We start from the raw sequence: 55,549 nt of genomic DNA on the forward strand, positions 1-55,549 counted from the left end.
TTAACCTGCTCGCTGATAAAGACAACAAAACCGAAGCGGACTATAAGGAGCTCGACTTTTGCACGCGCCAATTATGCGCCCTCAATAAAAGTAAACTTGCCCCTGCCCCTAAGCAACGTGCCGTTAATGATGATGCGTCAAACCAACAAAATAATGGCAGCAATAAAAAGTCGAAGAAGAAAAAGAAAAACGATTGCTCTGGCATTACCGTTGACATGCTTAATGAGCTTAAAGACAAACTACTTTACCCACACCAAAAGCATTGGTTTGAGAATCAAGATCACCGCAGCCGCTTTATATTAAAGCCACGCCAAATTGGGGCAACCTTCTACTTTGCGTTTGAAGCATTTTATGATGCCGTGCTGAATGGCCGTAACAAGATATTTATATCAGCAAGCCGTGACCAAGCCGAAGTATTTAAAGCCAATATTGTCGCGCTCGTGCGTGAGCATTTTAATATTGAATTAACCGGCTCACCGATGGTGCTAAACCTAAAAGGTGGCAAAACGGTTAAGCTGATTTTTAAGTCAACTAACGCCCGAACAGCACAATCGGAAAGCGGCGACTTATACATCGATGAAGTGTTTTGGATTCCTAAATACAAAACATTACGCGGCCTTGCACAAGCCATGGCCACGCACAAGCATTTACGTATTACCTATTTTAGTACGCCTTCAGTTACCAGCCATGAAGCGTACGACCATTGGAATGGTAAGTGGTACCGCAAAACAAAAGCCTGTAACGATCCTGAATTTGAAATTGATGTAAGTCACAAGGCGCTGAAAGATGGCATGTTGTGTGACGACGGTATTTGGCGCCAAATGCTCACTGTGCATGATGTGGTTAATTCAGGCTTTGACCGCATTGATATTGGCGTACTTGAAAACGAATACAGCACAGACGAGTTTAATAACTTGTTTATGTGTAAGTTTATTGATGATGCACACAGCGCCTTTAACCTGAACCAAATCATGGCGTGTGTGGTTGATTCAACTAAATGGGATGATTTCAACTTAGAATGGGAGCGCCCTTTTGCGTTAAAACCTGTGGTGATTGGTTTTGACCCCGCCCGCTTTGGTGATAAAGCCAGTGTGGCAGTATTAAGCTGCCCAATGAAACCAGGTGAAAAGTTCCGCTTGCTTGAAGCAATCGATTTAAGCGGTAATGACTTTGAAGCCATGGCCGCTGAAATAAAGCTACTCACAGAAAAATACAACGTACAACATATTGGCGTTGATACCACTGGGATTGGTTATGGTGTGTGGGAAATGATCACTAAGTTTTTCCCGAATGCTGAGCCTATTCATTACAACCCAATAATTAAGAACCAGCTGGTTATTAAAGCCATTAACGTAATTAAAAACAGCCGCTTTGAGTTTGACCAAGACGCGGTAAATATTGCCAGCTCATTTATTAATATTCGTCGTAAAGTGTCTGGCGACCAGATCACGTATGCCACCAACCGCACAGCCACCACAGGCCATGCCGATATTGCTTGGGCAATTATGCATGCTATGAAATTTGAACCATTGGACGGCAATGCCCACAGCCGCCAAACCTCTGTAGGAATTGCAGCTTAATGAGTAAACCACGATTACAAGTGAGTAACGGCCAATTGCCGAACTACAACCAACGAACAGCCGTAACCGATACTTTTAGTTTTGGCGACCCTGAGCCGTGCTTAGATAATCGGCTCACTGATTACATTGGTGTGTTTAGTGACAACAACGGTATTTATGCACCGCCTATTAGTTTGCAAGGTTTGGTGAAATTGCTCAGAGTGAATGCTCAGCATGGACCCATACTCTACTTTAAGCGCAACATGATCTTAAAATGGTATAAACCAAACCCATTGTTGAGCCACCAAGCACTAAGCAAATTTGCGTTTGATTTACTTTGGAGTGGTAACGCCTATTTACAGATTATTCGTAATGCGTTTGGGCAAGTGATTAGGCTGCGCCATTTACCCGCGTTGACGATGCGTTATACCAATACGCGTGGTGTGTATGCCCAACTGAGTAACCGCACTCACCAGCCTATTTATTTCAAGGCTGGCGAAGTCATTCACGTAAAAGAGTACGACCCTGCGCAAGGTATTTATGGCATTCCGCAATATTATGGCGGTATTCAGTCAGCACTACTCAATGAAGATGCCACTTTATTTAGGCGCCGTTATTACAAAAACGGGGCACACATGGGGTTTATCTTCTCCATGGCAGATCCGAACTTAAGCGATGACGACGAAACTGCATTAAAGAATGCCATTCGTGACAGCAAAGGTGTGGGTAACTTTAGAAGCCTATTTTTTAATTTCCGCAGTAATAAAGCCGATGCTGAAAAATCGATAAAGATCACGCCTGTCGGTGATATATCCACCAAAGACGAATTTGAGCGCATCAAAAAAATAACCCTTAACGACATGCTCAGCATGCACCGCGCACAAGAAGCACTCAGCGGGCAATCATCTGGTGATAGCCCTGGCTTTGGTGATTTAGACAAAATCACCCGCGCTTATTACAACAATGAAGTGGTACCGCTTCAGCAAGACGTACTGGGTATTAATAACTACTTACCTACCGCACAACATATTGAATTTAAAGAGCCTGAGTACTCAGACTTAAACCCAACGACAAAGGAAAGCGCATGAGCTGGTTAGACATCATTGAATTTATTAAACAATGGGGGCGATTATTTATGTTGAGTTTCTTAGCAGCCACTATCCAAATGTATTTAAGCAAACGACAGTTCACGTTTTTTCATTACTTTATGAGCGTACTGATTGCGATATTTGCAGCCTACTTAGCCGCCATGTTTTGTGAGTGGCGAGGATTTGATGAAAGTTTAAAAACGGGTGTGATTGGTGTTACAGCCTATGCCGCACCGCATTTACTTGAAGGGCTCGACAAAGTGATCAAGTCATTCAGTAAAGACCCAAAAGCCTTTATTAAATTAATTAGGGGGATCAAATAATGGGCTGGCTTAAAACACTCATCGCATTTATTACAGACCCAATAGCCGATTTAACCGGCGGTTATGTTGAGCGTAAACGTATTGCGGCTGAAATGGCCGCAGACGTTGCACGTGCTGAAAACAATTTTAAAATTGCCCAGTTTGAAGCAAAAGCAAAACGTTGTATGCAAGCAGAGCAAAATGACGCTGATTATGACTTACTTGTGCTGAAGAACCGCGACAAAACCTTTATGGATGAAATCATTATTTTATTCTTTTTAGGTTTATTCATCTGTCACTTCATACCAGCAATGCAACCGTATATGCAAAAAGGTTGGCAAGCAATGGGTTATAAAGGTGCGCCCTGGTACTTTGAGTTTGTGATAGTGGGGATTGCCGTTTCGACACTTGGGTTAATGCGATTGTTTAGGGCGTTTTGGAGTGGTAAGGGTAAAGAGAATAAAAGCGTTAGGGGGAGCTAACGCTTAATCGAATATTTATTTAAACTCTTTAAATAGGTCATCATAAACCTTTTGTTCATCTTTTCTAAATTTAGAGTAAAGATTTGCAAATTCTTCAGTAACTGTATCAAAACTTTTTTTCTTATCTGCTAGCTCTTGACGGAGTTCTACGCACTTTCCATAAAAATTTTCCATATCTTCAAAGCTTTTTAGTTTGCTCTTTTCGTTAAATATTAATCTATTACATTTTAAATATGATAATTGATATTCAAGCGAATATTCAATGAATTTTGAATGCTTTAGAGTGTCATCTAAATCTTTGATAATTCGATCATGATCCTTTTCATTTTGTACCCTATCTAAAGCTACAAAACTGTTTTTAGTTATATCTAAATATTCTGATGATAATAGTTGGAAACTTAATTCCATTTCTGTAAGCAATTTTATCCTTTCTAAATATAACTGATGCTTTCGCCAGTTAAATAATGTCCATATAGCTATAACTAAAGCGAGAATTGTAGCTATGGATGCAATAAAAGTTGCAAGTTGAGTTAACCAATTAAAATCAGATAAAGAAATTATATTTTTCATACATTAATACCATAGTTTAAATAATAACTTCTACTATGTTGTAGATACAAAATCAACTTTAACTTTCACCATCTATCAGACTATTTTGTTGTCACTTTATGTCAAATATTGTCACAGTTGTGACATTCAGATCTTTTTTAAACAACTATCAGATCCTTTTAATACAAGGGCTAGCTAAAAGTAGCATGTCACAATGGTTGTCAATTTGACGCATTTTTTGCACGAAAGCGGAAGGCGAGGAGGAGTGAATTTTTCGGCCTTTGAGTTCTCAGCTATCTATTGAATGGTTATTTGTAAGGTAAAGAAACACTGTATATAATCACAGTTAATGTTTTGTGGATTTATAGTGGTGTGGCTATGCGGGTAACGTGTCCGAACTGTGGAAGTAAAGCGACTATTTCATCAAGAGAAAATCAATCAACCCATGTAGCTGATCTATACATTTCATGTACTGACGTTAAAAACTGTGGGGCAACGTTTGTTAGTACACTAGCATTTAAACATTATCTAAACCCACCTCGCCAAACAACAGCACAACTTGCCGCGTCACTCATTAAAAACTTACCTCGTGAACAACAATTAGAATTAATTGGCTTATAGTAGTCGTTATTCAACTGCTAATAGTGCAGCCATAATGGTTTGCCTTTCAGCTCTCGGGAGTGCTTCATAATTCTTAGCCCAACGTTGAGCTTTTCTTTTTATCCGCTGACGATCAGTAAAGTTCTCACCCGCAAAAGTGTGATAATGCACATCACCTGGTTGATAGTTAAGCCAGATTGTTTCAGTACGAACGCCGCCACGGGTCATTGCTTGAAAGTCTTTACGCCACCAATCTTTTAGCATTTCGTTGTATAACGGATTGTCATAGCCAGAAATAATAATTTTAACGTCTTCGTGGTTATGTTTTTTTGCAGCTAGTAGCAAACGTTTGTGATCGGCTTCTGTCATTTCATGCTGATAACGTGCATTGCTTGTTCTTGTTTCTGGCATGTATGGCGGATCAAGATAAAGCTGGGTTTTACAAAATGGTTTAAAATTTTCTAGCCACTCAATAGCACAACCACAAATTTTGTTTTCTGGTACCACATAGCTAAATTTATCTAGCATGGTTTGTGACTTATCAATAACCACATTGTGCTTAGCCGATGCTTTCTTTTTAAATACTACGCCAGTGCCCAAAAACAGCTCACCGTAAAAGTCATGAGGGGCCATTACATTAATAATGGCTTGGTAAACACCACTGCCACCTTTTGCACCTAAATAGCTTTCGTGTTCTGATTGATTCATCATTTTTATTTCCAGCAGCTGGCATAGCTGCATTTATCTAGTGTGGCCAATACAGTTAAATTTAACTATGTTTGCCGTCGACTATAGCCAGGCTTAACTATGGCACCAGGTATAAACTGATTTCTGGTACCACATAGTTAAATTTGTCTGTACTCGAGCGATAGTACTTCATAGTTAAAAATGGCTGTGCTGCAGCTACTTGTTTAATGCTTTACTCATTGAGACTAAAAAGCACTTTTTAGCCACTTGGTTTTCAATATGTGTAGCGGCCGTTTTTAAAATACATGCAGCTAATGGCCCTTCAACTCCACGACCTTCAAGGTATTCAATTACGTCAGATACGACTGATAACTCTTGTGCTGTAGTTAATTTTTCATTTTTCATTTTCGAATTCCATTAGCTTTTTTTGTACTTGCTCATAAGTTAGTGGCTTACTATTTATTTCAGGGCCATATTCAAAAACACCATCATCCGCAACTAGAATTTTTTCGCTTACTCCACTTTCCACTTGGCGACAGATGGCTAAACCAAGCGGGTGTAAAATCTCTCGATTTATTCTCTCGATCAATCCAAGTTCAGACATATGATTCCAGTTAATCTTTTTCATTTTTCTGCTCACTTTGCTTAGGTTTAACAACTGAGTGATACACCCAGTTGCGGCGTTTAACGGTTGGTTTCACGCTTCAAACCTCTCTTTAAGTTCATCAAGTAAAGGTTTTAACTTGCTATCAAGTGCTAATAGCTGCCTTGGGTGTAAGTTTTCGTCTTGAACGAAAGTTATGTGTTTAAACCTAAACGAACTGCCATGCAGCACACCGCATTCAGCTCTCATTGCAAGGTAAAAGTCCGTACCGCAATAAATCTTGTTTTGGTGTATATCGGATTGATTATTCTCAGGCATGACAACTCCCCCCTGCTAATAAAGCAGGACGCTTAAACAACAGTGCTTTATTTTGTAGCTGATCGATACTCACTCTGCGGCCATCTATGGCAATTACTTTTATAGCATCAACTCCTAATCGTGTTTCACTCACAATGGTGTAACGGGTATCACGCTTTATATTTTTTAAGCAACGAGTACCGTGCTTTACCGATTCACCAAAAGCATGGCCTAGTGTTCTAGCTGTATAAAACAGCCCTGTTTCGAGCATTTTCTCTGCTGCTGTATGGGTATTCATAATTACTCCTAAAGTAGCTAGTTAAAGGTACAGATAAACTTATCTGTACCCGCGGATTAACTAATCCGCGGGTACAGTTACGCCATTAAATCTAATGCCCACCAGTCATTGTCACTGACTGCTGTTGCTTCACCAGCTAGAACGAGCCTAGCTAAATCAAGATCACCAATTACATCTGCATGACCATATTTAAATTGGGTGCTTGATGGCTTAGTTCTGCCATCGAATTTTGCGTATGAGGTCGCTAAGTCGTAGAGCTCACGCGCATATTGATAATGTTTTTCGGTTGGGGTTGTGTTGCCAGCTGGGCGCTGCTTATTAAGATCTAGTTTTTCAAAGCTATGCAGCTCATGCCCTTGCATGTAATAAACACGGTTACCAATCACCACATTGCCGCCGTCCTTAAGCTGTTTTACATGCTCTGGTGCAAAGTCATATATGCTGGCTTTTGAAGGTTCTGAGTGTTGATCGCCTGCTAATTTCTGCTGTTTTTGCATTTCTGTATGCGCGAGCGAGTCAATCGCTTGCTTGCGATATTCAATTAACTGCTTTTCTTCATCTAATACGAGTAAATTACCGTCTCGTATTAGGTAAATTTGGCCGTTTCGCCTGATCCTTTTACCCGCCACTAGATCCTTTTTAACCTTAGCGATCTGTTTTTTGGTAAAACCGATCATATCTAGTAATAATTCGTCTCTATCACCCACTGTGCAAGGCGTACAATTATTCCCACTAGACCAAGATAGGTCGGCTGCGCCGACGTTGTTAGCATCCTGCCCGCCATTTACAGCGGTGTTGTCGTTAGCTGCGGCAGTACCAATAATTTGTTTTTGCCAGGTGTGAACACGGGTAATCAAAGTGCAAGGTTCGTGAAGGTCTTCAATGCCTTTAATGCGCTTAACGCATTCAGCATATTGGTTGCCATATTCGGTATATTCATAAACAGGCTTGAAACGCGCATTTCGGCCAATGCCAAAGCCACCCATTAAAGTAACAAAGGTTTTAAAGCTGCCCTCGTCCGCAGCTTTGCGGATTTGCTCAAGCTCTTCATTACCTTGTATTGCTTCACGCACACGGCGCAGCTCACGCCAAATAGTAATGGCGGGTGACTTTTGAAATTGGAATTGACGAATGCCCCATGTGCTTGCCCATGCTTTAACAGGGTTAACAAGGGCTGACTGGGTAAACTTCTCGCCTGTTTCTGCATCGTATTCGTTGGCAAGACCAAAGCCGTCTATATTCTTACTGACGTACTTAGCAATATAGGCTGCTGCACCGCCAATTCGTTTACCATCTTTGCCGATTTTTGCAGGCTCCATTTTCATGGCGGTATAACGTGGGCTACTTGGGAAATAGTTTTTAACCGGCGCTTTGGTGTAAATGCCTTTTGATTTATTTAGGCCCCAAATTTTACGGTTATGCTTGTACTTCCTGCGGTAATGTTTACGGTTTTTAAAGCGCTGAAAAAATACCTCACGATCATCGCGAGTAAAATATCGGCGTAAAAGGTGGTTAACTTTGTCGTAGTACCTAGCGGGCATCCATAAAAGCATGTGCCAGTGGGTGCAACCATCTGCATGAGGTTCGGCTACGCGCACCCCAAAATACGGTATTTCTAGACGATCTAATTTGGCCCTTGCTTGTGAATACAGCTTGTTTAAATAATTGCTTGCATCTTTGGGGGTTGAGCCATCCCATTTTGGTGAATTAGCATGAAAACGACTAGGTGCAGTAATATTGTAAAAACCGCCTACATAGCCCATTTCGTCGGCTAGTTCTTCTGTTTCACGTATGCGTAGCATTAACTCATTACGCATGTTTTCAGGGTTAGCAATACCTGCTTCAACCGCTTTCATTAGCGATATAACATCGCTTTGTTCGTTAACTAATTCAAGGCTTTCAAGGTATCGTTTGCCACGTTCACGATCAGCTTTATATTCATTAAGCGCTTGGTGTGAGCAATAAGCGTTAATGCCTTTTCGTACTGTTTTAGTGCCTTTCTTTTTGTCGTATTTTGCAAACAAGTCTTTGCCAACTTCACCTGTTGCTATTTCTAAATGCTCAAGGTAACGGCGGCGAATATTTTTTAATTTACGTCCCCACCATTTGTAACATTGCGCTTTTAACAAACTTACTTCTGCATCTGGCTCTGTTAAGTAAATGCCTTTTTCAGCAGCAAAAAGAGTCACACCAAAGTTTTCAGCATACTGGCTGATCACATCAAACTTATCTAAAGCGCCCCAGCTTGGGTTCTCTATGCCTAAGTCGTTAAGTATTTCGGTTACTTCACGGGCCAGCACTTCAGCATGTTTTTTGGTTTTGTCTACATTCGCTAAAATATGCCAAGGTAAAGGCATGCTGTCGGTTATTTGTTTAAGAATTGTAAGGCGAGGCTTAAGCGTTTTAATAGTACGTAATAGCCACTGGTTAGCATTACGATGATCACGAATGCTATCGAATATATTCGTATTTGTTGGCTTTTTAGTTGTGCCGTCAAATTGGTATAATTCAGATGATTGCGAAGCAATTCTATCTGTGTATTGCTCTGTGTTTTCATTGCGCTTTTGTTTATAGCGCTTAATGCTTGGTTCGTACTTATCTATAAAGCGTTTAGCCACACGCATTTGTAATGGCTTTGGTACTTTGCTTAAGCATTTATATACAAATTCTTTTTCTGCAGTATCGTCGATTGCATCTATGATCGAGCGCACAGAGCTTGTTACATCACCACCTACCAATTTTTGTAAAAATGCAGTTTCATCACTAGATGGTTGCATCTTTTTTTGTGCTAATACTTCACGCTGCTTTTCTGTAAAGCTAAGTGTTTCGGCTGTTCTACGCACAAAGCTAGCTTGAATACTCGCTTTGCGGTTAGAGCTAATAATGTCACGCACAATGTAATTATGGTGATTGTTGTTATGCACTTTCTTAAGTGCTGACTTGGCAGGTTTGCTTAGTTTGAAAAAGCTTACATCGATGCGATATTCTGCATTTTTAAGCACATCATAAAACCAAGCGTTTGCTTCATCACTTGGGTTTATGGGCTCGTCTTTGTACCAAACATCATTATGCTGCTGCACTTTAGCTAAGTATTGCTTAGCCATTTTGTACTGCATATAAGGGGTAAAACGGCTTAAGCCGCTTAGTAAGGTTTCCTTATGCTCAACGTTATCAACGGCTTCAACCATTGTTGAAACCGCTGTAATAACGTCGAAGTTAAGAGTTGGCCAAATACTCATCTAGTTAGCTAAAGCTTTATAAATAGCTGAAACATATTTGGCTTGATGAATTGCATCATCTAGTGCGTTATGTGCCGTACCTGTGAATGGCATATCACGCTTAGGATCAAAGCCTTTAAGTGTGCGGCCTAATTCAACAACGGTTCTAACATCGCGGTCATTCCAATATCGCCATGGCTTTTCATAGCCTACCGCTTTGAATGCATGACCCAAAATTACGTTATCAAAACTGGCTCCATTCCCCCAAACTACGCGACTGTTAACGCGCTCAATTTGCCCTACCCAAGCACTAAAATCATCAATAGCATATTGCAGATCCATCGTGTCATTGCTAGTGATTTCAGCACGAGCTTCATCGCTTTGTTTTAACCACCAAAGCACTGTATTTGGGTCAATCTCGCCATATTTTGCAGCGCTTTCTAAGCCAACTTTTTGATAAAAGCTCGCGCCTATTTCACCTGTGGTTGGTTCAAAAAATACCGCGCCAATGGCAACAATTGCAGCATTATTGCCCTGTCCCATAGTTTCTAGATCAAGCATTACGTGGTTCATGGTTTTTTTTCTCCGTTTTATAGTTCAAGTTCAATTAGGTCAAAATCGGCACCGCGCTGAACTGCGTCGAGTGTTTCGCTTAGGCGGTCGTAAAAGGGGGCGTATTCAATGTGGTCATTTGCAATTAATTGCACTACTGGCATTAGGTCAGTAAGGCAGTTTTCACACTCCATGAGCATGGCAACCGTTGGACGCTTAGCTAAGTTTTTAATAGTAAAATTGGCTTGGTCTAAAACGTGTTCAACAATGTTTTTAAGTAATTGCTGATTTTTAGATAGATCTTGGTCTTTGATAGAAGTCATTTCATTAGTCCTTTAGGATTTGGATTTGGTTAAATTACAAATATTTCTGCTGCGGCTGGGTAGCCTTTGCAAAATACAAAATGGGCGTATTCGGTAGAGTCTGTGTGACTTGGTTTTTCAGGTTTGAAACCTGGTCGTTTACTATGAACATAAACGGCCGCAAGCGGTAAGCGTTGCCACATTGGTTTACGCTTTTGGCTACCAAGCCAATTTAAGCGTTGCAGCATAATTACTAAGCCGTGATCATCAACCATATCAAGGGCTTTTTCTGTAAATTCTTGCGCTAACTTAAATGGTGGGTTGGTGATGATCATGTTGAATGTTGGCAAAAATGCACTTGGCGTTGTTAAAAAATCACGGCCTCTAACCTCTGCGCGTGAATCTTCACGAATGTCCCAGCTTTCAACACTAAAGCCGTGCTGTTCTAATACCGCTGGGTAACTCATTGGGTATTGTTCACAACCGCCTGCGCTTGGGTCTAATACTCTTGGGTATTCATCTGGTGAACAAAGCAAAATATTATTTTCAGCAAAGGCCGCTAGAAAATCTTCAATTAGCCAATGTGGTGTTACATAGTAATCATCCGCATTGCGCACAGTTCCGCGATTTGTTGAACTCATGATCTCACCTCAGAAAGTGCTTTTCTCAACATACGAATAGACTCTTCACAACCACCTGTAGATTCAATCCAACCAATTGTTTGATGTATTCCATCTATGAGTATTTGCTTGTTTTTTAATTCTTTTGTAAGTCTGTATGCCAAAACATATGCTTGCAATTTGCCTTTGCTCTGTGAGTTTGCGATTGTTTGTTCTTGTGTTTCTGAATGATCAACAACCATTTTCGAGACACCGTTACTTTTTTCAACCATTAACTTAGCCATGATCAATCCCTAGTGTGAATGCACAGTTAAGTGTGAATGCACAGTTAAGTGTGAATAGTCGGTGCTTGCATCTTCGCGTGGGGCGTTTTGCAAAAACTTAGCTGGTGCCATTGCGTTTGCATCGGTAAATGCTTTAACCAGTTCTTGTAACTGCAAAATAGCCTTGTGGATTTTTAAGCGGGTTTCAGCACTAAAATTAGCAAAGCCTTTTTCAAGGTCGTGGCGTTTTAGGCCTGCGGCAAAACAAACTATTGTGCGTTCGTTTTCACTTAACACCTTGCTGTAAATATACTCAGGTGTATGACGTTCACTACCCATTAGCGCTTTTATTTCAGCAAGGCCTTTAGGAACGTGGCGCCCTTCTACAGCTTTAAGTGGTGCGGGTTGAGTTGTATTTGTTGATTTAACAAGTGCATTTGCCATGGTCATTGCTCCTAGTTGTTTACACTTTGCCACTCAGCGCGGCCTTTTTCGTATTGTGTTTGCAGGTACTCACCTAAATCACTCACGTTTACCAGCGTAGGTGAACGCTCCGAATCAATGGCCTTAAATGTAGGAAATGGCAGTTGCGCGGCTTTTGCCTTTTGCTCAGCAGTTTTAGGCTGAATGCCTAAATGCTCGACACAAATGTCTTTAAGCCTTACAACGGGTGTGTTGTAGCGCGCAAGTAACGCAAAGGTCATGTTCATGCTGCATCGTCCTTGTTGCTTTTTTGGTGATCGGCGAGTAACTCATTTACCGATACTTCACCGTTTGTTAGTTCAGAAATACGTGGGATGTATTTCGCGGGGGCTTGGCAGTGGCGATGAACCCAATTCCAAACAGCTGTTTGCTGTGTTCCTAACAAGTTTGCCAACTTAGTTTGGCCGCCAACAATGTGTACTGCTTTTTCAATATTTGACATAAACACACTCACAAAATTAATTACCTTTGGTAGTACAAAACTAACATTAAGATCACTTTAAGTGATTGTCAATTTATTTATTACTTTTTGTGAGCACTTTAGCTTACTTAAAGTAATTTGCATTAATCACAAAAGGTTGTGACAATCTCCCTAACAAATCACTTAAAGTTATCAAATCGACATAGATGAGGAATTATATGGACATTGCAACTCGAGTTAAGGAACGTCGTAAAGCTCTTGGTATGACTCAGTATCAACTGGCTGAAATTACTGGTGCAGCTCAAACAGCTATACAAAAAATAGAAAGAGGCGACACTAAAAACCCGCGTAAGATTGAAGCGTTAGCACGTGCATTACAATGCACACCGGAGTATTTGCGTTTTGGAGTTGGTGAAAGTGAAAACAGCAACGTTGTACCCGGGCCAACACTAAAAGCAGCTGTGCCATTAATTAGCTGGGTGCAAGCAGGAGCATGGTCTGAAATTAGTGAAATAAAAGCCTACGACGCTGAACGTTACTTATGCCCCGTAAAATGCAGCGACCTAACCTTTGCACTAAAAGTGCAAGGCGTGAGCATGGAACCAAAGTTTTTTGACGGCGATTTAATTTTTGTAGACCCAGAAGCCGAGTGTATTCACGGTTCGTACGTTGTCGCCCGTTTAGATGACGACAACCAAGCCACATTCAAACAACTCATTATCGAAAGCGGCCGCAAATTCTTAAAAGCCGCCAACCCTAACTGGCCTGAGCAACTTATACCGATTAATGGCAACTGCACATTGGTTGGTAAAGTGGTATTTGCTGGTAAGTCGTTTTGATTAACTAAACACTAAGCACAAAAAAGCCCGCGCTTGCGGGCTTGGTTTAGGTAATTATTTCCGAACGTGAAAGCTTAGTTAATTGTTCTATGTCTATGCTATCGCCATTAATTAATAGCTCTAAAAATTCCATCTGATTACATTGATATCGCTGCTTATAGATATATTTTTTATTTATAATTTCAAATAAATCAAAGACGACACTTCCTAGATACATTTCATTTTTATCTCTGTCCCAGCCCATCTGATCACCGAACTGTACTTGTAGTGTAATATTACTGTTTTTTGCAGAGAAATTATCACCCATTTTAAACTTTAATATCGGCCCCTGAGTCCAGACCATATAACCTTTTTTATCTTTTTTACGTTCTTCGTATTTTATATCAAGTGCATCTCTGAAAGCGTATGGCACATTAAAATACCAGTGATCATTATTTAATGTTCCTTTGCTTAATGTAGAGTTGTAATAAACCGTAGGATAAAGAGCTAAGTCCCTTTTTATTTTTGTTTTACCACCATTGGGCCACATTGCTTTTAAATACTTTAGCGTTGCGCTTTCTAAAAATTTAAATTCTATATCCTGATTTCCCAGTAACTCTTTGCACCATATAAACAAACGATCAGCAGCCGTGTTTAAGTAGCTATATGATATGACTGATTTCTTTCCTTTATGCCGAACGACCCAATTTTTAGTACGCTTTATTGTGACTTCTTTATAATCACCTGTTATTTCATCAATCTCTGGTTCAGTTCTAAACTCCTCAAAACAGATTTGTAGTTCAGGGAGCTTTTTAGGATTACCATTTTTAAACCGTGCGTAAATTGATAAGTCTTTTGTACTTTCGGTCAATTCTATTAGCCATTTTTCAACAGGAAAATGTGGTGTTATCGCATTTTTTATGTCTAGTAGTGTTTGCTGTGGCTCTACCTTTGGTAGCTGGTTTACCTCGGACGCTCTATTTTTTGTTAGCTCACCATTCTCAGCAATAACTTGTATTCGTTCCATTAGGAATGTCTTTAAGGCGTTAGTTGCATAACACTTAGCTCTTACTTTATTGCCGTTGATACTTATTGGCCCTAAAATACGAGGCTGACCACTCATGCTACCACCGTTATAGATTACGTTTATTTTCTGCTTTGTATCAATTGCTTTCTGAATTAACTGTTCCGCTTCCATGATCATCCCTTTACCACTAAAACCTTAGATTAAGCTAGCGTTCATTTTTCAACAAGCTGAGGATTTATACAGGTATTAAAAAACCCGCGACTCGCGGGCTTCTTTATATTAAAAGGACTTTATGACCCTTTTATCATCCTTACCATAGTAAACCTCACCACCAAGCACTTCACCATAGAAGATACCTTCACCCTCATCTAACCTAACAAATTTAAAGTAAAACATTGCAGGTAACTCTCGGTCGATTCTCCCTCTTGAATTTTTCTTTTTTTGTAAGAATACTTTGGCTTTTTCAGGTGCCATTTTTAAATCGCCAATAACCTCTGGGTTAGTTAAATAAAGCTTAAATTCCCGCGGAAACTTATTCTTTGGCATGCGAATGTGATCTTGTTTAAAACGATAGCTTGTAGTTGATGATAACGACTCTAACGGGAATTCTCCTTTGTCAAAATCGTATTTACCAAAATCCCATTCCGTAAAGAGTTTATGCACTCTCGTTTCATCAAAGTTATTTGTATCTTGCTTTATCCTTTCAACAGCTTCAGCTTTTTTACTTGCAAGCTCAAATTCATCATTTCTATATTTTTTGTATGTCTTTGGATAATAAACCTTCATTAAGTCTGTAGCACTTTGTTCGTAAGAGAAGTACTTAGACATTTTTCGGTATGCCGTAAAAAAGTATTCCCAATTATATCCATCGTCATATGCGTCTTGATATTTATCATTTATTTTTGAAGGAGATACTTCAGCTAGTACATCATCAGATACTTTCTCGCTTTGGATGTCAGATTTACCCCAGATAAATTCTGATATTGGCCCCCTTTCCGCTCCATCTGGAGGTGATGGCAATGTTGTTTTACAAGCAGTGACAAAAAAGATGCTCAATACCAAGGCAACCGATTTACTCACGTTATTACTCCTATGTAAGTTTATTTATAATTTTTAAAAGCCAAAGGCGATAGGAAAAACTTTTTAGTCTTTCAAAGTGACAAGCAAACTTTATGAAACACAAACTATATTCTTAGTGAAAAATAAAACGCCACTCCTTTTCAGCTACCTAATAGATTAAGTTTTTGTTCAGCTTTCGACAAGCTGGTGATTTGTACAGGCATTAAACCTGAGTGCCAACTCAGATATACCCTTGTCTATATTTGCTTCAATTATCATATTCTGAAAGAATATAGGTACACGTTATTTAAAAGGATTTATAATGCGCCAACCATACGAGGAAGTAACGGTTCAAGAACTTGAACAAGATATTCTGACCGTTACTGGTGACCCAGTTCATGCCAAAGCCAAGGCTCAAGCCTTTTCTATTTACTACCGCAATGTTGTTATTGATTCAGTACGATTTCGCCAAGGGCGCATTACTGAAGATGATTTAAAATACTCTCGCTCTATACAATGGGAGCACATGAAGTCCCATTCAAAGAAACTTGCTGAAAACATGAAAAAGGCAGGCAGAGGTAAACGACTAGGTAATACTGCTGCTCACCATATTGTCTCTTGGAACGACCAACGAGCTGGTAGAGCAAGATTGCGCTTAGCAGCATTCGGGATTGATATTGATAACGAAGCAAATGGGGTTTACTTACCGCTTCATAAAGCACATGTGCCAATGAAGTCTCTACCTAATGCCTATGCCCACAGTACAATACACACTGAAAAATATTACTTAAATGTCGAATTTTTAATTGAAGAATCAGTCATGGAAGGTTTGGGGCACAGAGGTATTATAGATACACTAAGAGACATAGCCGATGACCTTGAAGATGGTCAGTTTCCTTTAAAGTCTTTAATTGAATAACCAGTAGCAGAGTATTTAAATGCCAAATATAGATAAAGTTTATCGTTTCGTTATCGACCCAGATAAATACCTTTACTTAAATGAAACAGGCTTTGAACAAACCATGCAGCTTACCGAGGGCCAGCTTCTTACCTTTGATGGCTCTTCAATGCGTGATAACTGGCGCACTTTAGGTATTAACTGGCTAATTCATGAATCAAATAATGATTTAGGCCTAGAGATTCCAGACATTGCAGGTTTGGGTGCAACCTCTTTTGTTCTATCACAAAAAGCTAAAACAATTTTAGAGCCCTATTTAGGCGACAACGTTGAATATTTAGAATGCGATTTAAATGGTGAGCTTTGGTTTGCTATGAATGTAGTAGGGTTTGAGGATGCGGTAGACCACGAACTTACTGAATTTAACTATAATAGACGCGGCCAAATTAGTAGAACAAGACGCTTTAAGCGCTTAGTGATGGACAAAAAGAGAATCAATAACTCAGCTATCTTTAGAACCAAAGAGACAACGCTTAGGTACTTTACTACTGACGCTGAAAATAGCTTCTACCGATTAGTTAAAGAAAATAACTTAACAGGTTTAGAGTTTACAGAGGTTGAGGCAAGATAGTGTTTATTATCTTAAAGTGATTGATTTATAAAATTAAAAAACCCGCTAAGTGCGGGTTTGTTTATATGTGCTTGTCTTAAGTTATAAGAAATAATCATCAGATACAAATTTATCTAATATTAAAGCAGCGGCTATAACTCCGCTAATAGACCAAACAATATCGGCTCCGTAAAAAAGAACAAATGAAGCAGGAACTCCAACGAGCATAGGTAATTCTTTATTTCTAAAAAATAGTGAAGTAGCAAAGACTGCAATCAAGGTAATTAAAAAAACTGACATTTATTTTCCTTATGGTTATTTAAAAAAACCATTAGGCCTATTGCAAAAAAAACTTTCCATATAAAAGTGAATATTTACCAAAATACTTCGTTTTCATAGCTTTCAAGCAGAAAAAAAGCCCGCTTTTAGCGGGCTCTTTATTTTGTAGTTGCTTATCTATTTTTATAATACTCTTTAGTATAAGCGGTTAGCTGTTCATGTATTTTTAGTGCAATAGGGTCAACTTCATCTTTTGTTGACTCTGCACCATTTTGAGTTGCTGCAGCAACCTCTTGAGGTAAAAAGCGGGCCTTACCAATATTACTTGCTTGAGCTTTTAAATATTCTTCTGTAACAGAACTAGGGTTATCACGTTTACTTCTTTCCAAATAGTTAAATACCATTTTTTGAAATTCAGTATGCTTTTCTTCTCCTGATGGCCATGTATCCCAATCTATTAATTTAATACCAACAGAAAGAAAAACTTCAATGACAAATGTGGCACAGGTGAAGCCTATTGATTGATCATAGTTTTCATTCAGCAAACCAGTCTCTGCATCTAAACAATAGATACCATGATCTAATCCATATCGAATTTTCGAGTCTTTATTTTTTTCCGCTATCTGCTGAATAGATGCAAGAATCACTTGTTTTCTAATTGGGTGAAATGAACTCCCAAGATCTAGCCACATAAATTTATCTGTTGGCTTCTCTAACAGAGGGCTTTTATGAGCACCAACATGTAACAACATTACATCTTCATACTGGAATAGAATAGCAATGTGATTTTGCTCACCCTCATACTGTGATAAAGCAACTCCTACACTGTCAACATTAGCAAAATCATTTATATTTGGTGTATGTAACTGCATTTATAATACTAAACTAATCCCTGTAAAATTTCGTCTGCATCTAAACCTTGATTTGATAAATGCTCTTTTACTAAATATACACTTAACTGCCAATGTTCTAATTTATGACTTGCAGGGTAAGTGGCACTAATAAAAGCAACCATTGCGGCACTGCTTAACTTACTAAACTCCATTTCAGAAAGAATAGCATCAACTAAGTCATACTTTTTTTCAGAAAACAGTTGTTTTATACCTGATATTAATGGCAATAATTGCTTAGCGGTTTCAGCTTCTCTTGATGTTTCATAAAATGATTTTAACCAAGGGAGTGAATTTGTAGCTTCACTATAAACAACAACTTTTTTCTTCTCACGTTTGAAAGTCAGCTCAACGCCAGAATGGTATTTATGTTGTACTGAGGTTAAATTTTCAGTTGCTTGAGTGTTACCTACAAAAAAAACTCCAGCAACAGCTAACGCATTGACAATTAATATCTTATCAACTGCAGATGGCTTCTGGGTCAAGGGCTTTGTATAACTTTGGCTTAATACACCATTGGAAAAAGTCTCTTGCCTTAGCGTTGGCGTCATATAAAAATTTTTCTGCTGTATCATAGTCAAACACTCCATCAATATAGAAATCACTATCAATTAAAAAGCATTGCTCTTTAGTCTCTGCGTGACTCACAATTCCATAATTTGCATTCATTCTTGCATTTTTACCAATACTTTCTAATTTAATTGTAAAACCAGACTGTATACCTAGAATGCTAGCAGATAAGTCCTCATCTGCAAAAACAGCCACTAAAGGCTCTTTAATCAGCTCATGCCATCCAACATCCGTCAAATTATCATTTAACACGCTTCGTTGAATTACATCTTTGTAGCGTAAACCTACTTTGCTAATTGGATTAACTGAATACAATTGTTTTAGACTGTTATAAACACAAAAAAAGTAATCAAAAAAATCTTCTTTTGACTGATAGTTAGATGTTGCACACGTAATCGAATCTGATTCAACCATTACTTGAACCGACTCATCCAAAGATGAAAACTCGTACACTATCCCTTCACTTTTACCAATTGCCTGACTGTCGGTATTTAGCTCAACAGTTAGGCTTTTACCCCTTTTAAATAGAGGTAACTTCTTCTTTACTGAGTCATGTAATTTAACAAGCAAATCAGCGCTATCCATATCATCTATTGGCGAGATAAAATTAAACTTACAAATTACTTCAATTAACGGATTTTTATTAAATTTTATTCTAGGTTTTTGTTCAAAAGGCATTCTATTTATTAACTCCCTTTAAGTGGGATCGCATTTTACTTACAATAGCATTTATTATCAATATCGATAAAGAAATATACAAAATAATTAAAGTTGGAAGCTAAATATACATCCCCCCTCAATTTTAATCGTCCCCCAATAGTCCCCCACACATCGATTCAAGCCTTTGTTTTATTGATTGTCAGTCCAATCTAACATGGGTGCCACGGAAAAACGGCGGTTTAATGTCGTTGTGCTCATAACATGGCCCCTTTAAAGATCAATGCATTTACTTGCAACTTAAATTACCTAATACGATTAACGCTTAATATAGCGATGACACATACCCTTTAGGTATGCACCGAAATGAAAAATTGCGACCATTATACCACCGAAGCTGGCTCGCGGCATGGCTTAATCGAAGATCAGATGATGAAAAGAGGCGAAGAAGTGTACTGCAATCTCACTTCTTTGAAGAATAAGGTAAAATGTAAAGGCTACATTTTTACTTTACTAAGAAGGTGTTCAAGGTTTTGTCCCGTAAGCTCCAAAACAGTGATTTCAAGTTCTTTATAATCCTCATTTTTCAGATTAACTAATTTAGCTCCCACTGCAATGCGAGCAATTTTCTGAACAGGGTCTATTTCTACAATTTCAATGGATGCATGTGTATCATGATCTTTTGACTGTACGTAATACTCGCTAAAGAAAGTACCATCAGCACGTACATTTGGGTTGCTATCGGAGACAGACTGCAAAAGCGTGCCCTTTTTAAGATCACTTTTGCGAATAGAAAAGCTGTATTCAGCCACATTAGCGTGGCCAACAATGACTGTAACAGCGCTCTCCCCATTAATTTTGAAATCGTGATCAGTTACTTCAATCACTTTTAGCTTACCACTATCATAGGTTGGCTCCATGCAAGCGCCCAAGCTAAAGATCAGAAAAATGGATAAAACAACATTTTTAATTAGCATTCTTTGTTCCTTAAATTTTATATTGCCTTCCTTTAAGTTAGATAAAAGAAGGCAATAATTCAAAATTTAAATCACTGAAAATGCACTTTAAATTTAAACTATGTTGGCACCGCTAAACCAAAGTAATGAGCAATACCACCTAAAATATTAGTTACCGCCACAGAAGATAAAATTAACCCCATTACTCGGCTAATAATACTTGCCCCACTGTCGCCAATTAACTTATGAACATGTGTGGCAAGCAGTAATAAAACCAGCACGATTACTAATACAAAAAGCATGATTGATGACGTTATAAGCTGCTCATACCAAGTGTATTCTGTATTTCGAGTCATTAGCACCGCACCAAGCATGGCTCCAGGGCTCGCAATAGAAGGAATGGCTAATGGGAAAATAGCCGTTTCGGTGCTATCTCGTACGCTTTTGATTTCAGTTTCTGGTTTACTTTCACCGAATATCATCGACAAAGCAAAAAGTAATAAAACAATACCTCCGGCAATCTGAAACGCCGAAAGCGGAATATTTATCGCATTTAAAAGCAACTCGCCCGCGACAACAAAAAATAATAGAACCAGTGCCGAAACACCAACTGCTTTTAAAGCAACTTTGCGCTTAAATTTGGCGTCATCCCAGCGTGTAACAGCAATAAAAACAGGCACTGTACCGATAGGATCAATAACAGCAAAAAAGAAAATGAATGCGGCAAGCAATTCATTCATTGAGAAAACTCCCTATAAAACGTGTTAGCGAATAAAAACACTGCAACTACAATACAGTATGTTAGTATATCACGGTAGCGTAAGGATAAGAGAAGATGAATATAGAATCACTCGTCAGTAAAGCAAAACAAGTCTGCGACAATCGTGGGGCACGTTTCACACCTATCCGTGAAAAAGTATTCCGCCTGCTAGCAAGTGCTCAGGGTGGCGTTGGTGCTTATGATTTATTAGAACAACTTAAATTAACTGAGTCAGGCGCAAAACCTGCCACTATTTATCGTGCTTTGGATTTCTTGTCAGAACTTGGCTTTATTCACAAAATTGAAAGCACAAACTCATTTATGTTGTGCCACCACTTTGATCACATTCACCCTGTACAGTTACTGATATGTGACAGTTGTGGCTATGTTAAAGAGTTACACTCAACCGTTATTTCACACGAACTAAATAATCTAGCGGCAGAGAGTGGGTTTATTGTCTCAGGACAAACTATCGAAGCACACGGTAAATGTGAAAATTGCAAAGATTAAGTGCGCTGTCACATACAGCCACTACACTTATAGTTAGAAAGGCAGTTTAACTGCGTAATCTGAGGGAAAATAAACAATGAATGTAGAGTTCATCAACCCTTTTTTATCATCATTATTAAATGTATTGAGCACCATGGCTCAAACAGAATTAAAACCGGGTAAACCTAGTTTAAAAAAAGATGAATTAGCCCGTGGCGATGTATCAGGTTTGATTGGTATGGTAGGGCCTCAAACAAAAGGCTCACTATCAATTACCTTTGATGAAAGCTTAGCATTAACTATTATGGAAAGAATGCTGGGGGAGCGACCAGACTCAGTCAATGAAGAAGTAACCGACATGGTAGGTGAAATTACCAACATGGTAACAGGCGGTGCTAAAAACTTACTCGGCGAAAAAGGCTATGAGTTTGATATGGCAACGCCGATTGTTGTGTCTGGTAAAGGACATACAATCGCCCATAAATGTGAAGGCGCCAAGGTATTAATCCCATTCACGTCCGCTGATGGTAACGCCAATATTGAAGTTAGCTTTGATAAACTATGAGCTGGCAGCAAAAAACCATTCAATTGAAGCCTCGCTTGCGAGGCTTTCACATCATTGATGACGAGCTACTTCGTCAACTTCCAGAAATAACGCAATACAAAGTCGGTTTATTACACCTGTTCATTCAGCATACGTCTGCAAGCTTAACAATTAACGAAAATGCCGATCCCACTGTGCGAATGGATATGGAAAGTCACTTCAATCACTTTGTACCAGAACGACAAAGTTATTATCGTCATGATTATGAAGGTGATGACGACATGCCAGCCCACATAAAAAGCAGTACATTAGGTGCTGAACTCACCATACCTATTAACCAAGGCCGCTTAATGCTTGGCACATGGCAAGGCATCTATTTAGGTGAACACCGTGATCATGGTGGCGCTAGACGCATTGTCGCGACGATCCAAGGTCAGATCTAAAACTAACTTTAAGCTGTAAGCAAAACTTGGCTTTAACTAAATTATTTAAGAAAGTGTTTTTGGAATTTTTTAGAGATTGGAGCGGCACACGAGGCTCGAACTCGTGACCTCAACCTTGGCAAGGTTGCGCTCTACCAACTGAGCTAGTGCCGCATCAAAAAAGTTTCTAGTTACAAGCTTCAGGTTAGTTACTTTCCCCTTGAAACTTATATCAATTTCTTTTGGTGAGAAATTGGAGCGGCACACGAGGCTCGAACTCGTGACCTCAACCTTGGCAAGGTTGCGCTCTACCAACTGAGCTAGTGCCGCTTTATAAGTCGTCAGTAATTTGTCCGTTGCTGCACAACCTTGAAGGTTGCGGTAAAACGTTCTGGCAACTGAGCTAGTGCCGCATCAAATAGTTTCTAGTTACAAGATTCAAGTTACAAGTTTGAATAGCTTGGAGCTTTCAACTTTCCCCTTGAAACTTAAGCCAATTTCTTTTGGTGAGAAATTGGAGCGGCACACGAGGCTCGAACTCGTGACCTCAACCTTGGCAAGGTTGCGCTCTACCAACTGAGCTAGTGCCGCACAATAAGTTACTAGTTTTAAGTTACAAGCTTCAAGTTAGTTACTTTCCCCTTGAAACTTAAGCCAATTTCTTTTGGTGAGAAATTGGAGCGGCACACGAGGCTCGAACTCGTGACCTCAACCTTGGCAAGGTTGCGCTCTACCAACTGAGCTAGTGCCGCTTTTAAGTAGTCAGTAATTTGCCCGTTGCTGCACAACCTTGAAGGTTGCGGTAAACGTTCTGGCAACTGAGCTAGTGCCGCATTCAAAAGTAGTCAGTAATTTGTCCGTTGGCGCACAACCTGAAGGTTGCGGTAAAACGTTCTGGCAACTGAGCTAGTGCCGCATTCAATTACTTAAAGACATACCAACCCCGCGGGGGTTAACGTCTTAAGCGGGGCAGGATTCTACAATAATCCGATGTGTTTGCAAATGTTTTTTACAAATTAAAGAATTTTTCTTGGTAAACCTTTAATTCCATGATCGAATCTTTGATATCGTCGAGGGCTAGATGTGAACCTTTTTTGTTCACTTGTGCTAACACGTCAGGTTTCCAGCGACGCGCAAGTTCTTTAACTGTGCTTACATCAAGGTTACGGTAGTGGAAGTAGTTTTCCAATTCAGGCATGTACTTATTCATAAAGCGGCGGTCTTGCCCGATAGAATTACCACACATAGGCGATGTACCCGCTGGCACCCATTGCTTTAAAAATGCCAATGTTTGATCAATAGCATCTTGCTCTGTGAAAGTGCTTGCTTTACAGCGAGCTGTTAAACCAGATTGACCGTGCTGAGTTGTACACCACTCGTCCATGCCATCAAGCAGTTCATCGCTTTGATGAATAGCAATAACAGGGCCTTCAGCCAAGATGTTTAAATCACTGTCGGTGACAACAGTGGCAATTTCGAGTATTTTATCTGTTGCTGGTTCGAGGCCAGTCATTTCCAGGTCGAGCCAGATAAGATTTGATTTATGAAAAGACATAGTTACCTTAGCGGTGCTTTCCTTTAGATCCAACGCATTTAGATATATCATATTAGTATCATCAGTCGACCTAAAGCTTTTTTTTCAAAAAGCCCGACATTTACTCAAGTTATAGGCCAAAAGTGGCAAAACAAAAGAAATTAAGTAAAGGCCAATCGCGTCGAATTAAGGCCAATCATCAAAAACGCCTCTCTAATGCAGACAAAAAGCAACAGAAAGGGGCAACTGTGCAATGGCAAAATGACAATTTAGGCCCTGCCGAAAATGCAGTTGTGATCAGTCGATTTGGTCAACATGCTGACATCGAAACCGAATCAGGCGAAGTGCTGCGCTGTAATATACGCAGAACAGTATCGAGCCTTGTATGTGGTGATAAAGTTATTTTTCGCCGTGCAAAAGTTAGCGAAGGCGACTTAGCTGGCGTTATTGAAGCAACCCATGAACGTCGCTCACAACTAACGCGCCCTGATTTTTATGACGGCGTGAAAGTCGTCGCTGCCAATATCGACCAAATTTTAATGGTCTCGGCGGTGTTGCCTGAGTTTACGCCAAACATTATCGACCGCTACTTAGTTGCCTGTGAAGACATGGGTATTGAGCCTATTTTAGTGCTTAACAAAATAGATTTAATTGACGATGAAGGCCTTGCTTTTATTGATGAAATTCTCGATATCTATCGTGAATTAGGTTATCAAGTACTGTTAGTCAGTAATAAAACGGGTCAAGGCATTGATGAGCTTAAACAAAAACTGGTCGATAAAAACAGCATTTTTGTTGGTCAAAGTGGCGTGGGTAAATCAACCTTAGTGAACACTGTACTGCCTGATGCTGACATCTTAACTCAAGAAGTATCTGAGAACAGCGGCCTTGGTCAACACACAACAACCGTATCGCGATTACACCATTTACCAAGTGGTGGTAACCTAATAGACTCACCGGGGATTCGTGAGTTTGGCTTATGGCATTTAGATGTTGAGCGCGTTACATGGTGCTTTAAAGAGTTCCGTGATTTTATTGGTGGCTGTCGTTTTCGAGATTGTAAACATTTAAACGATCCTGGCTGTATAATTCGCCAAGCTGTTGATGATGGTGAAATTTCAGAACTTCGTTTTGACAGTTACCACCGAATTTTAGAAACTATGGCCGACGGCCGTGCTGGTGCACGCGCTCCTCGCGTATAACTATTTAGGAAATAACAAGTGAGTTTAGATAAATTCAAAATTGCTATGCAATATGCCATGCCAAAACATTTCATTTCGCGCATGGTCGGCAAGTTAGCAGCAGCAAAAGCGGGTGGCTTAACAACGGCCTTAATTAAATTGTTCATCAAACAATACAAAATTGATATGAGTGAGGCTAAATACCCAGATCCAGCTCATTACAAAACTTTTAATGAGTTTTTCACTCGCCCATTAAAAGAAGGTATTCGTCCACTTGCTGAAGAAAGCGACATTATTGCTCACCCAGTTGATGGTGCAATTAGCCAATTAGGCGATGTAGTAGACGGTCAAATCATCCAAGCAAAAGGCCATGACTACAGCTTACAAGCACTCCTAGGTGGCAAAGAAGAAGACACAGCGCCGTTTTTAGGCGGTAAATTTGCCACTATTTATTTAGCGCCTAAAGATTATCACCGTATTCACATGCCTGTTGATGGTACGCTGAGCAAAATGATCTACGTACCGGGTGATTTATTTTCGGTCAACCCGTTAACAGCGCAAAATGTACCTAACCTATTTGCTCGTAACGAACGTGTTGTGGCTATCTTTGAAACCGAAATTGGCCCACTAGCCATGGTACTTGTAGGTGCGACAATTGTTGCTAGCATCGAGACTATTTGGGCAGGCACAGTCACGCCACCAGCAGGTAAAGATGTATTTAGTTGGAATTACCCAACCACAGGTGACAACGCGATTACTCTGAAGAAAGGTGAAGAAATGGGTCGCTTTAAGTTAGGCTCTACCGTTATTTTAGCCTGGGGTGCAAATCAAGCTGAGTTCTTGTCAGATCAACACCCAGAAACAGTGACGCGCATGGGAACACCATTTGCGAAAATTAACGACTAATAAGTTCAATTAAGCAAACCACTTGAGCAAAAGTGGTTTGCTTAAAATTCACTATAAATCGCGCCTACACCCCACGATTACACTCTGAGCACTCACTATCTTTTTGAATATTAAAGCGCTGCTGCATTAGTGTTAGCCCATCAAATTGAATAAACTCGCTACCCGTTTTATGGCCAAGCAATATATTGATAGCCAATAAACTTTGCATGCTTCCCATAACACCCAGTAACGGGCTCAATACCCCAGCATTGTCACAATTAAGTACTGTTTGCTCCTCCGTTTGCGGGAATACACAGCCATAGCAAGGGCTCTGTTCATCACGAAAATCAAAACTCATCACCTGCCCCTGCGTTGCAATGGCAGCGGCTGATACAAGTGGGATAGATTTAGCTAAACAATAGCGATTAACCAAATAACGGGTAGCAAAGTTATCACTGCAATCAAGGATGATGTCAGCGCCATCAAGAAGCTCAGCACTGTTACTTTCATCAAGCTTTTGGCATAGGGGCTTAACCGTAATTTGATTATTTAAACTACTTAACACCTTGGCAGCCGCCTGTGTTTTTGTCTGCCCCATATGGTTTACTTTATAGAGTATTTGTCGCTGTAGATTTGAAAGCTCAACCTTATCATCGTCTATTAAAGTGAGCGTTCCGATACCCGCCGCCGCTAAATAAAAAAGTGCTGGGGAGCCAAGTCCACCCGCTCCGACAACCACAATATGAGCAGCCTTTAACTTTTGCTGACCCGCAAGCCCCACCTCTTTTAATAGCAAGTGGCGGCTATAACGAATTTGCTCTTTGTCGCTTAACGCGCTCATGCTAAGACTGACCTTCGACCAGCTGTTTTAACTTGGCAATGGCTAATTGGTAGTCTTCGGCTTCAGTAATCGCACGTACTACGGCAACACTGCCAACACCTGTGTTCGCAACCTGCTCAGCACGAGATAAGTCAATTCCACCAATTGCCACCGTTGGATAATCAGCCATTAACGGCACAAATTTTTCGAGCTTTTCTAAACCTTGAATTTGTCCTGTCATGTCTTTGGTGGTGGTTGGGTAAATAGCGCCAAACGCCATATAACTTGGTCTGTAATTATGTGCACGTAGCATTTCATAAAAGCCATGGGTCGACACACCTAAGCGTAACCCTGCCTCTTTTATGGCAATTAAATTAGCGGTTTGTAAGTCTTCTTGCCCTAAATGCACACCATAAGCACCGTGCTTAATCGCCAATTGCCAATAATCATTAATATATACCTGCGCATCGTACTTCTGCCCCAGCATAACCGCACTTGCAATGGCATCTTCAAGTGTTGCATCGTCTGCATTTTTCACTCTTAATTGAACGGTTTTAACCCCTTCGGCTAAACACTTCTCTAACCAATCAACCGTATCAACAACGGCATATAACCCTAGCTGTTTAGAGTCGCACTCGGCAAAGCCTGCGGCCATGGTAAAATCAACCGGGCAATCAAAGTCGAGTTCATCACCAAGCCAACTTCCCGCCTCGATGACTTGTGGATAATCCGCCAGCGTTGTAGGAAAGCAAGTATGCGCAACGGGGCCAATCCCTTCACCATAACGAACGGCTGCTTTTAATCCTTGGTTTATATAGGCTTTCGCTAAAATAAAGGCATCTTTGAGTGGATACTGTTTGGCTAAACACGCGGCAATCACAGAAGCCATACTGCATCCAGTACCATGACTATGCGGAGTTTGAATTTTTTCGTTGCCAAGCCAATATGCCTGCTCACCTTGCACGCAGTAATCAATGCAGTAGCCACTTGGGTAATCCCAATGACCCCCTTTGATGATCACCGCTTTTGCACCATAGCCTGTTAACTTCTCGGCGGCTTCTTTCACTGCGCTTGGACCAATCAGGTAAACACCAGTTAATAACTGCGTTTCGTGGGTGTTCGGTGTTACAACATCGACTAATGGCAATAAACACTCTTTGATAGCACTAACAGTATCTTCTTCTGTTAATAAATCACCACTTGAGGCAATGGCAACCGGATCATAAACAACCAAAGGCGGCTCTGCCCAAGTTGCTTTGTAATGTTTTAAATGCTCACTAATAAGCTGTATTTGCTGCACATTGGCAAGCATGCCAATTTTAATCACGCTGGCAGGCATATCACTGGCTAAGGCTAATAGTTGCGACTCAATCACTTCTGTTGATATCGGGTTAAGTGCTTCTACACCTAGACTATTTTGTGCCGTTAAAGCAGTAATAACCGTACAGCCATGTACATTAAAACTTTGCATTGCCTTGATGTCGGCTTGAATTCCTGCACCGCCGCCCGAATCTGAGCCAGCTATGGTCCATACAACCTGATTCATGTTATTCCTCACATTTTATTCTTGATGCCAAAATGGCATACCGAGCGTCGGCGTTGACGGGCTTGCTACGTCTTTTTCTGGCATCGCTTTAGCCACATAGCTATATCGACCCGCCTCTACAGCACTCTTAAACGCTTTACTCATCGTTACTGGGCAACCTGCACCCGCAATTGCCGAATTTAATAATACCGCATCATACCCTAATTCAAGCGCTTGGCAGGCATGAGATGGTAAACCTAATCCCGCATCAACAATTAACGTATGGTTTGGCAAGCGCTCACGGATCATTTTTAAGTTATAAGGATTCAGCAAGCCTTTACCCGTGCCAATCGGCGCGCCCCAAGGCATTAGTACTTCGCAGCCTAAATCAGCGAGGCGCTGACACAGCACTAAATCATCAGTGCAATAAGGTAAAACTTTAAAGCCTTCGGCCAATAAAATTTTAGTGGCTTCGAGCAGTGCGATTGGATCTGGCTGTAAATTATATTCATCACCAATCAGTTCTAACTTGATCCAATCAGTGGCAAACACTTCGCGGCACATTTGTGCCAAGGTCACTGCTTCTTTCACGCTATGACAACCCGCCGTATTTGGCAGCACCTTTAACCCAGTGTTTTTTATCAATTGCCAAAAATCATCACCCGCAGCAGCGCTTTGCTGGCGTCTTAATGAAACCGTGACAATTTCAGCCTGTGAGGTCACTATCGACTCTGTCATAACACTTGGCGAAGGGTACAGTGCTGAGCCAATCAGTAAGCGACTCGTAAATTGCTCACCATAAACTGAAAAACTATCCATCTTAGCCTCCTTGAATTGGCGACAATAACTCAATGCTGTCGCCTTCGTTGAGGGGTTTAGCATCGCATTGGCTGCGCGGTACAAAGTCACCATTAACGGCAACGGCAAATGGAGGTCTTGCGCCAAACTGGCTCAACGCCTGAGTGAGCGATGCATTGTCGTTCACTGTCACTGACTGACCATTAATTAAAATATTCATTTTTATCCTTAAGCAATTAAGCTCACTGCATCATCAACCACTTTAGGCGCAAGTAGATAGCCATGACGGTACAAGCCATTAATACTGATCACTCGACCTTGTTTTGTGACTTTCGGGCGGTTGTCTGCAAACGCTGGACGAAGCCCCGACTGCAAACTCTCGATACGCCCTTCAGCAAAGCCGCTATGCACCGTGTAAGCAGCAGACAATAGCTCCAGCGCTGAGCGCACTGTGACTTTACCTCGGTCTTGCGATTCAATTTCAGTCGCACCAATCACAAATTGATGGTTTGGCTTAGGAGCAATATAAATTGGGTAACGCGGATGCATCAATCGTATCGGTCTGGTTAGGTTCACCTCTGGTGCATATAAACGCGCCACCTCCCCTCTTACTCCACGCAGTAAAGGTTCAGATTGTTTTGCACCTAAGCCGCGGCAATCAAATACATAATCAAAGCTTTGGCTATTTACTTGATGGGCGTTCAATTCAACTTTACAGCCAAAGTTAAATTGCACTCCTTGCGAGGTAAGTTTTTTAAAACTCGCGCTATAAAATGCCTGATTATCGAGCTGCCCTTCACAGGGTAAATACACACCTTGATGGAACCGCCCAGCAAGTTCTGGCTCAAGGTCAGCGATTTGAGTACCAACCAATGCCTGTGCCTGATAGCTTTCAAGCGGTTTTAAGCGGCTCACAAAACTTTGTAAATCGCCCTTATCTTGCTGATGAGCAACCACTAAACTGCCTGTTTGTTGAAAATACACAGCGTCATCAAGCTCACTTAAAATTTGCTGCCAACGAGTGATGCTATTAAGCCCTTGTAGGGCTAAATCCTGTTCACACAGGACTGATTCCGCAAGGGGTGCCAACATCGCTGCGGCAACGCTGCCGGCACTGTTGCTAGCATGTTCATCATCTTGTTCAAACACCGTAACTTGATGCTGCTTACTTAACGCCAATGCCGCTAAGCGCCCCGTTAAGCCAAAACCAATCACTGCAATGTTGTAAGACATATTAACCTCAGCCTTAAACGATAAGATTTAAGCAAATAGCGCGATATAAAATCGCGCCTACAACTAGCCTAAATTGCTTTGTGGTAAATCTCAGAGCCTGTTTTTTTGAACTCCTCTGATTTCGCTTTCATCTCGGCTTCGACATCAACCATTTTGATTTCAATGCCTTCACCCAAGGTATTAAAATCAATACCTCTTTGTTCAAGATCTTTAGCGTAATCACGTACCTCTTGGGTGATCTTCATTGAGCAGAATTTAGGACCACACATAGAGCAAAAATGAGCTATCTTGCCTGATTCTTGCGGCAGTGTTTCGTCGTGATATTCGCGGGCGCGTTCAGGGTCTAAACCGATGTTAAATTGGTCGTGCCAACGGAACTCGAAGCGCGCTTTTGATAGTGCGTTATCACGCTCTTGCGCACCTGGGTGGCCTTTTGCCAAATCGGCGGCATGGGCAGCAATTTTGTAGGTTATTAAACCTTCTTTAACGTCTTCTTTGTTTGGTAAGCCTAAATGCTCTTTAGGGGTTACATAACAAAGCATGGCACAGCCGTACCACGCAATTTGCGCAGCGCCAATGCCTGATGTGAAATGGTCATACCCAGGGGCGATGTCCGTGGTTAATGGGCCAAGGGTGTAAAATGGTGCTTCTTCACAGTGTTTTAGCTGCTCTTCCATGTTCTCTTTGATCATATGCATTGGCACATGGCCTGGGCCTTCGATAAACACTTGTACATCATGTTTCCAAGCCAGTTTTGTCAGCTCACCTAAAGTACGTAATTCACTGAATTGGGCTTCGTCATTGGCATCTGCAATAGAGCCTGGGCGCAAGCCATCCCCTAATGAGAAACACACATCATACTGTTTTAAAATTTCACAAATATCTTCAAAGTGAGTATATAAAAAGTTTTCTTTATGATGCGCTAAACACCATTTCGCCATGATTGAACCACCACGCGAAACAATACCAGTCACACGCTTTGCCGTCATCGGCACGTAACGCAGCAACACTCCTGCGTGAATGGTAAAGTAATCAACACCCTGTTCTGCTTGTTCAATCAAGGTATCGCGGAAAATCTCCCACGTTAGGTCTTCAGCAACACCGTTTACTTTTTCAAGGGCTTGATAAATCGGCACGGTACCAATTGGCACTGGCGAGTTACGTACTACCCATTCACGAGTTTCGTGAATATAACGACCCGTTGATAAGTCCATTACTGTGTCGGCACCCCAACGAGTCGACCACACCATTTTTTCTACTTCTTCTTCGATTGATGAAGTCACCGACGAGTTACCAATATTCGCATTCACTTTAACTAAGAAGTTTCGGCCAATAATCATCGGCTCAGTTTCTGGGTGATTGATGTTGTTAGGCAGCACGGCGCGGCCACGGGCAATTTCATCACGCACAAATTCAGGGGTAATAAAATCAGGAATACTGGCGCCAAACGATTCGCCTTTGTGCTGGGCAGCGAGTAACTCTTCACGAATTTTAGCGCGCCCCATGTTTTCGCGGATCGCCACATATTCCATTTCAGGCGTTACAATACCTTGTCGCGCATAATGCATTTGGGTCACGTTTTTACCCGCTTTTGCACGGCGGATCTTTGGTAGATGTTCAAAGCGGATATGATCTAACCCTTCATCTGCCATACGCTGCTGCGAAAATTGCGACGTAACAGAATCAAGAATTTCAGTGTCGCCGCGGCTTTCAATCCACTTTTCACGATATTTTTCAAGACCTTTACGTACATCAAGTTGAAAATCAGGGTCAGTGTAAGGGCCTGATGTATCGTAAACACGAATTGGTGCATTGGGCTCAAATACGGGGTTCTCTTCAGTACCACCAACAAAGGTATCACTTAAAGTGATTTCGCGCATTCCCACACGTACGTTATCTTGTGTGCCTTCAACATAGACTTTATGTGAGTTAGGAAAAGGTTGACCGGTTAGGTTGTAAATATAATCAGATGCAGCCGCACGAGTTTCGCGGCGAGACGGTTTAGTTGTTGTGTTTGACATGACTTACCTCATTGCTTTAAGGGTTGTCTTGTCAGATATTGCAAGCGCAATAGAGAGTGGCAAACGCCATTGGATCGTTAGTAAGATAAACACTTACTGTTGCAGCCTATGCCGCTTATGCCCCTATATTTGGCGCACAAGCGCCTAACGAGGCAGCTTGTTCCCTACGCAGGTGTTAGCCTGATCAGGTTCACGGATCCCGCTTTCGCGATCTCAGCCTTATTAAAGGCACTCCGACAAGTTTAAATTCGTTGTTTTATAAAAACACAATGAGTGTACGTGAGTTAAAAAATAGCTGCAAGCTAAGCGTTTTAGTTTTTAACGATAAAAGTGAAGTGATGCTCGCCTTGTAACACCAACTGTTCATCATTCAATGAAATTGCTGCGCCTTGCTTTAAAGTCATCAATAATTTCTGTTCTAGCTCATCCACTTTTTCACCGCATGACTTACGAGTCATACCTAGCTTATTTACTTTCAATGTGTCTTCGACGAGCTGCCCTTCACCAAAAAATTTATTACAACCCGCAAAGCCATTAATTTGCATGGCTTCAATAAAACGCATTGATGCACTTTGTGACACAGGGATAGATAAACCATTTATTTTTGATAGCTGCCATTGTGTGTATTTTAAGTGCTCGCTTGACACGCTCCCAGTTGATGAGCATCCCACACAAAATAATACAAAAAGAATTGGCAAGGCGACTAGCTTCATATATTTTTCGACTTTATTTTCAATTTAGTAATGATAACAATATTTAACGCGTTTGATCGTTAAAAAAACATGTTTTATCTGTAAAAAAATGTTCTAAGCTAGCTCTTTATAGAACAACAAGGGTTATTTGAATAACTTATCGATTTCTTCTGGTAAAAAAGGACGACCTTTTTCATTAACTGACGTGCCAATCACAAATGCTTGCAGCATCACTTTATCATCACATTTACGATAAATAGTTTGTCTAAAAGCAAATTTTATTCGGCTAACTCGCTCAGGTTCTACCACAACATAAAATTCATCGCCTGGTACTAAAGAGGCTTTGTAATCCATTTCACTGCGAAGCACCACAAGATTCACTTTTTCTTTGGCTAATTTTGCAAAATCGATATCTTTGGCATGTAAAAACTCATGACGTGCGTGCTCAAGATAATTAAAATACACACTGTTGTTAACAATGCCTTGTAAATCGCACTCATAATCTCGCACTTTAAAGTCAACTTTAAAGGTCATAGTCGTATTCCTAATCAATTTACGTATAATTGCCTGCGTTTATATCATAAATACCTAAACAACCTAAAGATTCACTTTGTTTGGGTAGCAATAGCCATTTGGCCAGCAGGCTTGCTAGAATAGCAGTCCCTAAAATGGAGTTAAGAACCGCATGAAACGACGTTTATCATTATTATCTGCTGCTATTTTGCCATTATTTGCAGCATCAACAATCGCTTATGCTGAAGACGGTGAGCTAGAAAAAATTTTAGTCACTGGTGATTTCCAAAAAGAAAGTATTCAAACACTTAGCGCCAGCGCCAGCTTATTTTCTGATCATGAGATCAATCAGCGAGGCGCTAAGTTTTTAGATGAGATGCTAGCAAGTGCCGCGAATGTAAACTTTACGTCTGGCGCATCACGAGGTCGTTATGTGCAAATTCGTGGTGTTGGTTTGCGCTCACAGTTTGTTGACCCAATTAACCCATCTGTAGGTTTGGTGATCGACGGTATTAACTACTCTGGCCTTGGTGGTAGTTCATTATTATTTGATGTTGACCAAGTTGAAATTTACCGTGGACCACAAGGCACACGCTTTGGCGCTGATGCACTTGCCGGTATGATTCAAATGGAATCAGCTGCACCAACCCTTGATCCAAGTGTAAAAGTGCAGCTTGGCGCAGGTAATTACAATAGCTATGAGGCAGGTATTGCTGCCAGCACGGGTATTACCGATGACACCGCAGTGCGCGCTAGCATTTATCAACGTGAGTCTGATGGTTACGTTGAAAACCGTTATTTAAACAAAGATACCCAGCAACAAGACGAGCTCGTTTCTCGCTTTAAATTACACAGCCAGCTAACAAATAACTTACGCACAGAGCTGAGTGTTCACTATATTGATATTAATAATGGCTACGATGCATTTACACTCGATAATAGCCGTTACAGTGTTGCTGATGAGCCAGGCGAAGATAACCAAGAAAGCATTGCAGTTGGCCTTGCCAATACATACACCGGCTTCGATTTATTTGATGTAAGCCTTAATGTGTCAGGTATCGACAGTGAGCTACTTTACAGTTTTGACGAAGATTGGGTGTGTAATGATGAAGCTCAGCCAGAACTATGCGCCGCTGGTTTACATGAGTGGGGCTATAGCTCAACAGATACTTACCTGCGCGATCGCAAAGATCAAGCGGCCGAACTGCAATTTAATGGTAAGTCTGGCGAATGGGTAGCGGGCATTTATTATCAAGGTCGTGAAGTTGACTTGGAACGCCAATACACATGGCTGACACAACCTTTTACCTCAAATTATGAAACCAGCAACATCGCTGCATATGGTCAAGTAGCAACCCCTATAGGGCCAAAAACAACCTTAATTACGGGTCTGCGCATTGAGCAATATCAAGGCGACTACATTGATAACAATGGCTTTATTGAAGAAACCGATGATGTCATGGTGGGTGGTAAACTTGCTCTTGAATACCAAGTGATTGATCGCACCATGATCTACACCAGTATTACTCGTGGCTACAAAGCAGGCGGTATTAACTCTGAAGCACTGGCAAAAGCAAAAGATGAAGGCTTAAATCTAGATGCTGATTTCTTTGCGAACCACACATCATTTGCCCCTGAATATTTATGGAGCGGTGAGTTTGGTGTGAAAGGCAGCTCACTTGACGATAGATTTGTATTACGCTTAGCCGCTTTTTACATGTATCGCGAAGATATGCAGCTAAAATCGTGGCAAGTTGAAGGTCAAAAGTTCACAGGTTATATCGATAACGCAAGCTCTGGCGAAAACTACGGTTTAGAAATTGAAGGCAGCTTCCAAGCTACTGACAACTTACTACTAACGGGTAGTGCAGGTTATCTACATACAGAAATTAATGACTTTGTTGCGCAATCAGGCCTAGATCAAGATGGTCGTGACCAAGCACAAGCACCTAAATACCAATATGCATTCACTGCGCGCTATAACTTTACGCCAGCACTTTACGCATCAATTGGTGTTGAGGGCAAAGACGATTACTACTTCTCTGATAGCCACAACTCACAAGCACCAAGCACTAACTTAGTAAATGCTTCATTTGGTTATGAAAGTGATAATTGGAGCATTAATGCATGGGCACGTAACTTATTTGATGAAGACGTACCAACCCGTGGCTTTGAGTTTGGTAACGACCCATTAGACGGTTACGCGACTCACACATACACACAACTTGGCGAACCTATGGTTGCCGGTGTGACATTTATTTACGAGCTATAAACCGTAGGCGCGACTTTATGTCGCGCTTTTAAAATCAACGAAAATCGCGGGGTAAACCCGCTCCTACAATTAAGCCCTTTCAACATCAAAGGCAATCACGTCTTTAATCTTTTGCTTATTGGTTGCCAGCATAATGAGTCGATCAATTCCCAGTGCCACACCAGCACATTGCGGTAACCCATTTTCAAGTGCAGCTATTAAACGCTCATCCATTGGCACTTGTTTTAAGCCATTCGCTTCACGGTATTGATTATCTTCTTTAAAGCGAGCAGCCTGCTCTTTAGCATCCGTTAGTTCATTAAAGCCGTTTGCCAGTTCCATATTTTTAAAATATAACTCAAAGCGCCCTGCTACCCGCTCATCATGCTGGCAAATTTGGGCAAGAGCGGCTTGCGATGCAGGAAAATGATAAACAAAACAAGGCTTTTCTTGGCCAATCGTTGGCTCTACCTTCATACAAAATAATAGCTGCAACAAAGTATCGCGATGTGTTTCATGCGCAGCAATATCGGCAAAGCCTTGCTCCGTTGCTAGTTGCTGCAATGTGCTAATATCAGCCGTTAAAGGGTCTACAGCTAATGCATTAATAAAGGCTTGCTGATAAGTTAGCCGCTCTGCGGGTTTTACGCCGAGCACTAATTGCATAAGCTCATCCATTTCATCCATAAGCGCAAATTCATCAAAACCTGGGCGATACCACTCAAGCATTGTAAATTCAGGGTTATGATGGCTACCCGCCTCTTCATTACGAAATGCTTTACAAAGCTGGAAAATAGCCCCAGAGCCCGCAGCAAGTAAACGCTTCATAGCAAACTCAGGCGACGTTTGTAAATACAATAGCAAGCCACCAGCATGACCAGGACCAACAAACTCTGTGCTAAATGTGGCTAAATGTACATCGGTTACGCTGGCAGCACTAAGACTTGGCGTTTCAACCTCCATTACATCCCGTGCATAAAAGAACTCGCGAATACGGCGGATGATGACGGCACGCTCGCGTAAAGTTTCGATATCGGCGCTTGGTTGCCAAAGGACATTAGACATAGTGTTTCCCAAAAAAAATCCCAGCATAAGCTGGGATTTTATAACAAATTGCTTAATTAAGCCTATTACTTAACACGGCTCACGTATTCACCGCTACGTGTATCAACTTTGATCACTTCGCCGATTTGTACGAATAGAGGAACACGAACAACAGCACCTGTGCTTAATGTTGCTGGTTTACCGCCAGTACCCGCTGTATCACCTTTTAGACCTGGATCTGTTTCAGTGATTTCTAATTCAACAAAGTTTGGTGGCGTCACAGCGATTGGGCTACCGTTCCAAAGTGTGATTGTACAAACGTCATTTTCAACTAACCATTTTGCATTGTCGCCAAGCGCTTTTTCATCAGCAGCGATTTGCTCAAATGTTTCGTTGTTCATAAAGTGCCAGAACTCACCGTCAGTGTATAGATACGCTAAGTCTGTATCCATTACGTCTGCACCTTCAACTGTTTCACCTGACTTGAATGTTTTTTCTAGTACTTTACCTGTAATAAGTTTACGAATACGAACACGGTTAAACGCTTGGCCTTTACCTGGTTTTACCATTTCATTTTCTAAGATGCTGCAAGGTTCACCGTCTAACATAATTTTTAGGCCGCCCTTGAACTCATTGGTGCTATAATTCGCCATCGTTTCCTCTGTCTAAATAATTTCGAGTAATCTACGTGTCAATGATACAAAGAAATGAAGTAAATTTGCATAAAAACTGGCAAAAAGAATTGGCAAATGTTGTCACTTGCCCTGAACGCTTGCTAAAAATGCTAGGATTATCAAGCAAAGTAGACGAAAAAGACCTTAAAGCACGCAGTCTTTTTCCTGTCCGCGTGCCGCTGCCTTTTATCAAAAAAATGCGTTATGGCGACATCAAAGACCCACTTTTGCTGCAAGTGATGCCAAGGCACCAAGAGTTTTTAGCACAAACAGGATACGACAAAGATCCATTAAAAGAGCAAGATAACGACCAACCTGGTTTATTACACAAGTATCGCTCTCGTGTTTTGGTCATGTTTAAAACAGGCTGTGCGGTCAATTGTCGTTATTGTTTTAGGCGCCACTTTCCGTATCAAGAAAATCAATTGAATAAGCGTAGTTTAATTGAAGCCCTCGCCTATATAAAAGCAGATACCAACATCAACGAAGTTATTTTAAGTGGTGGCGACCCATTAATGGCCAAAGACGATGCTGTTAGTTGGTTTATGGATGAGTTAGAACAGCTTCCACAAATTAAACGCCTACGTATTCATAGCCGCTTGCCTGTGGTGATCCCAGCAAGAATTACCGATGAGCTGTGTGCCCGTTTTGCAGCATCACCTTTAAAAGTGGTGTTTATCAACCATATTAATCATGCAAACGAAATTGATGATGACTTTAAAGCTGCTATGCAAAAGCTAAAAGTAGTGGGGGTCACTTTGTTAAATCAAGCGGTGTTATTAAAAGATGTGAATGATACAGCAAGGGCGCAAATAGCCCTCAGTGAGGCTCTATTCGATGCTGACATACTGCCCTATTACTTGCACCTACTTGATAAAGTGGAAGGGGCGAGTCATTTTGATATACCTGAGCAACTAGCAAAACAAATAATGTCAGATATGCTAGCAGCATTACCTGGTTTTTTAGTACCCAAACTAGTTAGAGAGATCGGTGGAGAAAAAAGTAAAACTCCTATCGACCTCAATCTAGTTTAGTTACACATATACGTTTATGTTATTACCCAACGTTGCGGTTACAGACTTTGCAGGTGTTTGTGCGGCGCTCGAATTTACTGCAGCACCTTCAATAAGAGCAAGTGCAGCAGCGCCTTCAGCTTTTTGCTGTTTTTTTGCAAGAGCAGCACTATAAAGCTCCGCACTTTCACCACCGCCACTCATTGCCGGTAAATTTGATCCTGATATATTCATAGTTCACTACCTGACTTTTTATAACAATCCACGTACTATATCGGCATTGCAGTCTAAAGCTTTAGGAAAAAAATGGATTCAATTATTGAACAACTCAATGCTAACCTAAAAATCGTTTATCGTCAGGCACTTGATGCTGATAAAAAATTAGATGATTTACAGCAGCAAGGCCATGGTAAGTTTAAAGCCTTATTTGCACAAGATGTAGGCTTTGATTTTGAAGCCAAACGCTTTAAACCTTATGTTCTCGATGTTGCTGCTGATGTAGAAAGCTTAAGCAACGACGGGATGGACGAAGAAAAACTGAAAAAAACAGTTTTTAAGCTTCAACAGTTATTACAACTGTTAGCGACGTTTAAGTAACGTAGAAGCCTCTATTTCATTTGTTGTAAATAGAGGCGATCGCGCGAAATAAATTTCACGCCTACATCAAACGTAGACGTCAAGCTTGCTTGGCGTGCCTAACATTCAACGTCTAGCTTACAAATTAAAACAGAACCCACAAACAACACAGTTCTGCTTAAAACTGACGGCTTACTGCTTTTAGTAATTACTCGCCAAGGTTTAATGATGGTAATAGCTCATCTTCAAACCAATCAGTGATCAAACGTTTATCGTAATAATAGGCTTCATCACGGCCCATTTTCATACGATCCATAAAGCCCATGTCCTTGAGTTTTACATCGCTGGCCTCGCTTAATACCTTGCCACTTTTGTCTGTCACTGAATAATTTAAATCGATTCTAGGAAAATAAATTGGCTTAATAATGCGCAGTTCGTTCATCGAACCAAAACGAACATCACCAGCAAGATCAAGATCCGTCACCTCAACATTAAGCGTATACCCTTCTGGTAGTTTTTCAGCAAGCTTGCTAAAGTGTTTTTCAAGGTTGTTCGCTACGCTTTTATGAAATGATCCTTTAGTTGAGTTATTCCCTGGACGTACATCCCGATAATCATCAAAGTCGTGCCATTTTACCTTTGCCTCTCCCGCATAGGTGAAGGCTGGCAATACAAATATCATAGCGAGAGTTATTTTCTTTAATGTATTCATCTTTCTCTCCATCGAAATACGGTTATATAAACTAAACATTCACCTTTAACTATAGCTTAACCACATCGTTCACTTGTAACCAATATGGTATAAAATGTAACCCAAAGCAAGACAATAGGCTCTCCTTACTATTGTAAATTTAGAATATAATTTTGCTACAAAGTATGATGAAATAGAGGCTATTCAACCACATATTAATCTTAGAGCTTTTATGACCATTTTAGTCACCGGCGGAGCTGGATATATCGGCTCTCATACAGTGTTAGAGCTACTTCAACAAGGTAGTGAAGTTATTGTACTTGATAACTTAAGTAACTCATCCAACGAATCGCTTAAACGCGTTAAGCAAATCACTGAAAAAGAAATTACTTTTTATCAAGGAGATGTACAAGATAGAGAATGCCTTGATGAGATTTTCAAGCATCATAACATTGATAGCGTGATCCACTTTGCTGGTTTAAAATCTGTAGGCGAATCTGTTGCTAAACCTATTGAGTACTATCAAAACAATGTGCAAGGTACCCTTACATTAGTGGATGCCATGCGTGATGCAGGTGTATTCAAATTAGTTTTTAGTTCATCTGCAACCGTTTATGGCAACCCTGCGAGCTTACCTATTCGTGAAGATTTTCCTGTGGGTGGCACAACCAACCCATATGGCACATCTAAGCTTATGGTTGAAATGATACTGCAAGACATCGTTAAATCAGATGACCGTTTTGCGCTAGCATTACTACGCTACTTCAATCCTGTAGGGGCGCACAAATCAGGCCTCATTGGTGAAGATCCTAATGATATTCCAAATAATTTACTGCCGTATATTTCACAAGTTGCTGTAGGAAGGCTCGAAAAACTCAGCGTATTTGGCGATGACTACAATACAAAAGATGGTACCGGTGTTCGTGATTATATCCATGTGGTTGATTTGGCGTTAGGCCACTTAAAAGCATTAGAACGCATTGCCGATAATACAGGCGCCCATATTTATAACCTTGGCACAGGAAACGGCTATTCAGTACTAGAGATGGTCAACGCCTTCGAGAAAGCCAGTGGTCAAGCCGTACCTTACCAAATATCACCACGTCGCTCTGGCGATATAGCCGCCTGTTACGCTGCAACTGAAAAGGCATTCAATGAACTAGGTTGGCAAGCTGAGCGAGGTATTGATGAAATGATGCAAGATACGTGGCGTTGGCAAAGCAATAACCCTAATGGTTATAAGTAATCAGCCAGTATTAGCACTTTAAATATGTTTTAAGCCGGTGTTTATACCGGCTTTTTAAGCGGCGAATAATTTTTAATCTGCATTAACCCTTAGGCTGTATAAGTGAGGTTTACTTAAATGATTATTCAATATTGAATTAGTTTTCGGATGAATCATATTCCTCACGAGGTCTGTTTGATACTAACTTTTGCAGCCAATAGCCATCATGCTTTTCAAAAATATTTAGCCCTTCTCTTGTGTTCACTAAAATATTATTACCAACAGTCGTGTAATAAAGCGGGTTTGGGTCAATCGATATTAATGCGTGCACTATACCAATCAAGTCATCAGAAAGGTATTTTTCTAAAGCGTTCACATCTTTGATGCCCATTGTGATGTAATCATAAAGTTGCTTCGCTGTTATATCAGACTTTAATTTATGTACAGAGGCGTCTGCCACACCTACGCACTTATCATAAAAGTCCATACCTAACATAGTTTGCTTATCCTCACACAAAGATAAATCTGAAAACTGTGCAAAGCATGTACTTGGTAATAATAAAACTAAAAATTTTTTCATTGTGCCACCTGATAACGCTCTGCGATATTCCAGCTTCTCCAATCAGCGAATAACTTTTCAAACTGCATGGGGCTTTGCGCAAAGCTACTTTCAATCGCCTGTATATCCCACATGGTTTTAATTTGAATACCTGCACTTAATGCATTCAAAACAGCTGCTGTTTTAAATGCAGGTATACCAGTTTTTAATTCTAAAGTCTCGCCAGCAGCATCAGCTGACGCTTCGGACATAAAAGCTACTTTAAATAAATCTGAAGTTGGATCTGCAGCAGATAATAATTTAGGTATTGCCTTATACAGGTGCACGGCTGTCTAAGGTGAAATCGATGTGCTGGAATGATGTAAATTTATTATCGCGGCCAAGATGATTCCCGCAACACTGACGAAAACCCGCCAGAACTATGAAATACTGCTTCAAAATTTAGTAGTAGACATTTTAAGTAAAAGACAAATAAAGTGTGGAGTAGGTCGTTTTGTATTTCCTTCTAGGATTAAATCAAAACATGGATATCACTGGAGTGAGATAGAGTTTGGAGGGAAGCTATTACATTAGCTGGACTGCATCATTCAAATCCTAATCTTAGACCAAAGACCTATGGCTCAAGACGTACTTTTGCAACATTACATAGACAAAGTGGTGCAGACATAAGTGTCGTATCAAAATCACTCTACCACACTTCACTTAAGCACACTCTAATTTATGTCTGTGCAAATATCACTCAGGCTAGAGATGCAATTGATGGTGCATTTCAATTCCTAAAATTATTTTTGTGTTAATATAGTGTTTTAATATAAATAAGGAATGTTTATATGCCTCTAAGTGAGCAAATTCTGAAATACTTACCAGTTAATGCTGAAGACAATGCTCAGCACATCAATGACATTTGTTTCAACAGCGTAAGTTGGACAATATACACAGCAGGGAATTTCCAAAACCCTATTGAGCTAATGGAACTTCTTGGAGTATTTACAGTGCTGGATACTAAAAAAGCTTTAGATTTGGCATCTAAATTAGGGAACGGGAGTGTAAGTGGTCGCTTCGATATAAATCCAAACTACTTACTTCACGTTACAGACATCTCATTTTATGATCTCATATCCGATTATAAAGATCGTGATCAAGAGTTTCTTGTTAAAGAATGTTTTAAAGCCTTAGAAGCGAGGGATAAGAAGTTTGACGGAATACACTTTGTAAAAGACGGTATTATTTTCATACAAAAACCAGCCGCAAGAATGTGTAAAAGTACTTTCAGCCCAACCTGATGAGGTTGCCAAAGCCGCAAAGGTAAGGTGTATTCCACATTAAACATGACACTCGCTGTGGGTGTCTGTTATGTTTCATAATAAAGACCTAATCTTACTTCAATTTCAAAATAAAAGATGTCTAGTTGTTCAGGGGAAGATCAGTGTTGGTTAATGTTCTAGCGGCTGAATTTGAAAACTTACCTAGCTTATTAAATGAATTAACCCCAGAAGCACGAATTGATACTGTATGTAAGCTAACAAAGTTTGCTATATCCACAATAAAGCCTGTTTCATCTGGTTTGATCACTCGAAAGGAAGAGCCTGAGGCCAATACGCTTCATTTTTCAGAATAGAAAATGATACAAACAAAAGTGGGCTATAAAAAAGCTAAAAAGTTAATGTAAAAAGGTAAAGTAATGCTTGAAATATTCGTAGTTATAGCCCTAGTAATAGCAATAGTTCTAATTATGAATAAGAAGAGCGAAGCAACTATAGAGAAAACAAATAAACAACCTATTAGCCATAAACAACCACTACAGAACCCTATTCAAACTAAAGCAAAAAGCCCAATCATAAAAGATTCCTCTAAAAATGATGTCCATGGTATTGATTATGACGGTAGGCATATACAAGATGCGATAAAATACCGCGATTTAGGGAGAGTGGCCTTCAAAGAAGGGAGAAATAATGATGCTTGGAATTATTTCAGCATGGAATCAGAGGAATACGCTAAACATGCTGAAGTAATGGGGTTTTCTGCAATAAATACAATCTGTCTTTGCAACTCTGTTGGTGAAGCTAGAGCTAATATATTAAGAGTTGAAGGTAAACATTTAGATGCTTTTTTCCACATATTTCTATGGGTTGCCACTTCAAAGCACAGAAAAATAAAAAAGCATGACCAAAAGCTTCAGGCTTACTTCAATAGATGTAAGTTTAAAAAACTGACACTTGATGAAGTCAAAGCTTACCTTAATGAACTCGAAGCCATAGATTCGTCTAATATCATAAATCAGTTTCAGGTATGGAGAGACAATGAGAAATGAGAAAGTTACTACTCTTTATTAGGTATTATCTAAAGTAGACAAAAATAGAAATAGTTTTCTGACTCACAAAAAAGAAAACCTAAATTACCCTAGCTTCAAATTTTAATATTTTCGGCTGTCACTGAGGGCAATCAAGTCCTAAAGATTTAACCCCACCAGAACCTAGCAAAACCTTTCATCAAACCTATCTGTTCCCAACTATAGCAATAAATTACAAGTGAATTAGTTTTGAGACAAATACGCGCACAGTGATTAGCGATTTATATTGTCCTAAAACTGATCCGTAGCACGTCCGTGGAAATAACTTAATAATTTTGTTAGTGGGTGTTTACTTGAGAAGCTTTTAAAAATGGTGGCCCCTCCCAGACTTGAACTGGGGACCTAACGATTATGAGTCGTGTGCTCTAACCAACTGAGCTAAGGGGCCATGCTATTAGCGAAAGCTAATTTTTTAGATGCGTTTATAGACATAAGTCTCTAAAGCGGGTTGCAGTATAAAAACTTTTTTTAGCCTTGTCACTAGCAAAACTCTTTATTTTAACAATCAATACTCTAACTGCTCAAATAGTAAACTTATCTATTTTTCAATTACCTCTGCTATGTTGGCTAGTTTGTAGACGTTGATATTGTCCTAGATCAAATAGCAGAATGAGTAAACTCGTTAAAATAGCCACTCTATTAATTGCGGAGTGCTGACTGTGATAAATTTACCAAGCTGGGATGAATCTCTGATCAACAAGTACAATATTTCTGGGCCTCGATATACCTCTTACCCCACCGCATTGTCTTTAGCTGATGGTTATAAACAACAAGATATGATCAATGCGATTGCGGCCTCAAAGAGCCGCTCTTTATCTTTGTATATTCATATCCCTTTTTGCAGTCAGCTTTGTTATTACTGCGGTTGTAATAAAGTGATCACTCGTCATCAATCGAAAGCCGATTTATACCTAGATAACTTGGCGCTTGAGATTGCTGAGCAAGCAACACTATTTGCTGATTATAGCGTTGAGCAACTGCATTTAGGGGGTGGTACGCCAACCTTTCTATCGGCAGAGCAAATGAGCCGTTTAATGGCATTGGTTGAGCAGCACTTTAATTTTGCTGATGATGCCGAGCGCGGTATTGAAATTGATCCTCGCTCTTTAGCTGATGGCATGCTAGTACACCTGCGCAAGCTTGGCTTCAATCGTGTCTCGTTTGGTATTCAAGACTTCAATGATGCTGTACAGCTGGCAGTTAATCGCCCACAAAGCGTGCAGTCAGTAAAAGGTTTAATCAGTGAGGCTCGTGAGCTTGGCTTCAAATCAATTAATGCTGATATGATTTACGGTTTGCCATTACAAACACCAGAGAGCTTTAAAGAGACGATTTCGCAGTTAATTGAATTAAACCCAGATCGCGTGTCGGTTTTTAATTACGCTCATTTACCTGATAGATTCGCAGCGCAGCGTAAAATTAAAGATGCAGACTTACCGTCTGCTAGCGACAAGCTCACAATGTTTAAAAATACGCTTGAGCAGATGTTAGCTGCGGGCTATCAGTTTATCGGTATGGATCACTTTGCCCGTAAAGATAATGAGCTCGCCATTGCACAAAACAAAGGTCAATTGCACCGCAATTTCCAAGGTTACACCACGCATGGTCAATGTGATTTATTAGGCTTAGGTGTGTCGTCAATTTCGCAAATTGGCAATGCCATTTTACAAAATGAAAAAGAGCTTAAGCACTATTATAAAGCTGTGCAAGAAGGTTTTGGCAGCGCGGTATGTAAAGGTGTTTTACTCAGTGATGACGATACCTTACGTGCAGCGGTGATCAAACAACTGATTTGTCAGTTTGAGCTTGATATTCCAACAATCGAGCAACAGTTTAAAATTAACTTTACACATTATTTCCGTGAAGCTCTACTCGCTCTCGAGCCATTACGTGCTGATGGTTTAGTGTCAGTTAGCGAAGACAAGATCACTGTTACAGCCCGCGGTAACTTATTTATTCGTATTATTTGTATGTGCTTTGACGCGCACTTACAACAACAAATCAAACAAACACGTTTTTCACGGGTTATTTGATATTTTCACGCCCAAACTAAAAAGCAGAGCAATAAAATTGCTCTGCTTTTTTATAACAGCTTTACCAACCCGCTTAATTGAATACGACGTTTTCACTGCCAGGTGCGGCTTTAAACTCTTCAATTAAACGTGCGCAATCCGCTTTTATCTCGTCGCTATGTTGCTCTTCTGCACGCCAACGTGTTGTATCCATTTTGAAAACCTCTTTTTTAGAGTATTTTTTACGGGCATCGTGAGTTGGCATGTCTTTGACCACTTCGTACATTTTAAAAATGCCTGGGTAGCGCTCACTCAGCTCGAACTCTTCAGCAAAGCTATATTGAGACATCAATACCCAGATACGTAAGCAGCCTTCTGAAAATTCGCATTGCTCTTCATTCATAGCACGCGCTATCAAGTGAATGCTGTCAGCCAATTTTGCGTTACGCTTCATTTTTGATGCAGCAAGCTGCTGCTCATGCTCAGCTTGTTTTTTTGCGATCGACTTATTTTGTACATTTAACTTATACAATAATTGCCCTGCATAAAATGCAAGTCCTGCGATAATTGCCGCTCCTATAACAATGGCAATAATCAAGCTCGTGCTCATCGCTCATCCTCATCGTCTTCATCAAACCACTCATTCGCTAAATCGTCTGATAAGTACTTATCAAAGTCAGACTCGCCTTCAGCATCAAAGTCATCTTCAAAGTCGTCTTCGTAATCATCTTCATCTTCGATACCTAAAAGCTTACAGAGCGCTTGGTGACGCGCAATACGGCTATTAAAGTATTTAGCATCTTTGCCTGTTAGTAACTCGCCACGTTCATGACGCTCAACAAGCTTAAGCAGGCGCTCGTCACTTTCAAGTGCTTCTAACTCTTGCTCTGGCGTTAACTCAGGCTCAGCCACTTTCTTAAGCTCAACCATTGGTTTTAAGTTACGTTTCATTTCAACTTTTGGTTCAGCTTTTGGTGCTACCAATGAAACAGGCTTTTTACTGCCCGTTCGCTTATCTTTAGGCTGACTGTTTGTTGTCGCTTTATCATCTTTTAAAGCATCAGGTGCATTGCGAGTACCGGCTTTTGCCCCTTTTGTTTTCTTTACTCGCTGCTCTTTTAGTGCGCGCATTTCTCTAAGCTTTTCTTTACTTAGACGTACTGGACCATTTGATGGAATCTTACGCGACTTTTTCTTTCTACTCATATCTTGATCGTCTCACTTAAGAGGTTGTGCACAACGCCTCTAGGCATTGTAATGCTGGCATAACCAGAAGAATTTGGTGTGTGCGGATGACGTTGGTCAACACGATGACCTGCGCACTTTTTATACTTATCGTATAAACGGGGGCTATTGTAACAGGACAAATAAAAAGGCGGTAGAGAAAACATCTCTACCGCCTACTAATCTGAGCGCCAATTATCTGGACACTTCTCCCTTCGACTTTTTTAGTCTTTATTATTTTTATTATTATTGTTTTCCATTTTGTTATTATTTTTACCTTCCGTGTAGCATTCCATTTTGTTTTTATTATTAGACTTCCATGAGCTTTTATTATTTTCGGTCAATCCTGACACTTTTTTGTTATTTCCTTTAGGACACCTAACCAGTGTCTACCCCTAAAGATTCGCCGCAGTTACTTTCCTTATTAACATTGTCCATGTTGTTCTATTGTTTCAGCGACAGTGGTTAATTTACTTATTAATAATTTTGTTACAACTAATTTATATAACTTTTCTTACATTGAAGATATTGAAACAAGCTCATTTCATTCAATAACAATAAGTTACATTTAAAGATAAAATAAAAATAAGACTTAGCTCACACCAAGGTATGGTCAATGTCTCACACAAGAGTAGGATATTTCGACACAGGATGTAGATAAAAAAAGCAGCTTACGCTGCTTTTATCAAACTAAATAAATTTTAGTGCGAAACAATATAGCTCGCAATCAGACTTTAGTGTAAGCCACCTAGGTATTTTGAAAGTACTTCGATGTCTTCATCTGTTAGTTTTTTAGCAATGTCTTGCATCATGCCATTTAGGTCGTTATTGCGCGTACCATCACGGAACTTTTCAAGTTGCGACTTAATGTATTCAGGATGCTGAAACGAAATTTTCGGGAACTTCGCAAGTGATGTACCATTACCACGAGGACCGTGACATGCTGCACATGAAGGGATACCACGCTCAGCATCGCCTGCTTTGAAAAGCTGTTGACCCACTTCAACTACATCTTTAGGTGTTGTACCTTCAGACATATTTAAAGAAGAGAAGTAAGCTGCTAGGTCTTTCATGTCTTGATCGCTAAGCGGCATTGCCATGCCACTCATTACTGGATCCATACGACCTTCTTTGCCGCCAGATGTCATACCTAATTTAAACTCTTGTAATTGTTTATAGATATAATCTGCGTGTTGGCCTGCAATTTTAGGGTAGATAGTAACCGGTGCATTACCGTCTGGGCCGTGACAAGCCGCACACGTTGCCGATTTCTCTTTACCTGCGTTTACATCGCCATCAAATGCTGTTGCGTTGCTTGCTGACAACGTACCAAGCAATATAGTTAAAGATAGTGCTATTTTTTTCATGGTGAATTCTCTGTTTCCGACCCTGTATCATCTACAATATGGATGTTGTGATTTCTATATTCTACACGATAATAAATTCTCTGGCACGTTTTCTGCCCACATTAAGCTCATAATTTATAGGGATTTGACTTAGATTAAGTTTCTACCTAGAAATTTTCCTCATTCAAAGCCAGCTTAGCACCCCTAAATACGCTTTTGAATGCTGCTTTAATAGTATAAAATACGTGCCTTAAGTGGATTTAGGCCACTGACTACCATTATTTTTAAAAGACTAGGAGAGCCTGTGCTCAAATCTCGTATCAAATATAATACTGCGTCCTTTGTTACCAGCGCACCTGATATCTCACGCTTACCTGCTGATACGGGGATTGAAGTCGCGTTTGCTGGTCGTTCGAATGCGGGTAAATCCAGTGCCCTTAATACCTTAACAGATCAAAAATTAGCACGTACATCTAAAACACCAGGTCGTACTCAGTTGATCAATACGTTTGAACTTGATGCCGATAAACGCCTTATCGATTTACCAGGCTATGGTTTCGCTAAAGTTCCTATCGAAATGAAGAAGAAATGGCAAAAGTCGCTAGGTGAATACTTACAAAAGCGTCAAAGCTTAAAAGGTATCGTTGTTTTGATGGATATTCGCCATCCGTTAAAAGATTTAGACCGTGACTTAATTGACTGGGCTGTGGGCAGCGAAATTCCAGTGCTGGCACTATTAACCAAGTGCGACAAACTCAAACAAGGTGCGCGTAAAGCACAAGTTTTGCACGTTCGCCGTGAGTTAAGTAGCTTAGAGGGTGATATTACAGTCCATGCCTTCTCTTCATTAAAAGGCACAGGCTTACCTGAAGTTGCTAAAAAGCTAGATGAGTGGTTTTTAGGACCAATTGAAGTACACGCGCCTGAGTCTGACGAAACACCTGAAGCGTAACCTCTTAAGCCAAGTAATAACGCTTGGCTAACGATTCGATATAATAGCCCTGCTCGTCTGAGCAGGCTATTTCCGCCCACTGATAATAAACCTTTCTCGATACCCTTGCAGCCAATCCATGGGCCAATTGTAAGTAAGGTATACTCACCCCAGCAAATTCACGTAGCTCTAATGGCTGTTTTTCAGAGACTAGCCAGTTGCGCTGTAATTTATCAACACAGCAAAGCGCACGACCTTGTTCAGTCTCTTCAAAACGCCAATCAACAATAATAAACGGGACATCATCGACTGCGATAGCCATTTTCTCAACAGGCGTTTTTAAAAAGTAGCTGTCAGCTTCTTTGCAAAGCACGGAGGCAAAAAGTTTAACCATTGCCTCGCGTTTTATTTCACTGCCAGCATAAAACCACCGCCCTTGCGCATCAATCGTTATTGGCACTTCCCCACAACTTTGTGGCTGCCATTGATCAAACGGTTTATCAGGTGTCTGAAGGGCGGCTTCTAACTCAGCAAGTGATTGCATTACTTTTCTTTATCAAGCGTGAGTGAAAAGGTAACAGGGACAGCTGTTGCAATGGATGGTAAACCCGCTAGCTTTTGTAATTCGCTAATGCCTTCTGTTACTTTAAAATCGCTTGCATTAATAATAACTGGCGTAAGAGATGATACGGTTACATCGCCTTTCGGTGACATGTTGGCAAGTACATCAATCGTTAACTCTTTCTTGTTCCCATGAAAGTCTAATTCAGCCTTTAAACCTTTAAGTACATGCTGGCCTGGTTTAAGGGTTGCTAGTGTTTTACTGAGATCTGCCGTTAAAATTGCGTTTGGAAATTCATGTGTTTCAAACAGTAATTTAGTCATGCGCTCGTTACGAATTGGAATGAGAGTTTCCACAGACGTCAGATCAATCATTAATTTTAATTGGCCTTGCTCGTTCAAGCCTCCTGACAGCTTTTTAAAATGGTGCGCTTCAGCGATTGAATTCTTCTTGATAGAGACAAAGCTCACTTTGCTTTGCTCATTATTAACTTGCCAGTTTGCGCTGGCTAAAGGGGCAACTAATAAACTCGATAATGAAAAGGCAGCAATTGCCATAGATTTAAACATAACGCATTCCTTCGAAAGTAAATAAGAATCACTTTTGATGGTACCATCTAGGTTAATTTGTGCAATGAATTGTATGATAAGAAAAGAAAAAGCGACTCACTCAACAAGGAGTGAGTCGTTATAGCAAACTGGGGAGAAGCTATCAATACGTTGCACCTTTTCAGATGCATCATCAACAGGATGTCCTACAGGATGAGGACGGCGCGGACTTTAGCAAATACTCAGTTAAAAATAAATTAAATCTGGTACTAAAAAACACGAATTGATAAACATATAACGAATCGATAAAACGGTCTTTTCTTGTTAACTTTAATTTTACAAAAAAAGTCATTTTACATTATGGGTTATTCAACTTATGGCGTAAGTAACTCGTCCTTTATAAATGAAAGGTTTTGCCGTGAAGTACTTAATTTTTTACGCGAGCAATCTTGTAGCTGTAAGTCGGCGTAAGGTGGGAGGAGCGATTGTGTATCGCGCAATCTATAAAAATGAAAGCGCGGGATAAACCCGCGACTACATTTTAATCCTACAGAGCCACTTGTATTTTATACTCGCGGCTCCTAATTCAGCGATTAGTGAGCTTGTTGCCAGTTGTCACCACTGTCGGCTTCAACAATCAGTGGTACATCAAGCGTGGCGGCTTCAGACATTAGCTTACAAATTTCTGCTTTATAGTCGTCCACAGATTCTTCTTTAATTTCAAACACTAATTCATCGTGTACTTGCATAAGTAATTTAACAGAACCTTCAGCTTGTGCGTTCACCCACTGGTGAACTTTCAGCATCGCTTTTTTGATGATATCAGCAGCGGTACCTTGCATTGGTGCATTGATAGCAGCGCGTTCTGCCGCTTTACGACGAGCTCCGTTTCTTGCGTTGATTTCTGGTAAATGTAATCGGCGACCAAAAATAGTCTCTACATAGCCTTTATCAGCTGCTTTTTCACGGGTTGTTTCCATGTACTCAAGCACACCAGGGAAACGCTCAAAGTATTTATCGATATAATGCTGTGCTTCATGACGTGGCACATCTAATTGACGTGATAAGCCAAATGCCGACATACCGTAAATTAAACCGAAGTTAACTGCCTTAGCTTTACGGCGCATATCGCTGGTTACGTCTTCAAGATTTACCCCAAAGACTTCTGCAGCCGTTGCACTGTGTACATCTAAACCATTAGCAAACGCGCTAAGTAGGCCTTTATCTTGTGATAAATGCGCCATGATACGTAATTCAATTTGGCTGTAATCCGCAGCCACTATCTTATGACCCTTTGCAGCAACAAAGGCTTCACGAATACGACGCCCCTCTTCCGAACGAATTGGAATATTCTGCAAATTAGGATCCGTTGAGCTTAAGCGCCCTGTTGCTGTTACTGCTTGATGGTAAGAGGTATGTACTCGCTTCGTGCGTTCATTAACCATTAGCGGTAGTTTATCTGTGTAGGTTGATTTAAGTTTAGATAAACCACGGTGTTCGATAATCACCTTAGGTAACGGATAGTCATGAGCAAGCTCTTGTAATACTTCTTCTGCTGTTGAAGGCGCGCCTTTTGGTGTTTTCTTAATAACAGGAAGTTCTAGTTTTTCAAACAAAATTGCTTGCAGTTGCTTAGGTGAGCCTAAGTTAAACTTTTCACCTGCCATATCATAAGCTTCTTGCTCAAGCTCTAAGAGGCGTTCGCCTAAACGTTGGCTATGAGCAGCAAGCATATTACTATCAATCGCTACACCGGTACGTTCAATATCAGATAGCACAGAAACGAGTGGTAACTCAATCTCTTCGAAGACTGATTTTAATTGGCTGTCAGCATCAATTTTTGGCCATAACACTTGGTGAAGACGAAGTGTTATATCAGCATCTTCTGCGGCATACGGCGCCGCTTTTTCTAGCTCAATTTGATTAAACGTTAACTGTTTTTTACCTTTGCCTGCGATATCTTCAAAGCTGATATTTTTATGGCCTAGGTATTTAAGTGCCAATGAGTCCATATCATGACGGCTACCCACACTATTAAAAACATACGACTCCAACATAGTGTCGAACTTAATACCGTTTAATTCAAAGCCGGCGTTAGCTAATACGCTTTTATCGTATTTTAAGTTTTGTCCGACTTTGGCTTTGTTTTCATCCGCGAGGATTGGGCCAATTTTTGCCATAACCGTATCTAAGCTTAATTGCTCAGGCGCATCAGGGTAATCGTGAGCAACTGGAATGTACGCAGCTTCACCCGCTTTAACCGCAAAGCTCATGCCAACCAATTGCGCTTGCATATAGTCAAGGCTGGTTGTTTCAGTATCAAAAGCAAAAAGTTCAGCGTCATTTAATTGCTTTACTAAAGTATCAAGTTGCTCTTCAGTTAAGATTGTCTCGTAGTGTGCATCAGCGACTTTTGGTAGTTCGTTAGCTTCTGTTGGCACATCTAAATGCGTGTCAGCGTCTTTAGGGTTATCCAGTAATTCTGCCAACCAACGGCGGAATTCACATTCGCCGTAGAGTGCAATCAGTTCATCACGATTAGGCTCTTGTAGTTTGAAATTTTCAAGCTCCGATTCAACCTCAACATCACATTTAATCGTCGCTAATTCATAGCTAAGTGGTAGATGATCAAGTGCTGCATCAAGCTTTTCACCAATCTTGCCTTTGATTTCACTAGCATGATCAATCACCCCTTGTAATGATCCATATTTTTGTAGCCATTTCACCGCAGTTTTTGGACCACAACCATCAACACCTGGAATGTTATCGACTTTGTCGCCCATTAAGGCAAGGTAATCAATGATCAGCTCAGGCCCCACACCAAATTTCTCAACCACGGTTTCTGGATCTGAAATGCTATCGGTCATCGTGTTAATAAGCGTTACGTGCTCATTAACAAGCTGCGCCATATCTTTATCGCCCGTCGATATCAGCACATGACGCTGTTGTTCAGAGGCAATACGTGCAAAAGTACCAATCACATCATCCGCTTCAACACCTTCAATACTAATAAGTGGAAAACCCATTGCTTTAATAATGTTATGCAGTGGTGCGATCTGTGTGCGTAAGTCATCCGGCATTGGCGGACGGTTGGCTTTATATTCGCTGTACATGTCATTTCTAAAGGTTTTACCTTTGGCATCGAACACTACCACCATGTGTGATGGATCATATTGTTTGATCAAACTTTTCAGCATATTAACTACGCCATAGATTGCGCCTGTCGCTTCACCTTTTGAGTTAGTAAGGTGTGGTGGCGAATGATATGCACGGAATAAATAAGAAGAACCATCAACAAGAACAAGTGGATTTTCAGGGATCTGAGCCATGGTGAAATTGGATCCTAATTGAATAACATTAAATTGTCTGTAAGCATGCCATAAGGCTATGAAGAAAACGACTGTGAATTATTAACCAATAACGGTTTCTATAATAGCAAGCTGTGGATAACTTTGTAGATAAAACCCACAATCAATCCTCCCGAAGTAGATTTACACTTAGGAATTTTATATAAGCTCATGTTTTTATTTAAAAAAGATAATACGAGGTTCTTTTTTTATTATTTTAACCAATGTGGAAAACGGTTTTATCTATTCACGTCCTGTGTCTATTCGACAACGAATATAACGTCCCTTTCCATAACCGGAGGAATATTCTAGCACAATGGATCAAAGATCATAGCGATCCTTTATACTTTTTTTAACGTTAGTATTTTATGAAAAGGCATAAACAGCGATTCATCGTATGTTGCGAGCATTTTAACGACAAAATTATTTTATTTTGTGGTCTTACTTAGATACTTGCTACACTAAACCCAGTTGCATTAAGGAGAGATATCAAATGAAAAAAGTGGCTGTTATTTTAGCTGGTTGCGGTGTTTATGATGGCGCAGAGATTAACGAAGCAGTACTTACCCTGTTGCACATTGCAAAAGCAGGTGCATCTTATCAATGCTTTGCACCCGATATTGACCAACTACACACAATCAACCATTTAACCGGAGAAGAAATGGCACCTAATCGTAATGTGTTAGTGGAAGCTGCTCGCATAGCTCGTGGTAATATAAAAGCAATTACAGAGTTAAAGGTAAGTGAATTTGATGCGTTAATTGTCCCAGGTGGCTTTGGTGCCGCTAAAAACCTATCTGACTTTGCAGTAAAAGGCCCTGAAGCTCAGGTACAAAATGACATACTAAAAGCTTGTACAGATTTTGTTAAAGCTAATAAAGCCGCAGGTTATATGTGTATTGCGCCCGCTATGCTACCTCTTATTTACGGTCAAGGTGTTAAAACAACCATTGGTAATGATGCAGACACAGCCTCAGCCATCGAAAAGCTAGGCGGCGATCACCAAGCGTGTGCTGTTGAAGATATTGTTATTGATGAGCAACATAAAGTCGTTACCACACCCGCCTATATGTTAGCGCAGAGCTTATTAGATGCTGATGCAGGGATTCAAAAACTCGTTAAAAAAGTACTCGAATTAGCATAGTGCGCTATTTAAGCAGCTAATTTTTATTGCGCTAACGCAAAAAATGACGCTTTTTATAAAGAAAAAGCCTTTCAGATCATTTTATAAATTGTGGCTTAGCGTTATAATCGTTCTAATTTCCGTCATATATATCGTGATTGATCACGTTCAAATCGAAGTGAGCAAGGCAAAATGAAAAAACTATCAGCTGCATTATTACTGCTAGCAACAACGGCATATGCGCAAGCATATGACAACTCTTTGACTGAAGATGCCATTAAAAAGCGTCTAGCGCCAATTGGTTCTGTATATCTAGAAGGTGATAAAGCGGCTGCTGCTGCTGAGCCAACAGGTCCACGTTCTGGTGAACAAGTTTATCAAGCCGCATGTTTTGCATGTCACGGCACAGGTGCTCTTGGCGCACCTAAATCAGCAGATGACTGGGCTCCTCGAATTGCCAAAGGTAAAGATACCTTATTAGATCACGCAATCAATGGTTTCAATGCCATGCCGCCGAAAGGTACATGTATGGACTGTTCTGATGAAGAAATCAGTGCAGCAATCGAC

The 55,549-nt window shown here is 40.4% G+C and carries 67 protein-coding genes, 5 tRNA genes and 1 riboswitch (2 of these 73 running past the window's edge); of the genes, 24 read left to right on the plus strand and 48 right to left on the minus strand.

Translation table 11 applies throughout. From position 1 onward, the window contains the following. The 4 genes in view from LY624_RS15000 to LY624_RS15015 are tightly spaced (each overlapping or abutting the next) and all read left to right on the plus strand, a layout consistent with a single transcriptional unit that may run on beyond the window. Window positions 1-1,580 carry the 3' portion of a terminase large subunit domain-containing protein gene (locus LY624_RS15000; RefSeq protein WP_341803348.1) on the plus strand. The gene continues 193 nt to the left of window position 1, outside the view, so only the last 1,580 of its 1,773 coding nucleotides appear in the window; its start codon lies off the left edge, out of view; it ends in the stop codon at window positions 1,578-1,580. Continuing rightward, the gene (locus LY624_RS15005) at window positions 1,580-2,647 is read left to right on the plus strand and encodes a phage portal protein (protein ID WP_341803349.1); all 1,068 of its coding nucleotides are present in this window, start codon (window positions 1,580-1,582) and stop codon (window positions 2,645-2,647) included. Before LY624_RS15000 ends, LY624_RS15005 begins: the two co-directional genes overlap by 1 nt. Further along, on the plus strand, window positions 2,644-2,970 hold the full coding sequence (locus LY624_RS15010; RefSeq protein ID WP_341803350.1) for a phage holin family protein: 327 nt from the start codon (window positions 2,644-2,646) through the stop codon (window positions 2,968-2,970). Before LY624_RS15005 ends, LY624_RS15010 begins: the two co-directional genes overlap by 4 nt. After that, on the plus strand, window positions 2,970-3,431 hold the full coding sequence (locus tag LY624_RS15015; RefSeq protein ID WP_341803351.1) for a hypothetical protein: 462 nt from the start codon (window positions 2,970-2,972) through the stop codon (window positions 3,429-3,431). Before LY624_RS15010 ends, LY624_RS15015 begins: the two co-directional genes overlap by 1 nt. Window positions 3,432-3,446: 15 nt before the next feature. Here LY624_RS15015 and LY624_RS15020 read toward each other — a convergent pair whose 3' ends face one another. Continuing rightward, window positions 3,447-4,001, minus strand: coding sequence for a hypothetical protein (locus LY624_RS15020; protein ID WP_341803352.1), 555 nt, complete (start codon window positions 3,999-4,001; stop codon window positions 3,447-3,449). A gap of 357 nt (window positions 4,002-4,358) precedes the next feature. On the opposite strand from LY624_RS15020, the gene LY624_RS15025 reads away from it, so the two are divergent. Next, complete coding sequence (locus LY624_RS15025; RefSeq protein WP_341803353.1) at window positions 4,359-4,601, plus strand: ogr/Delta-like zinc finger family protein; 243 nt, start codon at window positions 4,359-4,361, stop codon at window positions 4,599-4,601. A gap of 6 nt (window positions 4,602-4,607) precedes the next feature. On the opposite strand, the gene LY624_RS15030 is transcribed toward LY624_RS15025, so the two are convergent. The 13 genes from LY624_RS15030 to LY624_RS15090 all read right to left on the minus strand — a co-directional run bounded on the left by LY624_RS15030 (window position 4,608) and on the right by LY624_RS15090 (window position 12,346). Beyond that, complete coding sequence (locus LY624_RS15030) at window positions 4,608-5,291, minus strand: DNA adenine methylase (RefSeq protein WP_341803354.1); 684 nt, start codon at window positions 5,289-5,291, stop codon at window positions 4,608-4,610. A gap of 192 nt (window positions 5,292-5,483) precedes the next feature. After that, a complete protein-coding gene (locus LY624_RS15035) occupies window positions 5,484-5,672 on the minus strand; it encodes a hypothetical protein (protein WP_341803355.1) in 189 nt (62 codons plus the stop codon). Beyond that, window positions 5,662-5,895: a DUF7415 domain-containing protein gene (locus LY624_RS15040; RefSeq protein WP_341803356.1), complete on the minus strand. Its 234-nt coding sequence runs from the start codon at window positions 5,893-5,895 to the stop codon at window positions 5,662-5,664. The genes LY624_RS15035 and LY624_RS15040 overlap by 11 nt, the downstream gene beginning before the upstream one ends. Window positions 5,896-5,964: 69 nt before the next feature. Then, complete coding sequence (locus tag LY624_RS15045; RefSeq protein WP_341803357.1) at window positions 5,965-6,189, minus strand: hypothetical protein; 225 nt, start codon at window positions 6,187-6,189, stop codon at window positions 5,965-5,967. Continuing rightward, on the minus strand, window positions 6,182-6,466 hold the full coding sequence (locus tag LY624_RS15050; protein WP_341803358.1) for a hypothetical protein: 285 nt from the start codon (window positions 6,464-6,466) through the stop codon (window positions 6,182-6,184). The genes LY624_RS15045 and LY624_RS15050 overlap by 8 nt, the downstream gene beginning before the upstream one ends. Window positions 6,467-6,543: 77 nt before the next feature. Next, window positions 6,544-9,705, minus strand: coding sequence for a replication endonuclease (locus tag LY624_RS15055; RefSeq protein ID WP_341803359.1), 3,162 nt, complete (start codon window positions 9,703-9,705; stop codon window positions 6,544-6,546). Beyond that, on the minus strand, window positions 9,706-10,257 hold the full coding sequence (locus tag LY624_RS15060; RefSeq protein WP_341803360.1) for a 3'-5' exonuclease: 552 nt from the start codon (window positions 10,255-10,257) through the stop codon (window positions 9,706-9,708). Between the two features lie 17 nt (window positions 10,258-10,274). Continuing rightward, window positions 10,275-10,559, minus strand: coding sequence for a hypothetical protein (locus tag LY624_RS15065; protein WP_341803361.1), 285 nt, complete (start codon window positions 10,557-10,559; stop codon window positions 10,275-10,277). A gap of 29 nt (window positions 10,560-10,588) precedes the next feature. Further along, on the minus strand, window positions 10,589-11,179 hold the full coding sequence (locus LY624_RS15070; RefSeq protein WP_341803362.1) for an SAM-dependent methyltransferase: 591 nt from the start codon (window positions 11,177-11,179) through the stop codon (window positions 10,589-10,591). Then, window positions 11,176-11,442 (minus strand): hypothetical protein, encoded by a 267-nt coding sequence (locus LY624_RS15075; RefSeq protein ID WP_341803363.1) that lies wholly within the window; start codon window positions 11,440-11,442, stop codon window positions 11,176-11,178. The genes LY624_RS15070 and LY624_RS15075 overlap by 4 nt, the downstream gene beginning before the upstream one ends. 9 nt (window positions 11,443-11,451) lie before the next feature. Next, on the minus strand, window positions 11,452-11,865 hold the full coding sequence (locus LY624_RS15080) for a hypothetical protein (protein WP_341803364.1): 414 nt from the start codon (window positions 11,863-11,865) through the stop codon (window positions 11,452-11,454). A gap of 11 nt (window positions 11,866-11,876) precedes the next feature. Beyond that, window positions 11,877-12,131: a pyocin activator PrtN family protein gene (locus tag LY624_RS15085; protein WP_130149317.1), complete on the minus strand. Its 255-nt coding sequence runs from the start codon at window positions 12,129-12,131 to the stop codon at window positions 11,877-11,879. Further along, window positions 12,128-12,346, minus strand: coding sequence for a helix-turn-helix domain-containing protein (locus tag LY624_RS15090; protein WP_341803365.1), 219 nt, complete (start codon window positions 12,344-12,346; stop codon window positions 12,128-12,130). The genes LY624_RS15085 and LY624_RS15090 overlap by 4 nt, the downstream gene beginning before the upstream one ends. Before the next feature lie 197 nt (window positions 12,347-12,543). Here LY624_RS15090 and LY624_RS15095 point away from each other — a divergent pair, with 197 nt between their 5' ends. Continuing rightward, entirely contained in the window at window positions 12,544-13,164 is a 621-nt protein-coding gene (locus LY624_RS15095) for a LexA family protein (protein WP_341803366.1), read from the plus strand. Between the two features lie 46 nt (window positions 13,165-13,210). Here the strand turns inward: LY624_RS15095 and LY624_RS15100 are convergent, their stop codons facing one another. Both LY624_RS15100 and LY624_RS15105 read right to left on the minus strand, forming a co-directional pair. Continuing rightward, entirely contained in the window at window positions 13,211-14,341 is a 1,131-nt protein-coding gene (locus LY624_RS15100; protein ID WP_341803367.1) for a hypothetical protein, read from the minus strand. A 108-nt stretch (window positions 14,342-14,449) separates the two neighbouring features. Next, entirely contained in the window at window positions 14,450-15,250 is an 801-nt protein-coding gene (locus LY624_RS15105; protein WP_341803368.1) for a DUF4852 domain-containing protein, read from the minus strand. 301 nt (window positions 15,251-15,551) lie between these two features. Here LY624_RS15105 and LY624_RS15110 point away from each other — a divergent pair, with 301 nt between their 5' ends. Both LY624_RS15110 and LY624_RS15115 read left to right on the plus strand, forming a co-directional pair. Next, the gene (locus LY624_RS15110; protein ID WP_341803369.1) at window positions 15,552-16,148 is read left to right on the plus strand and encodes an AHH domain-containing protein; all 597 of its coding nucleotides are present in this window, start codon (window positions 15,552-15,554) and stop codon (window positions 16,146-16,148) included. A gap of 19 nt (window positions 16,149-16,167) precedes the next feature. Beyond that, window positions 16,168-16,758 (plus strand): imm11 family protein, encoded by a 591-nt coding sequence (locus LY624_RS15115; RefSeq protein WP_341803370.1) that lies wholly within the window; start codon window positions 16,168-16,170, stop codon window positions 16,756-16,758. A gap of 81 nt (window positions 16,759-16,839) precedes the next feature. On the opposite strand, the gene LY624_RS15120 is transcribed toward LY624_RS15115, so the two are convergent. The 6 genes from LY624_RS15120 to LY624_RS15145 all read right to left on the minus strand — a co-directional run bounded on the left by LY624_RS15120 (window position 16,840) and on the right by LY624_RS15145 (window position 20,829). Then, window positions 16,840-17,037, minus strand: a complete 198-nt coding sequence (locus tag LY624_RS15120; protein ID WP_341803371.1) for a hypothetical protein — start codon at window positions 17,035-17,037, stop codon at window positions 16,840-16,842. A 152-nt stretch (window positions 17,038-17,189) separates the two neighbouring features. Continuing rightward, complete coding sequence (locus LY624_RS15125) at window positions 17,190-17,888, minus strand: hypothetical protein (RefSeq protein ID WP_341803372.1); 699 nt, start codon at window positions 17,886-17,888, stop codon at window positions 17,190-17,192. Between the two features lie 8 nt (window positions 17,889-17,896). Further along, window positions 17,897-18,391, minus strand: coding sequence for a hypothetical protein (locus LY624_RS15130; protein WP_341803373.1), 495 nt, complete (start codon window positions 18,389-18,391; stop codon window positions 17,897-17,899). Further along, window positions 18,366-19,154 (minus strand): TIGR04255 family protein, encoded by a 789-nt coding sequence (locus LY624_RS15135; RefSeq protein ID WP_341803374.1) that lies wholly within the window; start codon window positions 19,152-19,154, stop codon window positions 18,366-18,368. The genes LY624_RS15130 and LY624_RS15135 overlap by 26 nt, the downstream gene beginning before the upstream one ends. Window positions 19,155-19,630: 476 nt before the next feature. After that, window positions 19,631-20,110, minus strand: a complete 480-nt coding sequence (locus LY624_RS15140) for a hypothetical protein (protein WP_341803375.1) — start codon at window positions 20,108-20,110, stop codon at window positions 19,631-19,633. A gap of 98 nt (window positions 20,111-20,208) precedes the next feature. Beyond that, window positions 20,209-20,829: a MarC family protein gene (locus LY624_RS15145; RefSeq protein ID WP_130149307.1), complete on the minus strand. Its 621-nt coding sequence runs from the start codon at window positions 20,827-20,829 to the stop codon at window positions 20,209-20,211. A 95-nt stretch (window positions 20,830-20,924) separates the two neighbouring features. Between LY624_RS15145 and LY624_RS15150 the strand changes: the two genes are divergently transcribed. The 3 genes from LY624_RS15150 (at window position 20,925) to LY624_RS15160 (ending at window position 22,325) form a co-directional block, all read left to right on the plus strand. After that, window positions 20,925-21,359, plus strand: coding sequence for a transcriptional repressor (locus tag LY624_RS15150; RefSeq protein ID WP_062568536.1), 435 nt, complete (start codon window positions 20,925-20,927; stop codon window positions 21,357-21,359). Between the two features lie 76 nt (window positions 21,360-21,435). Next, complete coding sequence (locus LY624_RS15155) at window positions 21,436-21,903, plus strand: chemotaxis protein CheX (protein ID WP_130149306.1); 468 nt, start codon at window positions 21,436-21,438, stop codon at window positions 21,901-21,903. Continuing rightward, window positions 21,900-22,325, plus strand: a complete 426-nt coding sequence (locus tag LY624_RS15160; RefSeq protein WP_341803376.1) for a secondary thiamine-phosphate synthase enzyme YjbQ — start codon at window positions 21,900-21,902, stop codon at window positions 22,323-22,325. Before LY624_RS15155 ends, LY624_RS15160 begins: the two co-directional genes overlap by 4 nt. A 77-nt stretch (window positions 22,326-22,402) precedes the next feature. On the opposite strand, the gene LY624_RS15165 is transcribed toward LY624_RS15160, so the two are convergent. From LY624_RS15165 to orn, 5 genes are all read right to left on the minus strand, one after another. Then, a tRNA-Gly gene (locus LY624_RS15165) sits at window positions 22,403-22,478 on the minus strand. 80 nt (window positions 22,479-22,558) lie between these two features. Beyond that, window positions 22,559-22,634, minus strand: a tRNA-Gly gene (locus LY624_RS15170). A gap of 185 nt (window positions 22,635-22,819) precedes the next feature. Next, a tRNA-Gly gene (locus LY624_RS15175) sits at window positions 22,820-22,895 on the minus strand. A gap of 85 nt (window positions 22,896-22,980) precedes the next feature. Continuing rightward, window positions 22,981-23,056 (minus strand) — tRNA-Gly (locus LY624_RS15180). Between the two features lie 257 nt (window positions 23,057-23,313). Continuing rightward, the gene (gene orn, locus LY624_RS15185; RefSeq protein ID WP_063702754.1) at window positions 23,314-23,859 is read right to left on the minus strand and encodes an oligoribonuclease; all 546 of its coding nucleotides are present in this window, start codon (window positions 23,857-23,859) and stop codon (window positions 23,314-23,316) included. A 122-nt stretch (window positions 23,860-23,981) separates the two neighbouring features. Here orn and rsgA point away from each other — a divergent pair, with 122 nt between their 5' ends. Then, a complete protein-coding gene (gene rsgA / locus LY624_RS15190; protein WP_341803377.1) occupies window positions 23,982-25,040 on the plus strand; it encodes a small ribosomal subunit biogenesis GTPase RsgA in 1,059 nt (352 codons plus the stop codon). Window positions 25,041-25,058: 18 nt separating this feature from the next. After that, window positions 25,059-25,925: an archaetidylserine decarboxylase gene (gene asd, locus LY624_RS15195; RefSeq protein WP_175083551.1), complete on the plus strand. Its 867-nt coding sequence runs from the start codon at window positions 25,059-25,061 to the stop codon at window positions 25,923-25,925. A gap of 64 nt (window positions 25,926-25,989) precedes the next feature. On the opposite strand, the gene LY624_RS15200 is transcribed toward asd, so the two are convergent. The 8 genes from LY624_RS15200 to LY624_RS15235 form a co-directional block, all read right to left on the minus strand. After that, window positions 25,990-26,745 carry a HesA/MoeB/ThiF family protein gene (locus tag LY624_RS15200; RefSeq protein WP_341803378.1) on the minus strand — a complete coding sequence of 252 codons (756 nt, stop codon included), beginning with the start codon at window positions 26,743-26,745 and terminating at the stop codon, window positions 25,990-25,992. Window position 26,746: 1 nt separating this feature from the next. Further along, window positions 26,747-28,270, minus strand: coding sequence for a thiamine phosphate synthase (thiE, locus tag LY624_RS15205; RefSeq protein ID WP_341803379.1), 1,524 nt, complete (start codon window positions 28,268-28,270; stop codon window positions 26,747-26,749). Window positions 28,271-28,285: 15 nt separating this feature from the next. Next, entirely contained in the window at window positions 28,286-29,068 is a 783-nt protein-coding gene (locus tag LY624_RS15210; RefSeq protein WP_341803380.1) for a thiazole synthase, read from the minus strand. 1 nt (window position 29,069) lies between these two features. After that, entirely contained in the window at window positions 29,070-29,267 is a 198-nt protein-coding gene (thiS, locus tag LY624_RS15215; RefSeq protein WP_341803381.1) for a sulfur carrier protein ThiS, read from the minus strand. Window positions 29,268-29,275: 8 nt separating this feature from the next. After that, the gene (locus LY624_RS15220) at window positions 29,276-30,280 is read right to left on the minus strand and encodes an FAD-dependent oxidoreductase (RefSeq protein WP_341803382.1); all 1,005 of its coding nucleotides are present in this window, start codon (window positions 30,278-30,280) and stop codon (window positions 29,276-29,278) included. A 68-nt stretch (window positions 30,281-30,348) separates the two neighbouring features. Next, window positions 30,349-32,301, minus strand: a complete 1,953-nt coding sequence (thiC, locus tag LY624_RS15225; protein ID WP_341803383.1) for a phosphomethylpyrimidine synthase ThiC — start codon at window positions 32,299-32,301, stop codon at window positions 30,349-30,351. A 144-nt stretch (window positions 32,302-32,445) separates the two neighbouring features. Next, window positions 32,446-32,547, minus strand: a riboswitch (TPP riboswitch). Window positions 32,548-32,612: 65 nt separating this feature from the next. Then, the gene (locus LY624_RS15230) at window positions 32,613-32,948 is read right to left on the minus strand and encodes an META domain-containing protein (protein ID WP_341803384.1); all 336 of its coding nucleotides are present in this window, start codon (window positions 32,946-32,948) and stop codon (window positions 32,613-32,615) included. 189 nt (window positions 32,949-33,137) lie between these two features. Next, window positions 33,138-33,527: an acyl-CoA thioesterase gene (locus LY624_RS15235; RefSeq protein ID WP_130149295.1), complete on the minus strand. Its 390-nt coding sequence runs from the start codon at window positions 33,525-33,527 to the stop codon at window positions 33,138-33,140. A gap of 151 nt (window positions 33,528-33,678) precedes the next feature. Here LY624_RS15235 and LY624_RS15240 point away from each other — a divergent pair, with 151 nt between their 5' ends. Beyond that, entirely contained in the window at window positions 33,679-35,778 is a 2,100-nt protein-coding gene (locus LY624_RS15240) for a TonB-dependent receptor (protein ID WP_341803385.1), read from the plus strand. A 69-nt stretch (window positions 35,779-35,847) separates the two neighbouring features. Here the strand turns inward: LY624_RS15240 and epmA are convergent, their stop codons facing one another. Both epmA and efp read right to left on the minus strand, forming a co-directional pair. After that, window positions 35,848-36,822 (minus strand): elongation factor P--(R)-beta-lysine ligase, encoded by a 975-nt coding sequence (gene epmA, locus LY624_RS15245; RefSeq protein ID WP_341803386.1) that lies wholly within the window; start codon window positions 36,820-36,822, stop codon window positions 35,848-35,850. A gap of 65 nt (window positions 36,823-36,887) precedes the next feature. Further along, on the minus strand, window positions 36,888-37,454 hold the full coding sequence (efp, locus tag LY624_RS15250) for an elongation factor P (RefSeq protein WP_062568522.1): 567 nt from the start codon (window positions 37,452-37,454) through the stop codon (window positions 36,888-36,890). 41 nt (window positions 37,455-37,495) lie between these two features. Between efp and epmB the strand changes: the two genes are divergently transcribed. Continuing rightward, window positions 37,496-38,509 (plus strand): EF-P beta-lysylation protein EpmB, encoded by a 1,014-nt coding sequence (gene epmB / locus LY624_RS15255; protein ID WP_341803387.1) that lies wholly within the window; start codon window positions 37,496-37,498, stop codon window positions 38,507-38,509. On the opposite strand, the gene LY624_RS15260 is transcribed toward epmB, so the two are convergent. Beyond that, the gene (locus LY624_RS15260; RefSeq protein WP_062568520.1) at window positions 38,510-38,722 is read right to left on the minus strand and encodes a hypothetical protein; all 213 of its coding nucleotides are present in this window, start codon (window positions 38,720-38,722) and stop codon (window positions 38,510-38,512) included. Window positions 38,723-38,794: 72 nt separating this feature from the next. Here LY624_RS15260 and LY624_RS15265 point away from each other — a divergent pair, with 72 nt between their 5' ends. Further along, the gene (locus tag LY624_RS15265; RefSeq protein WP_341803388.1) at window positions 38,795-39,085 is read left to right on the plus strand and encodes a prephenate dehydrogenase; all 291 of its coding nucleotides are present in this window, start codon (window positions 38,795-38,797) and stop codon (window positions 39,083-39,085) included. 187 nt (window positions 39,086-39,272) lie between these two features. Here LY624_RS15265 and LY624_RS15270 read toward each other — a convergent pair whose 3' ends face one another. After that, window positions 39,273-39,776 (minus strand): DUF3016 domain-containing protein, encoded by a 504-nt coding sequence (locus tag LY624_RS15270; RefSeq protein ID WP_130149289.1) that lies wholly within the window; start codon window positions 39,774-39,776, stop codon window positions 39,273-39,275. A 211-nt stretch (window positions 39,777-39,987) separates the two neighbouring features. On the opposite strand from LY624_RS15270, the gene galE reads away from it, so the two are divergent. Next, window positions 39,988-41,001: a UDP-glucose 4-epimerase GalE gene (gene galE, locus LY624_RS15275; protein WP_341803389.1), complete on the plus strand. Its 1,014-nt coding sequence runs from the start codon at window positions 39,988-39,990 to the stop codon at window positions 40,999-41,001. Between the two features lie 136 nt (window positions 41,002-41,137). Here the strand turns inward: galE and LY624_RS15280 are convergent, their stop codons facing one another. Continuing rightward, the gene (locus LY624_RS15280; protein WP_130149287.1) at window positions 41,138-41,560 is read right to left on the minus strand and encodes a hypothetical protein; all 423 of its coding nucleotides are present in this window, start codon (window positions 41,558-41,560) and stop codon (window positions 41,138-41,140) included. Beyond that, window positions 41,557-41,790: a hypothetical protein gene (locus LY624_RS15285; protein ID WP_341803390.1), complete on the minus strand. Its 234-nt coding sequence runs from the start codon at window positions 41,788-41,790 to the stop codon at window positions 41,557-41,559. Before LY624_RS15285 ends, LY624_RS15280 begins: the two co-directional genes overlap by 4 nt. Before the next feature lie 579 nt (window positions 41,791-42,369). On the opposite strand from LY624_RS15285, the gene LY624_RS15290 reads away from it, so the two are divergent. The 3 genes from LY624_RS15290 to LY624_RS15300 all read left to right on the plus strand — a co-directional run bounded on the left by LY624_RS15290 (window position 42,370) and on the right by LY624_RS15300 (window position 43,850). Further along, complete coding sequence (locus tag LY624_RS15290; protein ID WP_341803391.1) at window positions 42,370-42,822, plus strand: hypothetical protein; 453 nt, start codon at window positions 42,370-42,372, stop codon at window positions 42,820-42,822. Window positions 42,823-42,965: 143 nt separating this feature from the next. Beyond that, the gene (locus LY624_RS15295; RefSeq protein ID WP_341803392.1) at window positions 42,966-43,157 is read left to right on the plus strand and encodes a hypothetical protein; all 192 of its coding nucleotides are present in this window, start codon (window positions 42,966-42,968) and stop codon (window positions 43,155-43,157) included. Window positions 43,158-43,220: 63 nt separating this feature from the next. Further along, window positions 43,221-43,850 (plus strand): hypothetical protein, encoded by a 630-nt coding sequence (locus tag LY624_RS15300; protein WP_341803394.1) that lies wholly within the window; start codon window positions 43,221-43,223, stop codon window positions 43,848-43,850. 350 nt (window positions 43,851-44,200) lie between these two features. Here LY624_RS15300 and LY624_RS15305 read toward each other — a convergent pair. Beyond that, window positions 44,201-44,277: transfer RNA gene (locus LY624_RS15305), tRNA-Ile, on the minus strand. Between the two features lie 271 nt (window positions 44,278-44,548). Here LY624_RS15305 and hemN point away from each other — a divergent pair. Beyond that, entirely contained in the window at window positions 44,549-45,922 is a 1,374-nt protein-coding gene (gene hemN, locus LY624_RS15310; protein ID WP_341803395.1) for an oxygen-independent coproporphyrinogen III oxidase, read from the plus strand. A 73-nt stretch (window positions 45,923-45,995) separates the two neighbouring features. On the opposite strand, the gene LY624_RS15315 is transcribed toward hemN, so the two are convergent. The 3 genes from LY624_RS15315 to LY624_RS15325 form a co-directional block, all read right to left on the minus strand. Continuing rightward, window positions 45,996-46,511 carry a DUF2489 domain-containing protein gene (locus tag LY624_RS15315; protein WP_341803396.1) on the minus strand — a complete coding sequence of 172 codons (516 nt, stop codon included), beginning with the start codon at window positions 46,509-46,511 and terminating at the stop codon, window positions 45,996-45,998. Beyond that, entirely contained in the window at window positions 46,508-47,107 is a 600-nt protein-coding gene (gene yihI, locus LY624_RS15320) for a Der GTPase-activating protein YihI (RefSeq protein ID WP_341803397.1), read from the minus strand. Before yihI ends, LY624_RS15315 begins: the two co-directional genes overlap by 4 nt. Window positions 47,108-47,859: 752 nt before the next feature. Beyond that, the gene (locus LY624_RS15325; protein WP_130149282.1) at window positions 47,860-48,492 is read right to left on the minus strand and encodes a c-type cytochrome; all 633 of its coding nucleotides are present in this window, start codon (window positions 48,490-48,492) and stop codon (window positions 47,860-47,862) included. A gap of 283 nt (window positions 48,493-48,775) precedes the next feature. Here LY624_RS15325 and yihA point away from each other — a divergent pair, with 283 nt between their 5' ends. Beyond that, on the plus strand, window positions 48,776-49,423 hold the full coding sequence (gene yihA / locus LY624_RS15330) for a ribosome biogenesis GTP-binding protein YihA/YsxC (RefSeq protein ID WP_130149281.1): 648 nt from the start codon (window positions 48,776-48,778) through the stop codon (window positions 49,421-49,423). A gap of 4 nt (window positions 49,424-49,427) precedes the next feature. Here yihA and LY624_RS15335 read toward each other — a convergent pair whose 3' ends face one another. From LY624_RS15335 to polA, 3 genes are all read right to left on the minus strand, one after another. Next, window positions 49,428-49,946 (minus strand): DUF1285 domain-containing protein, encoded by a 519-nt coding sequence (locus LY624_RS15335; protein WP_341803398.1) that lies wholly within the window; start codon window positions 49,944-49,946, stop codon window positions 49,428-49,430. Then, a complete protein-coding gene (locus tag LY624_RS15340; RefSeq protein WP_062568508.1) occupies window positions 49,946-50,533 on the minus strand; it encodes a YceI family protein in 588 nt (195 codons plus the stop codon). Before LY624_RS15340 ends, LY624_RS15335 begins: the two co-directional genes overlap by 1 nt. Before the next feature lie 572 nt (window positions 50,534-51,105). Beyond that, window positions 51,106-53,841, minus strand: coding sequence for a DNA polymerase I (gene polA / locus LY624_RS15345; RefSeq protein WP_341803399.1), 2,736 nt, complete (start codon window positions 53,839-53,841; stop codon window positions 51,106-51,108). A 511-nt stretch (window positions 53,842-54,352) separates the two neighbouring features. Here polA and elbB point away from each other — a divergent pair. Together elbB and LY624_RS15355 are read left to right on the plus strand one after the other, a co-directional pair. Continuing rightward, window positions 54,353-55,003 carry an isoprenoid biosynthesis glyoxalase ElbB gene (elbB, locus tag LY624_RS15350; RefSeq protein ID WP_341803400.1) on the plus strand — a complete coding sequence of 217 codons (651 nt, stop codon included), beginning with the start codon at window positions 54,353-54,355 and terminating at the stop codon, window positions 55,001-55,003. Between the two features lie 171 nt (window positions 55,004-55,174). Beyond that, a protein-coding gene (locus tag LY624_RS15355; protein ID WP_062568504.1) for a c-type cytochrome crosses the window boundary here: on the plus strand, window positions 55,175-55,549 show its 5' portion. The gene runs 18 nt beyond the window's last position; only the first 375 of its 393 coding nucleotides appear in the window; its start codon is at window positions 55,175-55,177; its stop codon lies off the right edge, out of view.

The sequence above is a fragment of the Pseudoalteromonas sp. N1230-9 genome (assembly GCF_032716425.1).
GTDB lineage: Bacteria > Pseudomonadota > Gammaproteobacteria > Enterobacterales > Alteromonadaceae > Pseudoalteromonas.

Coding starts and splice junctions, on each gene's coding strand:
- LY624_RS15055 (WP_341803359.1), bottom strand. CDS start 9,705: ATGAGTATTTGGCCAACTCTTAACTTCGACGTTATTACAGCGGTTTCA.
- LY624_RS15135 (WP_341803374.1), bottom strand. CDS start 19,154: ATGCCTTTTGAACAAAAACCTAGAATAAAATTTAATAAAAATCCGTTA.
- LY624_RS15260 (WP_062568520.1), bottom strand. CDS start 38,722: ATGAATATATCAGGATCAAATTTACCGGCAATGAGTGGCGGTGGTGAA.
- efp (WP_062568522.1), bottom strand. CDS start 37,454: ATGGCGAATTATAGCACCAATGAGTTCAAGGGCGGCCTAAAAATTATG.
- LY624_RS15020 (WP_341803352.1), bottom strand. CDS start 4,001: ATGAAAAATATAATTTCTTTATCTGATTTTAATTGGTTAACTCAACTT.
- thiE (WP_341803379.1), bottom strand. CDS start 28,270: ATGAATCAGGTTGTATGGACCATAGCTGGCTCAGATTCGGGCGGCGGT.
- LY624_RS15265 (WP_341803388.1), top strand. CDS start 38,795: ATGGATTCAATTATTGAACAACTCAATGCTAACCTAAAAATCGTTTAT.
- LY624_RS15270 (WP_130149289.1), bottom strand. CDS start 39,776: ATGAATACATTAAAGAAAATAACTCTCGCTATGATATTTGTATTGCCA.
- LY624_RS15340 (WP_062568508.1), bottom strand. CDS start 50,533: ATGTTTAAATCTATGGCAATTGCTGCCTTTTCATTATCGAGTTTATTA.
- LY624_RS15210 (WP_341803380.1), bottom strand. CDS start 29,068: ATGGATAGTTTTTCAGTTTATGGTGAGCAATTTACGAGTCGCTTACTG.
- epmB (WP_341803387.1), top strand. CDS start 37,496: ATGATACAAAGAAATGAAGTAAATTTGCATAAAAACTGGCAAAAAGAA.
- orn (WP_063702754.1), bottom strand. CDS start 23,859: ATGTCTTTTCATAAATCAAATCTTATCTGGCTCGACCTGGAAATGACT.
- LY624_RS15075 (WP_341803363.1), bottom strand. CDS start 11,442: ATGGCTAAGTTAATGGTTGAAAAAAGTAACGGTGTCTCGAAAATGGTT.
- LY624_RS15145 (WP_130149307.1), bottom strand. CDS start 20,829: ATGAATGAATTGCTTGCCGCATTCATTTTCTTTTTTGCTGTTATTGAT.
- elbB (WP_341803400.1), top strand. CDS start 54,353: ATGAAAAAAGTGGCTGTTATTTTAGCTGGTTGCGGTGTTTATGATGGC.
- LY624_RS15025 (WP_341803353.1), top strand. CDS start 4,359: ATGCGGGTAACGTGTCCGAACTGTGGAAGTAAAGCGACTATTTCATCA.
- LY624_RS15085 (WP_130149317.1), bottom strand. CDS start 12,131: ATGAACATGACCTTTGCGTTACTTGCGCGCTACAACACACCCGTTGTA.
- LY624_RS15095 (WP_341803366.1), top strand. CDS start 12,544: ATGGACATTGCAACTCGAGTTAAGGAACGTCGTAAAGCTCTTGGTATG.
- LY624_RS15125 (WP_341803372.1), bottom strand. CDS start 17,888: ATGCAGTTACATACACCAAATATAAATGATTTTGCTAATGTTGACAGT.
- LY624_RS15010 (WP_341803350.1), top strand. CDS start 2,644: ATGAGCTGGTTAGACATCATTGAATTTATTAAACAATGGGGGCGATTA.
- galE (WP_341803389.1), top strand. CDS start 39,988: ATGACCATTTTAGTCACCGGCGGAGCTGGATATATCGGCTCTCATACA.
- LY624_RS15300 (WP_341803394.1), top strand. CDS start 43,221: ATGCTTGAAATATTCGTAGTTATAGCCCTAGTAATAGCAATAGTTCTA.
- LY624_RS15335 (WP_341803398.1), bottom strand. CDS start 49,946: ATGCAATCACTTGCTGAGTTAGAAGCCGCCCTTCAGACACCTGATAAA.
- LY624_RS15040 (WP_341803356.1), bottom strand. CDS start 5,895: ATGAAAAAGATTAACTGGAATCATATGTCTGAACTTGGATTGATCGAG.
- LY624_RS15090 (WP_341803365.1), bottom strand. CDS start 12,346: ATGTCAAATATTGAAAAAGCAGTACACATTGTTGGCGGCCAAACTAAG.
- LY624_RS15115 (WP_341803370.1), top strand. CDS start 16,168: ATGCCAAATATAGATAAAGTTTATCGTTTCGTTATCGACCCAGATAAA.
- thiS (WP_341803381.1), bottom strand. CDS start 29,267: ATGAATATTTTAATTAATGGTCAGTCAGTGACAGTGAACGACAATGCA.
- LY624_RS15080 (WP_341803364.1), bottom strand. CDS start 11,865: ATGGCAAATGCACTTGTTAAATCAACAAATACAACTCAACCCGCACCA.
- LY624_RS15155 (WP_130149306.1), top strand. CDS start 21,436: ATGAATGTAGAGTTCATCAACCCTTTTTTATCATCATTATTAAATGTA.
- LY624_RS15290 (WP_341803391.1), top strand. CDS start 42,370: ATGCCTCTAAGTGAGCAAATTCTGAAATACTTACCAGTTAATGCTGAA.
- LY624_RS15100 (WP_341803367.1), bottom strand. CDS start 14,341: ATGGAAGCGGAACAGTTAATTCAGAAAGCAATTGATACAAAGCAGAAA.
- LY624_RS15035 (WP_341803355.1), bottom strand. CDS start 5,672: ATGAAAAATGAAAAATTAACTACAGCACAAGAGTTATCAGTCGTATCT.
- LY624_RS15120 (WP_341803371.1), bottom strand. CDS start 17,037: ATGTCAGTTTTTTTAATTACCTTGATTGCAGTCTTTGCTACTTCACTA.
- LY624_RS15045 (WP_341803357.1), bottom strand. CDS start 6,189: ATGCCTGAGAATAATCAATCCGATATACACCAAAACAAGATTTATTGC.
- LY624_RS15220 (WP_341803382.1), bottom strand. CDS start 30,280: ATGTCTTACAACATTGCAGTGATTGGTTTTGGCTTAACGGGGCGCTTA.
- epmA (WP_341803386.1), bottom strand. CDS start 36,822: ATGTCTAATGTCCTTTGGCAACCAAGCGCCGATATCGAAACTTTACGC.
- LY624_RS15235 (WP_130149295.1), bottom strand. CDS start 33,527: ATGACCTTTAAAGTTGACTTTAAAGTGCGAGATTATGAGTGCGATTTA.
- LY624_RS15160 (WP_341803376.1), top strand. CDS start 21,900: ATGAGCTGGCAGCAAAAAACCATTCAATTGAAGCCTCGCTTGCGAGGC.
- LY624_RS15060 (WP_341803360.1), bottom strand. CDS start 10,257: ATGAACCACGTAATGCTTGATCTAGAAACTATGGGACAGGGCAATAAT.
- LY624_RS15285 (WP_341803390.1), bottom strand. CDS start 41,790: ATGTCCGAAGCGTCAGCTGATGCTGCTGGCGAGACTTTAGAATTAAAA.
- LY624_RS15070 (WP_341803362.1), bottom strand. CDS start 11,179: ATGAGTTCAACAAATCGCGGAACTGTGCGCAATGCGGATGATTACTAT.
- LY624_RS15005 (WP_341803349.1), top strand. CDS start 1,580: ATGAGTAAACCACGATTACAAGTGAGTAACGGCCAATTGCCGAACTAC.
- LY624_RS15325 (WP_130149282.1), bottom strand. CDS start 48,492: ATGAAAAAAATAGCACTATCTTTAACTATATTGCTTGGTACGTTGTCA.
- yihI (WP_341803397.1), bottom strand. CDS start 47,107: ATGAGTAGAAAGAAAAAGTCGCGTAAGATTCCATCAAATGGTCCAGTA.
- LY624_RS15315 (WP_341803396.1), bottom strand. CDS start 46,511: ATGAGCACGAGCTTGATTATTGCCATTGTTATAGGAGCGGCAATTATC.
- LY624_RS15240 (WP_341803385.1), top strand. CDS start 33,679: ATGAAACGACGTTTATCATTATTATCTGCTGCTATTTTGCCATTATTT.
- thiC (WP_341803383.1), bottom strand. CDS start 32,301: ATGTCAAACACAACAACTAAACCGTCTCGCCGCGAAACTCGTGCGGCT.
- LY624_RS15280 (WP_130149287.1), bottom strand. CDS start 41,560: ATGAAAAAATTTTTAGTTTTATTATTACCAAGTACATGCTTTGCACAG.
- polA (WP_341803399.1), bottom strand. CDS start 53,841: ATGGCTCAGATCCCTGAAAATCCACTTGTTCTTGTTGATGGTTCTTCT.
- LY624_RS15050 (WP_341803358.1), bottom strand. CDS start 6,466: ATGAATACCCATACAGCAGCAGAGAAAATGCTCGAAACAGGGCTGTTT.
- LY624_RS15140 (WP_341803375.1), bottom strand. CDS start 20,110: ATGCTAATTAAAAATGTTGTTTTATCCATTTTTCTGATCTTTAGCTTG.
- LY624_RS15200 (WP_341803378.1), bottom strand. CDS start 26,745: ATGAGCGCGTTAAGCGACAAAGAGCAAATTCGTTATAGCCGCCACTTG.
- LY624_RS15015 (WP_341803351.1), top strand. CDS start 2,970: ATGGGCTGGCTTAAAACACTCATCGCATTTATTACAGACCCAATAGCC.
- LY624_RS15150 (WP_062568536.1), top strand. CDS start 20,925: ATGAATATAGAATCACTCGTCAGTAAAGCAAAACAAGTCTGCGACAAT.
- LY624_RS15110 (WP_341803369.1), top strand. CDS start 15,552: ATGCGCCAACCATACGAGGAAGTAACGGTTCAAGAACTTGAACAAGAT.
- LY624_RS15065 (WP_341803361.1), bottom strand. CDS start 10,559: ATGACTTCTATCAAAGACCAAGATCTATCTAAAAATCAGCAATTACTT.
- LY624_RS15030 (WP_341803354.1), bottom strand. CDS start 5,291: ATGATGAATCAATCAGAACACGAAAGCTATTTAGGTGCAAAAGGTGGC.